This is a genomic window from Bifidobacterium sp. LH_230 (genome assembly GCF_056357555.1).
Map to the genome: position 1 here is coordinate 1 of NZ_JBKEWJ010000006.1, position 56,871 is coordinate 56,871.

A 56,871-nucleotide genomic window follows, 5' to 3' on the forward strand; every position below is an offset into this window, starting at 1 on the left:
ACGACGCTACCTCGACATGTCCCGACTCGGTGAGACCGTACCAGCAGCGAACTGATCATCGTCACAGGGACGGACGAAGACCAAAGTGCGCAAGATCTCGGGCACTACCCTGCCGCACTGACATGACGAGGAACACGTCCAGCAGGGTGATTATCTACCAGATGCGACATCTGTCCAGGCACCTGAGAAACTCGCTGACGTGGACCAAGGATCCGAGCTCGTGCTACAGGCGCATCTCGACCGCCCTGGACATGAACGTGTACTTTCTGTGATCCGCACTCCTCGTGACAGCGGGACACGAACGAGAACACGAATAGGCGCCAGGACTTCCCGAAGGTCACCGACCCGAGCGGATACTCGCAGGCCTGTCTGAACGCAGCCGCAGAGGAGATGAACGACCGGCCGAGGAAGACACTCGGGTTCCGAAAGTCCGATGTCATTCTCGACCTGCTCGACGCAAAATGATACGATTACACAAACAAATCCAACCAGCAACACAGGTGTTGCACACTATCACTTAGAATCCATCCCGTGCATATTCCACTCCAACAATGCTCATCCACAACAATCTGATACACACGCGTTCGCAGCCGCACATATATCAGATACCGCAGATCGATCGTACGGCCACGAACGCAACAAATTATATTTCAGTCAATCAATCAGCCGAAATATTCCTCGACCGCACCGGACAATTCGGCCACGGTGTCGATGCTTCGGTAGCAACCGTGCTGCGCGAGTTCGCCGGGTTCGGAATATCCCCAGCCGCATCCAAGGCAATCCAAGCCACATGCCGATGCGCCGTCCGCGTCGGTCCAACGGTCGCCGACCATCAACGCACGGTCGCCGGCCGCGGCGTCGAATCCGATGCGGTCGAACGCATACCGGATCACCTGGTCTTTATCAAGTCGCGAATTGTCTCGGCTGGCGCCATACACGCCGTCGACCATGCCGGTCAGGCCGAAGTGATCGCAGATCGGCACTGCCTGGTATTCGGGCTTGCATGTGGCGATGGCGAGGTAATATCCGGCCTTGCGCAGCGCCGCGAGCTGTTCGGGGATGCCGTCGTACACGCGGTTGTACAGACGGCCCGGCACCAGATGGCCCGGATCGTTCGGATCGTCGAACACGGCCTTGTCGGCATAGTATTCGCGGTAGATGCGCACGGCTTCGTCCAGCTTGTCATCCGGGATATGATTGCGTTTGAACGATTCAATGATGGCCGGTCCGATGAACCGATGCAGCTCGTCATCATCCGGCACGGGCAATCCCAGTCCTTCGAACGCCTTGACGACGCAGGCGATGATGCCGAAGTGGGATTGCGTGAGCGTGCCGTCCAGATCAAGCAGCACGACGTTCAACGGATGGTTCTGGGTCATATTCGTCTCTCCCCTGTGTTCGGCAACAAGCGCGATGCCGACGATTGCAAACGCATACAATTATGCCCGGCCATCATGACCGGGCATCAGTTCACGTGTTGTTCAGCTCCGCGGATGAAACCGGCGGAACGACGGCACGCATCACTCGTAGTCGGGAATCCATCCCTCGCGGTGCATCTGCAGACGCTTGTCGAGCAGGGTCTTGAGTTCCTCCTCGCTGCGGCGCTCGAGCAGCATGTCCCAGTGGGTGCGGGTCGGCTTGGTGATCTCGTCCGGTTCCTGGTCGCCGTCGCCCTCGCGATGCGCGGTGGCGCCGCAACGGCACTCCCATTCCTCGGGGATCTCCGCTCCGTCGGCGAACGGCAGGATCGTACGATGACCTTTCGGACAGATGTACGCCACCTCCGTACGAGCCGCGAAATCGACGTTCTCGTCGGATTCCAGCGATTTCGCGCCGATGCTCATGCCTCTGAGGCTACGTTCCGCCATGAGTTCCTCCTTATATCACAATCCGTACTACGTTATCGAACAGTTGGGACGGGCGTTCTATTCCCGTTGCCACGCAATCCGGCGACCATGATTCACCGTTTAGTCCACGCCGGAATATGAGACGATGCCGCGGTTGACCTGGTCCGCCGCCTCATGCGCGGTGCGGGCCAGCTTCTCGCCCTTCTCGCCCAGCAACGGCGCGGCGGTAGCGATCTGCTGCAGCACGTCCGCCAGACGTTTCGCGTTGCGCACGAAATCGCCGCCGGTCAATTCGGTGCCGCGCAGGATCGACGCGAGTTCCTCACCATCCGCCCACTCGTACATGATGTCGGCGATGCCGAAATCGAGCTGGGCCGGCGCGTCCAGCCCGGCATCCTCGCATTCGATGCGAATCTCGCCGTGGATGCCACGCAACTCCTGCGCCGTCCATGCGACCGGTCCTTGCGATCCGCCCGGGTAGTAGCGTGGCTCTCCCCCGCCGCCCCGACGCGCCTCGTAGATCAGCGACGACAATACGGATGCGAGACACTGTGGCGGCAACATGTCGAACGTGCCGGCGCAGATCGCCTGCGCGAGCACGAGATCCTGTTCGCTGTACAGGCGACGCAGCAATTGGCCGCGTTCGGTCAGCCGGTATCCAAGACGGGTATCCACTGCCGTACGGTCGGTACCGTTGCCGGCATCGACCGATGCGACAGCCGGACTGTTCTCCCGCTCGAGATATCCCAAACGGTACAGGATGTCGCAGATACGATCGAACTGCCGCGCGACCGAACCGGTGCGTGAATCGTACCGATCCCGCACCCGCTCCAATTCGCGCGTCTCGCGCGCCCAGCGATGTCCCCACTTGAGATGCTGCTGCAGATCGGGGCAACTGCGGCACGGATGCTCGCGATCGGCTTCTTTGAGTTCGGCGATCTGCCGGTCGAGTTCGCGGAACGCGGCCGACCGCTGCTTGTCGGTACGGAACGACGTCTGCTTGAGTTTGCGTCGTCCGGCCTTCTCCAGATCGGACAGTTTCATGCGGATCGTCATGAAATCCTTGAAATCGCCGTGATCGCACACGAATGCCTGCTCGTAGCCGGTGAGGGCCTTCTCCAGCGTATCGATCTGCGATTCGAGCTGCCATGCCGACTCGTTGGCCTCCCACTGCGCGAACGAGTGGTCAAGCGTGACGCGTGCCGTTTCGTAATCGCTGGAATTGAGCAGGTTGACGGCCATGTTGAACGTCGGACGGAAGCTCGAGTGCAACGGGTAGACGCGTTTGCTGGACAATGCAGCGGCCGTGGCCGGGATGAACCCGCGATGGTCCACGACGATGGCGTGCCCGATGGTGTCGATGCCTCGACGCCCCGCGCGGCCGGTCAGCTGGGTGAACTCCCCCGGCGTGAGCTGCACATGCCCGGTGCCGTCGAATTTCTCGAGTTTTTCGACCACCACGCATCGTGCCGGCATGTTGATGCCCAGCGCCAGCGTCTCGGTGGCGAACACCATCTTGACCAAGCCCTCTTCGAACAGTCGCTCGACGATCTGACGGAACAGGGCGACCATGCCCGCGTGATGCGAGGCGAACCCCTCTTCAAGCGCGAATCGGAACTTCGAGAAGCCGAGCGCTTTGAGATCGGTCTGCGACAACTGGCCCTCGACCATCTCGTCGACGATGCGGCGGATGCGACGCACCTCGTCCTCGGTGGTCAGTTCCAGCCCGGCGTTGATGCACTGTTCGACCGCCTGATCGCAACCGTTGCGCGAGAAGATGAAGTAGATACCGGGCAGCATATCGAGATAGTTGAGCTCATCGACGACCGCCCAGCGTTTGGGAGTATGGCGTTCCGGCTTGCCCCGTTCCGGTCGTCCGTTCGCGCCAACTCGCCCCCGGCCGTTCTTGCCGCCGCGTTTGGTTGGTCGCTCCTCGCCACGTCGGCGCGCGGCCCTGCGGTCGAGCTGATCGAGCCGGTTGACGAGTTCGGCGTTGAGCTTGGTGGTCTGCCGGCCGTATTCGTCGTGTTGATACAGGTCGATAAGTTCCGGCTCGGTATGGTCGTCGGCCTGAACCAGCACATGCTGTTCGAGCGGCACCGGACGCGTTTCGGAGACGACCAGCGTGGTCTCGCCGCGTACCGAGGTGATCCACTGCGAGAAATCCTCGACGTTCGACACGGTGGCCGACAGTCCGATGATGCGCACGGATTGCGGCAGGTGGATGATGACTTCCTCCCATACCGGTCCGCGGAACCGGTCGGCGAGGTAATGCACCTCGTCGAGGATCACGTAGCCGAGTGCGGTGAGCGTGGTCGAATGCTCGTAGAGCATGTTGCGCAGCACTTCCGTGGTCATGACCACGATGTCGGCTTCGGAGTTGATGGAGGTGTCGCCGGTGAGCAGACCGACCTTGTCGGGGCCGTACACGGCCACGAGATCATGGTACTTCTGGTTGCTCAGCGCCTTGATCGGCGTGGTGTAGAACGCTTTGACGTTGCGTTCCTGCGCCAGATACATGGCGAAATCGGCGACGACGGTCTTGCCGGCACCGGTCGGCGCGGCGACGAGCACGTTACGTCCGGCCTCCAAGGCCTCGTTCGCCTCGCGCTGGAAATCGTCGATCTCGAACGGCAGTGTCGCCGCGAACCTCGTGGCCAATGACCGAGCCTGTGCCTTGGTCTTCTGGAAGGCGGCATAGCGTTGCGCAGGAGACGGAGAAACCGTGGAATCGGTACGGGAATTGCGATGATGACGCGGCATGATCCTACTTGTTGTTCCATTCCGCCCACTGACGGACGTGACGTTCGCGCTTGGCCGCCTGTCGTTCCACGACTCGGGCATGCGCCGTGGCGTATCGGTCGGCGACTTCGGTCAGCGGTTCGGCGAAGGATGGGGTCTGCGGGGCATCGGCAGACGGTTCCTGCTCCTGCATGGCGTTCAGCAATTCGCCGATACGCGCGCCGACGCCACTGACGTTACGAATGCCGCGCATCGCATGGATGACGGCATAAGCCACGCCGGCGATGATCATGGCGATCATGAACAGTGCCAGCAGCAGCCAGATCCACCAAGGCATGGTTCCTCTCCTTCACCTGTCCGCTACGCGGTTCCGATACGGCTACTCGCCGGATGCTTCGCTGTCGTGCTGGCTGACGCTGAGTTCGCGCTGTGCACGGGCCACGATCATCGTACGCAACGTCTCGGGCGCCACCGCGGTGATGTGGCGGGCGTGCGCGATGCAGAACGCCACGAACCACGAGTCGGACGACACGGTCAGATGCACCTTCTGTCCGTCGCCGTACGGTTCGACGGTGGCGCCGGACAGCGTCTTGGGGAACGACAGATCCGGCTGATCGGTGATGAACACCGCGGCGGTGCCGTTGTCGAAGCTCCACTTGCGCAGTTCGTTGACCGGCACGTCGGGAATGCTGATCGGCTTGGTCGGCTTGACCAGTTCGGTACGTTCGATGCGGGCGAGGCGCAGCACCTGCCAGATGCGCGGCTTGCCGTTCGCCTTGTTGATGCGCGTGTCCTTGACCACTAGATGCTGCTTGTCCTTCGGCGCGACATCAGCGACGTCGGTCCATACGGCCGCATAGTACACGCCTTCGTCCACGAAGATCTTCGCCGGCGCGACGAGCTTGCGGCGGGTGCGGCCCGCACCGTCCGTGTATTCCATGTCAAGCAGCGAGTCGGTGGAGATCGCACGTTTGACCGCGGAGAAGCTGCGCGGTTCAAGCTCGTATCCGGTCAGGCTCAGCCACGGGGTCTCCCCCGGCACGACATGCGCGTGCAGCCGTTCGTACAACGAGCGCGCCTGATCGCGCTGCTCTTCGGGCAGCAACGGCGAATGTGCCAAATAGCTCACCGACGCGGTCAACAGGCTCAGATACTGCGGCGAAATGCCGGCAAGACGCTCCAAGCCAAGCGAGTTCGTGGCCGAGACGATGCCTTCGGCGTCAAGCAGCGACCAGTCGATGTCGAAGAACTGGCTTCCGGCCATCTCGCCGTCATCGGACACGGTGGTGAGCGTGTTGATGTCCTTGTGGATCACGTTCACGAACTTCTTGAGCTCGTCCTCGCTCTTCGCCTTGCCGATGAAGCGTTCGGCGAGTTCGGCGAGCGAGTATTCCTCGCCGAGATGCGCGGACAGGAACAGCATGAGGCGCAGACGACGGTCGACCTCGCTGCCGGTCTGGAACGAGGCGCTCTTCTTCTGGTGCGCCTTCGACAGCTCGGGATCGTCATCGTCGTCCGTCGCGGAACGGTCATGATGGCTGCTGATCGCCGAAGTGACGACCGTGGCGCTGTTGTCGCCGGACGATTCGTCGGCGAGCACGAACTGCGTGGCGGCGTCGAGGCGACGGTGGAACGCGGCCACCGCTTCGGGCGGGCTGACCACGTAGGCACCGGGATGCTCGAGCACGAACATCGCCAGATCGTCAGAATCGGTGTACGCGACGTTGATATGCTCCCCGTCGACGTCCGCGGTCGCGGCGAACCGACGGGAATCGATCACCTTGACCAGCGTCTCCGGAATGGTCTGTGTGCCCAGGCCTGGCGCGATCGAATCGAGGCCAAGGCCGGGAATCGGGGTCTGCGGCACACGAGGCGTGGTACGCGAAGCATGCTGAGCCTGCTGCTCCTGCTTGGCGGATGTCGAAGACACGGAGATGGAACGGGCGAGGTAGTTCGCCGCCGCCAACACCGGCAGGTCCTCCTGCTCGAAGTGCAGACGAATACGCGGTTCGTCGCCAAGCTGAAGACGGTAGGACGCGAAATCCTGACCTTCGGACTTGGATGAATACTCCGGTTGCCGCGATTCGATGGCGATGCCCATCGCCGCCAGCTTGGCGCGGTCACGCTGGAACTGCTTGGCGAATGCCGCCTTGGCCGCCTGATCCGCAAGCTCGCCATACGAATCCGCGTACGCCTTCACACGCTGCGCGATCTGACGGGAGGTAAGCCATTGCGGAAACGCGGATGACAACACAGCCAGTACGTCGAGCTCATGCTTGCCCCACTTGTCAGAAAAACGCCGCCTTCCGTTGGTTCCCTCTGCCATTAGTCCTCACGTATCGTTAACGTTTCGTTATAAGTGTGCCGCCGTAATGGCAACACCTCACTCTATATTAGAGGCAATTTTCGGCGATGGCGTCATTTTCCCGAAAAAAAACGGGTCTTTTTCCTATCAGCCTACCGAGATAATCCCCCGATCACACCCAGTCGTCCGGTTCGATGCCTTGCGGTCCAACGTATTCGCCGTTCGGCACGTAGCTCGGCTCCCCCTGATCGGTGAGCTTCGCATCCGAGAACAGGATCACATCGCGGCCGAACGTCCAGTCTCCGTCGATGGTGACGGAATTGGCCGCGGCCAGCGACGGCACGCCGTACGGGAACCGTTCGTCGAAGTCGGCGATGGTCTTGTAGTAGCGCGGATCGAGCGTTACGTTCGGGAAGATGTAGTTGCCGTCCTCCATCTCGTACGAGTCCGTCAGATGGAATCGATCGGAACGCATGATGAACAGATCGTCGGTCGTCTTGACCGGCAGGAAGCGCATGCGGTCGACCTGCACGCAGATCGCACCGTCGAACAGGCTCACCGCCGCGCCCATCGCCGTTTCCAACTGGATGACGGGGGTCGAATCAGGATTGGTCGGATCGACGGTCTTGTGGTTGCGGATCACCGGCAGCGGCAGCACGCCGTTGTATTCGGCGAGCTTGGCCTTGAGCGCGTCCACGCGAATCCACAGGCTATTCGTATTGAAATACGGGTGCTTGTGGATATCCTGAGCCGCGGACTTGTCATCGGGGTGGACCTGGCTCATCTCACGCAGCACGAGACGGCCGGTGGCCTTGTCGCGCACGATGTGGCCGCCCTTACGGTCGGCGTAGGTTCGTGTGGCGACCTCGATCATGAACGGCGCGCCGGTGTTCTCGAAATGCTGTGCCAGCGTACGCGACGGGCGGGCACCCAGATTGTCGGAATTGGAGATGAACAGGTACTTGAAACCGTGTTCCTCGAGCTTGTCGAGCAGACCGGATTCCCAGATCGTGGAGAACAGGTCGCCGTGTCCCGGCGGGCACCATTCGAGTTCCGGATTCTCGGGATACGAGGCCGGTTCGCCGGTTGCGGCGACGATCTTCGGTTCCTGATGCTGCACGATCTCCACGGGAATGTCTTCCTGGTGGAACTTGCGGTTGCGGTGGATCACCTTCATGGTGTCGGTGGAGGTGCGGAACGAGTTCATCAGCGTCAGCGGCAGCGGCACGCCCATGCGCGTGCGCGTGGTGAGCACCTGGCCGAGGATGATGTCGATGAAGCGGACCTGCTTGGCCTTGTGACGGCGCACGGGCAGCAGCGACTTCGCACATTCCAGACCCATCGAGGTGCCGAGGCCGCCGTTGAGCTTGAGGAACGCGGTTTTGGCGAACGCGTCGATGGCCTTGTCGTGGTCGATCGTCTCGTATACGTCGTGGAAGCTCGGCACGTCGGTCAGCGGCTCAACGTCGGATTCGCGAATCCAGCTGCTGGCCTCCTCGTTGCGCCATACGTCGTACAGGCGCTTGAACTGGGCAATCGCCACGTCGCTCATGCCATGATCGTGCATTTTCTGCGCGGACAGATCGAACACGTCGTTCACTACGTATCCTTTCGAGAAATGAACAAAACTGAAGAACAGTTTAACCGAAAAACAGTCAGATGGCACGCGATAACGGGGGTGTCTGTGAATAGTTGATGAACAAAACGATGATCGGTACGATATCGCGTGCGTATGGGTATCGCCGAATCAGGCTATCGGCGACGGGAAACGGCATGCCGCGCCTACGGATAACGGTAGGCGCAGCATGCCGATCGGAATGGCCGTACCGGTCGGCGTTACAGTTCGCGCAGCTGTGCGGCGATTTTCACCGCTTCGACGCTGGCTTCGGCCTTGTTGCGCGTCTCCTGCCATTCGGTCGCGGGCACGGAGTCGAGCACGATGCCGGCGCCGGCCTGCACGCTCGCCTCGTGGTCGCGGATGAATGCGGTGCGGATCGCGATGGCCATGTCGAGGTTGCCGGAGAAGTCGAAGTAGCCGACGGTGCCGCCGTAGATGCCGCGGTCGGCCGGTTCCAGCTCGTCGATGATCTCGATCGCACGCGGCTTGGGCGCGCCTGACAGTGTGCCGGCCGGGAACGCCGATGTGAACACGTCGAACGCGGTCAGATGCGGGTCCACACGTCCGGTGACGGTCGAGCAGATGTGCATGATGTGGCTGAACCGCTTGATGTCCATGAGCGAGACCACTTCGACGGTGGTCGGGTCGCACACGCGGCTCAGATCGTTGCGGGCGAGGTCGACGAGCATGATGTGCTCGCTGCGTTCCTTCGGATCGGCGAGCAGCTCCTTGGCGAGACGCGCGTCTTCCTCCGGGGTCGCGCCGCGCGGCCGGGAGCCGGCGATCGGGAACGTCATCGCATGGCCGTTGTCGACCTTGATCAGCGTTTCCGGGCTGGAGCCGATCACGTTGAAGTCGCGGCCCTCGGCGTCGGTAAGCGCCATGAAGTACATGTACGGGCTCGGGTTGAGCGTGCGCAGCACACGGTACACGTCGAACGGGTCGGCCGGCGAGTCGATATCGAGTCGTTGCGAGATGACGACCTGGAACACGTCGCCGTCGACGATGTGCCGTTTGGCGGCTTCGACGGCCTGCTCGTAATGGCTTTTCTCGGTGCGGAACCGCAGTTCGGGCTGCGCGGCCCGCTCGTCGAGGACGTTCACGCGAGATTCGCCGTCGACCGGGGTGGCCGCGTCGCGCTGCATCTGGTCGAGTCGGGCGACGGCCTCGTTGTAGGCGGCGTCGGCACGGGTCGGCTTGTCGTCCACGTTCACGGCGTTCGCGATGAGCCATACCGAGCCGGACACGTGGTCGACCACGGCGATGTCGGTCGCCAGCGCGAGCACCGTCTCCGGCTGGCCGGTTTCGTTCGGGGCCTCGGCGCGCAGCGTCGGCTCCCAGTGGCGGATCGCGTCCCAGCCTACCGTGCCGACCAGGCCGCTGGTCAGGTTCGGCAGACCGGCCACGTGCGGCGCCTTGAGCGTCTTCAGCGCGGCGTGCGCGACCTCGATCACGTCGCCGGTCGTCGGCACGCCGGCCGGCACGGTGCCCAGCCAGTCCGCCTTGCCGTTATTGGATCGCAACTGGGCCATCGAATGCACGCCGATGAAGCTGTAGCGGCTCCAGGTGCCGCCGTATTCGGCCGATTCGAGGATGAACGTGCCGGTTCGTCCCCCGGCGAGACGCTCATAGAATCCGACCGGCGTAAGCGAGTCGGCGAGCAGCCGCCGCACGATCGGGATTACGCGGTAGCCTTCGTCGGCCAGTTCGTGGAACTGTTCGCGGCTCGGCCATGTCGCGCCCCATGTCAGATGTTCGACGCTGCACTCGCTCATGCCTGATCCTCCTGTTCTCCCGTTACGCTTGCGCCATCCTCCTGCGCTGCCGTGCGATGTCCTTCGACGCACGGCAGCGGGCCTCCTTCGAGGAAGCAGCTGCGCTTGCCGGTGTGGCACGCGGCCCCCACCTGATCGACCTCGACGAGCAGCGCATCGCCGTCGCAGTCGAGCGACACGGACTTCACGTACTGCACATGACCGGACGTATCTCCCTTGCGCCAGTATTCCTGCCGCGAACGCGACCAGAACGTGACCCTGCCGGTGGTGAGCGTGCGGCGCAGCGCCTCGTCGTTCATATAGCCGACCATCAGCACCTCATGCGTGTCGTACTGCTGGATGACCGCGGCGACCAATCCTTTGGTGTCCCGTTTGAGTCGTGCCGCGATGCGTGGGTCGAGCGTCGCGCTGTTGTCGTATTCCATGACTGATATATCCCTCTTGCTTCCTGTCTGGATAAGCATTGTCTGATCGATGACGTTGACGGTGCGGCGGAAGAGTCAGCGTACCGTATAGCCGGCGCGACGCAGTTCGTCCTTGACCTCGCCGATGGTGACCTTGCCGTAGTGGAAGATCGATGCGGCGAGCACCGCGTCGGCCCCGGCCTCGATCGCCGGCGGAAAATCGGCCGCCTTGCCGGCGCCGCCCGACGCGATGATCGGGATCTTCACTTCCTTGCGCACGGCTCGAATCATCTCAAGATCGAATCCCTGTTGCGTGCCGTCCGCATCCATCGAGTTGAGCAGGATCTCCCCCGCGCCAAGCTCCTCGGCCCGCTTGACCCACCAGATCGCGTCGATGCCGGTCGACTTGCGGCCGCCCATCGTGGTCACCTCGAATCCGGACTGTGTGTGCTGTTCTCCGCGTTCGCGCCGGGCGTCGACGGACAGCACGAGCACCTGATTGCCGAATCGGTCGGCGACGCGGCTGATCAGCGACGGATCGTTGATCGCGGCGGTGTTCACGCCGACCTTGTCCGCGCCGCAGCGCAGCAGGGAATCCACGTCTTCCGGCGTGCGTACGCCGCCTCCGACGGTGAGCGGGATGAAGATCTGCTCGGCGGTGCGGGCCACCACGTCGATCATGGTCTGCCGGTGCGAGCTGGATGCGGTCACGTCGAGGAACGTCAGCTCATCGGCGCCCTGCCGGTAGTATTCGGCGGCCAATTCGACCGGGTCGCCGGCGTCGCGCAGGTTTTCGAAATGCACGCCTTTGACCACGCGTCCAGCATCGACGTCCAAGCATGGGATGACTCGAATGGCCAGCGACATATTCACTCCTGTGTTTTGCGTGCGGTACGTTACGCACAACAGGTTAGCGTGCGCCCGCTGCGGGCGATGCGCACGATTCCGTTACGTGGAACGCAAACCGTGCGCATCATGCCGGCGTCACGCCGACCCGTGCCGTCACGACAGGTTCGTCTCGATCCACTGCGCGACGCCGTCCTCGTTGTTGCACGGGCATATCTCGTCCGCGATGTCGAGCACTTTCGGATTCGCATTCGCCACGGCCACGCCCAGACCGGACTCCTGCATCATCGCGATGTCGATCACGTCGTCGCCGAACGTGACGGTGTGCTCCAGCGGCACGCCCAGCCGGTCGCACACGATGCGCAGCGCATGCTCCTTGTTGGCCTCGGGGCTCATGAGCATCCACATCGTGCCTTCGGAGATGTGCACGTCGAAATCGTCCGGCACCAGCGTCTCCAGCCGTTTCCACTGCTCGTCGTCGGGGAAGACGATGATCTTGTCGGCGATGCCGGCCGGGATGTCGCCGTCCGAAAAATCGGTGTAGCGCCACGTCTGCGTCTTCCAGTAGACGCTGACGTCGAAGTTCGTGTACCGCACGTCGTCCATCACGATGCCGATCTTGAGTCCCGGCAGTTCGCGCAGGAAGTCGCGGCACACCTCGCAGGCGCGGGCGGACGGGAAGCCGATCTTCGCAAGGTGGCCTTCCTTGGCCGGCCGTTTGCCGGTGAGCAGGTCGAAGTCCGAATGCGCGGGGTCGAAGTCGATCAGGGCGCCGTTCAGGTATATGACCGCGTCGGCCGGCAGTTTGTCGGCGAAGGCGAGTCCGGTGCTGACCGGGCGTGCGGTGGCGATCGCGAACCTGATGCCGGCATCATGCATCCGTTCGATCGTCGCGACGGAGCGGTCGGTGATGGATCGCTGCTCGAACGTCTGCCCGTCGTGCAGCAACGTGCCGTCAAGATCGGCGACGACCAGCCGATATCCGTGACGATCGCCGTTCACAGCAGTCCCTCGCAATGCTCTCGGACGATTTCGGCCGAACGATGCAGTTTGGCAAGCTCGTCGTCGGTCAGGCCGAGTTCGACGATCTCGTTCGCACCGTTGGCACGCAGTTCGGTGGGCACGCCAAGGAACACGTCATGTTCGCCGTATTCGCCGTCGAGCAGCGTAGAGACGGGTACGATGCGGCGTTCGTCCCACAGGATCGTCTGCACGATGCCGGCAACGGTGGATGCGATGCCGAAGTTGGTGCCTCCTTTGGCCTTGACGATCTCGTCGCCGCGGCGACGCGTCTTCTCCTCGACCTCGGCGGTGGAGACGGACGAGAAGCGGCTTTGGTTGTCGGCGAGGAATCTCGCGAACGGCTTGCCGCCGAGCGAGACGGTCGACCATGCGGCGAACTGCGAGTTGCCGTGCTCGCCCATGACGAATCCGCCCACGTTGCGCGGATCAAGTCCCGTCTCCTCGCCGATGATGGTTTTGAGACGCGACGTGTCGAGCGCGGTGCCGGTGCCGAGCACCTGCGTGCGCGGCAGGCCGGAACGTTTCCATGCGTACCAGGCCATCACGTCGACCGGGTTGGACACCATGATGATCACGCCGTCGAAGCCGGAGGCCATGACCCGGTCGACCACGTCGCCGACCAGTCCGACCGTGAACCCGAGTTCGGCCATGCGGTTGGAGTTCGCCGGCGGCTTGCGGCCTACGGTGATGACGACGATGTCCGCGTCCTTGCAGTCGGAGTAGTCGCCGACGCGCACCTTGACGTGACGGTCCTGGAACTCGCTGCCGTCGTCGAGATCGCGGGCCTCCCCCAGCGCCTTGTCGGCGAAATGGTCGATGAGCACGAGCTCGTTGCACAGGCCGTGCGTGACGATGCCGAACGCGGCGGTCGAGCCTACCTGACCGGTGCCGACGATGACGACGCGGTTGCGGTTTGCAGTGACCATGAATCGATCCTTTCCTTGGCTGTCTTTCACGAAAAAATGAGCCATGATCGATCAGGATCATGGCTCATTGAATGTCGTACCGGCTATCAGACCAGATTGAACTTCGTCATCAGGCCGAGGGCGATGATGATCGCCACCCACAGCAGGGCGATGACGACGGTCCAACGGTTCAGGTTCTTCTCGGCGACGCCCGAGGAGCCAGCGTTCTGGGTCAGGCCGCCGCCGAACATGTCGGACAGGCCGCCGCCCTTGCCCTTGTGCATGAGGATGAGCAGGGTGAGCAGCAGGCTGAAGATGACGACAACGATCTGCAGCACAAGCTTGACGATGGCCCAAGCGGACATATGAGAACCTCCAGTTCTAAATCACACTGCCCTATACCATAGCGCAAGGGCTTGAACATTTCCCGCGTCGTTCCGTATTCGCGCGGTCGCGAGACATGGGAGATAACGGTGGCGAGGCTTAGCGGCGCTGCGATTCCACCGTTTTGACGGTCAGTCGCGCGATTCTCGCCAGTTCGTCGGCGTCGAGCGCGGCCCCTCCGATAAGGAAGCCGTCAACGTCGGGTTCCTCGATGAGTTCGACGGCGTTCTTGGACGAGACGGAGCCGCCGTACAGGATGCGCACGGCATCGGCGACGTCCGCGTCGAACGTGGCGGCGAGATCGTCCCTGATGGCCTTGGCGGCGTCCTGCGCGGTCTGCGGCGTGGCGACCATGCCGGTGCCGATGGCCCAGACCGGTTCGTAGGCGACGATGAGTTTGGCCGCCTGATCGCTGGACAGGTCGCGGGTGACGTCATGGACCTGTCCGACCGCGAAGTCGAGTTCGATGCCCTGTCGGCGTTCCTCGTAGCTTTCGCCGACGCACAGGATCGGCCTCATGCCGGCGGCCAGCACGGCACGGACCTGATCGACGATGTTCGCGTCGTCTTCGGGATGGTATTTGCGTCGTTCGGAATGGCCGACGATCACGTAGGTGCAGCCGAGCGCGGCGAGCATGTCGGCGGATACGTCGCCGGTGAACGCGCCCTGGGTGGTCACCGACACGGATTGCGCGCCGTAGCGGATCTTCAGGTTGTCGGCCTCGACAAGCACCTGCACGCTGCGGATGGACGTGAACGACGGCATGAGCGCGATCTCGCAGCGTTTGTAGTCGAAATGCGCGTCACGCAACAGCCAGACAAGCTTTTGCACGAAATAGGTGGCTTCGAGATGGTCGAAGTTCATCTTCCAGTTGCCTGCCACCAGCGGGATGCGCTTGGATGCCATACCCGTGATTCTCCTAACGACTAAAGAGGCTCCCCTCGGATGAGGGGAGCCTGACATGCATGAAGGGGTGAAACCTTACTCGAGCACCTTCAGGCCCGGCAGCTCCTTGCCCTCAAGGAACTCGAGGGAGGCGCCGCCACCGGTGGAGATGTGCGAGAAGCCGTCCTCCGGGAAGCCGAGGTTGCGCACCGCGGAGGCGGAGTCGCCGCCGCCGACGATGGTGAACGCGCCGGCCTTGGTCGCATCGACCAGGCCCTGCGCCACGGCGCGGGTGCCGTCGGCGAACGCGGCGATCTCGAACACGCCCATCGGGCCGTTCCACACCACGGTCTTGGAGTCCACGATCTTGTCGTGGAACAGCTTCTGGGACTCCGGGCCGATGTCGAGACCCATCTTGTCGGCCGGGATGGCGTCGGCCGGAACGACTTCCGGAGCCACGTCGGCATCGGACTTCGGGAAGCCCGGGTTCACGACGATGTCGGTCGGCAGCACGAGCTCGACGCCGTTCTTCTCGGCGGTCTCGATGTAGCCCTTGACCTTGTCGAGCTGATCCTCTTCAAGCAGGGAGGTGCCGACCTCGTAGCCCTTGGCCTTGAGGAAGGTGAACACCATGCCGCCGCCGATGACGAGGCGGTTGGCCTTGTCGAGCAGGTTCTCGATCACGCCGAGCTTGTCGGAGACCTTGGAGCCGCCGAGCACGACGGTGAACGGGCGCTCCGGGTTCTCGGTGGCCTTGGACAGGGCCTTGACTTCCTTCTCGACCAGCAGGCCCGCGGCGGCCGGCAGATCGGCGGCCACGTCGTAGTTGGAGCCCTGGGCACGGTGCACGACACCGAAGCCGTCGGAGACGAAGGCCTCGCCGAGGGCGGCGATCTTCTTGGCGTAGGCGGCGCGCTCGGCCGGTTCCTTGCTGGTCTCCTCCGGGTTGAAGCGCACGTTCTCGAGCAGCACCACGTCACCGTCGTTCATGGCGGCGACCTTGGCCTGGGCGTCCTCGCCGTAGGTGTCCTTGGCCAGCGGCACGGTGATGCCGAGCAGCTCGCCGAGGCGGGCGGCGACCGGAGCCAGGGACAGCTCGGGGACGACCTTGCCCTTCGGGCGGCCGAGGTGGGCCATCAGGATGACCTTCGCGCCTTCTTCGCGCAGCGTCTTGATGGTCGGCAGAGCGGCCTTGATACGACCATCATCGGTGATCGTGGTGCCGTCCAGCGGGACGTTGAAATCGGCGCGAACCAGAACGCGCTTGCCCTTGAGATCTCCAAGATCCTTGAGTGTCTTCATGAATATCCTTTCCTAACCGCGCGGCCCGAAGCATGCGCAACAGGCCACGGGAAAAGTGGTGACGTGGATACGCCATTAGCGATGATACAAGGCCGAACGAACAAAAACACCGCCATTCGCAAGAAGCGAGGCGGTGTTTTGCGGATCGGTCGCCCGTCGAGGACGGGTCGGCATCAGAAGCTGATGCCCTTGGCCTTTGCGGTTTTGTCGGCCAGCTGCAGCAGACGGCGGATGCGTCCGGCGATCGCGTCCTTGGTGATGGGAGGATCGGCCAGACGGCCCAGTTCCTCAAGGCTGGCGTCGCCGTGGTCGAGACGGAGCTGACCGGCCGCCTTGAGGTTGTCGGGAATGTCGTCGCCGAGGATCTCGAACGCCTTGCGCACCTTCTCGCTCGCCTCCGCGGCCGCCTTGGCGCTGCGACGCATGTTCGCGTCGTCGAAGTTCGCCAGACGATTGGCCTTGCCGCGCGCCTCGCCGTCGGAACGCTTGCCGGTCCATTCACGGGCCGAGCGCGGCGCCCCCATCAGGTTGAGCATGCGTTCGATCGCATCGGGGTCCTTGAGCGTCACGCGTTCGGAACTGCGCAGCTGGCGTGGCTTCGCGCTGATGCCCAGACGACGGGCGGCGCCGGCCAAGGCAAGGGCCGCCTCGTTGCACGGGCAGGTGATTTCCAGATAGCTGGCCTTGCCCGGGTCGGACAGGCCGCCGTGCGCGAGGAACGCACCACGCCATGCCGCCTTGACCTGTGCGATGTTGCCGTTGACGATCTCGGCCGGAAGCCCTCGGACCAGCTGCTTGCGCCGGTCGAGCAGGCCGGTCTGCAGGGCAAGGGCCGCGCCGCCACGATCGACGTGGACAAGATAACGCTGCACGGTGCCGGTGGGCGTCTGGCGTGCAACCTGCGTCAATGCGGCCTCGTGGCCGTACAGATCGCGGATATTGTCCTGAAGCCACTTGGCGGCTTCCAAGGAGTCGAATTGAGCCTGCACGATGATCTGCCGTTGCACGAGCCTCAACCCGCCACCGAAACGAATCATCGCGGTAACCTGCGCCTTGCGGGCCGCAGGCAGTTCGTTGTCGATTGCGGCGAGTTCGCTTTTGACGTCATCCAGAAGAGCCAAGAGCCAACCTCCTACTTCCCGTTCTCTTCGCCGTGTCGGCCTGTCGCCTGGGCAACGGACCATCGTGTTATCGGCTTACTGTGATATCTGACCACTTGGACAACTCAAGCGCATTTAATCATACTTTGGACCACCTTTTCTCGCCATGTGGTCATTGACGATGCGCCCCGCAGATCACCGTTCGGCGTGACGTCGCTGCAATTCGCGTGCCGAGACACTGACCGCAAGACCGTGCGCGCGCAGACGGGCGGCCAACGCTTCGCTCATGGCGACGGACCGGTGCTGGCCTCCCGTGCAGCCGATGGCGATGGTCACGAAATGCTTATCCTCCTGGGCATAGCCCTTCAGCGCGACGAGGATGGCCTGTTCGTAGGCGTCGAGGAATGCCGTCGCGCCTTCGCTGCCGAGCACGTAATCGGCCACCGGCTTGTCCTGTCCGGTCAGTTCGCGAAGGCTCGGCACCCAGAACGGGTTCGGCAGGAACCGAACGTCGGCCACGAAATCGGCGTCCAGCGGGACGCCGTATTTGAAGCCGAAGCTGAAGATGTGCACCGTCACCGTCTTCGGCCCGGAGCCGAGCAGCGCCTCGTACAGTTTGGTGGACAGCTGGTGGATGCTCAGCGCTGAGGTGTCGATGACGACGTCGGCCCGCTCCTTGAGGTTCATGAGCAGGGCGCGTTCCTCCTTGATGCCGTCGATGAGACGGTTGCCGTGCTGCAGCGGGTGCGGACGGCGCACGGATTCGTAACGTTTGATGAGCACGTCGTTGCTGGCGTCGAGGAACAGGATGCGGGTCTTGACGCCAAGGTCGTCCAAGTGGCTGAGCACGGCGGACAGGTCGTCGAAGTACTCGCGCGAACGCACGTCGATCACGGCGGCCAGCTTGTGCACGCCGCTGCCGGACCGTCCGCCGCCCTGGGTCATCATGTCGACCAGCGGGACCAGCAGTTTCGGCGGTATGTTGTCGACCACGTACCAGCCCATGTCCTCGACGCTGTCCGCGGCGTGCGATCGGCCCGCTCCGGACATGCCGGTGATGAGCAGCACCTCGAAGTCGTCCGCCGGCGACGGTTCGCTGTCGCCGGACGTGTTCGCCGTCATCGCGACAGGCGCCTGCCGTACCTGTTCATCCATCACAATGCCTCCTCGAGCGCTTCGCGCATGGGCCGTTCCAATGCCGTCATCCAATCGCGCCCGTTCAAGGCCGTTTCGCCTTGGGGGCCGGTCATGAGTTGCACCTGAAGAATGGCTTGGTACAGCAGCATCTCCTCGCCGCCCATCGCCATTGCGCCGTGTTCGCGCCATGCGCGAATAAGCGCGCTGGGCCGGGGATCATAGACCACGTCCAACAGTATTCCTCGCGGACGGAATGCGCCGTCCGCTTCGATGGCCTGCGCGATCGCATCGGCCGCATGGCCGGGAATCGTGCTGATGACGATATCGGCGTCCTGCAGGGTTTCGTCGATGGCGTCCAACGTGGTCTCGCGCAGGTCGACAGTGTCGTTGTCGGCTGCGATGCGGGCGAGATCGGGGTTCTTGCCGGGGTGCCGGGCGGCCACGGTGATCGTGCCGCGGGAGGCCGAGGAGGTGCCGGCGATCATGACCGCGGCGGCGCTCACCGCCGATGCGGCCGTGTTGCCGTTGCCGATGACGACCGCGTGGGTGAGATCCCGCTCCTCCAGGGACGGTCCGGAGTCGATGTCACAGGCGTGCCCGAAGGCGTAGAGGATTCCCGGCACATCGGTGTTGTACAGCGAGATGGCCGGTCGGCCGTCGTTGCTCGCGGCGGCCGACCAGTCGAATACGGCCGTGTTGGCGACTTGCAGTGACGCGGCCCACGCATCCTTGGGAGTGCCGTACGGCTGGATGGTCTTTTTAAGCGGCATGGTCAGGCTCAGGCCATGCCACGTCGGGTCGAGTCCGTTCAGAAAATCGCCGAGATCGGCCTCGCCGACCTCATGACGCTCGTACTCCCAATCATCGAGTCCCAGCGCCTGATAGGCGGCGTTGTGCAGCACCGGCGACAGCGAATGCGCGATGGGCTTGCCGAGCACGGCGCAGCGATTGATGGCTACCATACCCCCTCCTTCGTTCCGTTCCCATCCTAGCGTATGCGACGACGGACGGTCGATGCGGTACTCATCCGTCCACCGTGCCCGATCCATGGTCAGACGTTCGACGACTGCTGTTGCGGCTGCGCGTGCAATGCCCGGTATATGGCGTCGGCCTTGGCATGGCCGACGCCCTTGACCTGTTCGAGTTCCTCGACGCTTGCCTCGCGCATGGTGCGGACCGATCCGAAGTGGCCGAGCAGCCGTTTTTGGTAGGTTGCGCCGATGCCGGGAATGTCGTCCAATGCGGATCGCAGCGCGCCTTTTCGCCGGGTCTGCCGATGGTAGGTGATGGCGAACCGGTGGGATTCGTCGCGCACGCGTTGTAGCAGGTACATGCCTTGGGATTGGCGTTTGAGGATGATCGGATAGTCGTCGTCCGGCACCCACACCTCTTCGAGTCGTTTGGCCAGTCCGCACAGCGCCACGTCGTCCACACCGCAGTCGGCAAGCGCCTTGGCCGCGGCCATCACCTGCGGCTGGCCTCCGTCGACGACGATCAGGTTCGGCTTGTAGGCGAAGCGCCTCCGGTCCGTGTTCTGCTGCACGATCTGGGCTGCCGTGCGATTGCCGTCGGATGCCGGTTCGACCATATCGCCGTGTTCGCCGGTCGCTTCGGCCGCTTCGCGTTCGCGACGCTCGTTGTCCATGCTTTCGCCTGAGTCTCCGGCGATGTTGCCATGTTTGAACCGTCTGGTCAGCGTTTCGTACAGGGCGCTCAGATCGTCGACCGCGCCATTGCCGTCCTTGCCTCGGATGGCAAAGCGACGATATTCGGACTTCTTGGCGATCGCGTCTTCGAACACCACCATCGAGGCGACCTGGAACGCGCCTCCGACGGTGTTCGAGATGTCGTAGCATTCGATGCGCAACGGCGCCTGCGCGAGGCCCAGTGCCTTGGCCACGTCGTTCATGGCGTCCGACCGCGCTCCCATGTCGCTGATGCGGCTCATCTTGCTGCGCTGCAGCGCCTGGTTCGCGTTGTCCGTCGCACGGTCCATCAGCGTCTTCTTCTCGCCGCGTTGTGCGGTACGGATGGTCACGGCCGCGCCTCGCAACCCGGACAGCCATGATTCAAGCTCCCCGCGGCGAGCTGGCTCGACTGGGACGATCACTTCGCGGGGAACCGGGGAGATGGGTGCGAGCAGATCGGCCCGTCCGGTCTGCTCCTGGCGTTCATGGCGTTCACGGGTCGCCTGCGCCCGTGCCGTCGCGTCGGTCGCGGTCATCGATTGCGTCGATCCGATCGCCTCGCGCCGTTCCTCGACCTTGGTGGAGGCGTCGCCGGCGTCGATGGAATCCTCTCCGGCATACACCTGCACGATGAGGTCGGCGATCAGTTCCGCGTCGCTGATGTCCTCCACGCGTTCGACGCTCCAGTTGCGTTCCCCTCGTATCGACCCGTCGCGCACGTAGAACGCGTGCACCGACGCCTCGAGTTCGTCAGATGCCATGCCGAACACGTCGGCGTCCACATCCTGGTCGAACACGACCGCGTTCTGCTGCATGACGGTGCCGAGCATCTGGATCTCGTCGCGCAGCTGCGCGGCCTTCTCGAACTCGAGCTCGGCGCTGGCCTCCTTCATGTCGCGGGTGAGCTGGGCGATATACGATTTGCCGAGTCGCCCGGTCATCACGCCGACCAGCTGTTCGCACATGCGTCGATGCTCCTTGGCGTCGACGCGGCGGACGCATGGTGCGGAGCACTTGCCGATCGAGGCGAGCAGACAGGGCCGCCCGGTCAGTTCGGCCTTGCGGAACACGCTGCCGGTGCAGGTGCGTACGGGGAACGTGCGCAGCAGCTTGTCCAGCGACTTGCGCAGTTCCCACACCTTCGCGTACGGGCCGAAATACCGGCTGTCGCGCCGTTTGCGACTACGCGTCACCCATACGCGTGGGTATGTTTCCCCTGCCGAAATCGCCAGGTACGGGTAGGTCTTGTCGTCGCGGAACTGCACGTTGAACCGCGGGTCGAACTCCTTGATCCATGTGTATTCGAGCGTCAGGGCCTCAAGCTCGGTGCCGACCACCGTCCATTCGAGACTGCGGGCGGTGAGCACCATCGTCTGCGTGCGCGGATGGAGGAGGTACAGCGGTTGGAAATAGTTGGTCAGGCGGTTGCGCAGGCTTTTGGCCTTGCCGACGTAGATCACGCGGCCTTCGCCGTCGCGCCATTTGTAGACGCCGGGCTGCGCGGGGATGTCTCCGGTCTTCGGACGGAACAGGTCGCGCGTGTCGCCGAGCAACGGCGCACCGTTCCTGTTCACGCCCTTGGACGTGTCGATCGAGGCCATGTCCTGCCGTTGCAGCGCGTCGGCGGTTTTGCGCCACACATCCGGCGCGTGCCGTTCAATGTCGTTGGTCATGGCGGCTCACAGCATCGGCTTGAGGAACTTGCCGGTCCACGATTGCCCGCATTCGGCGACCTGTTCGGGCGTTCCCTGCGTGACCACGGTGCCGCCGCCGTCTCCGCCTTCCGGTCCAAGGTCGATGATCCAGTCGGCCGACTTGACCACGTCGAGGTTGTGCTCGATGACGATCACCGTGTTGCCCTTGTCGACCAGTCCCTGCAGGACGAGCAGCAGCTTGCGCACGTCCTCGAAATGCAGGCCGGTGGTCGGCTCGTCGAGGATGTACACAGTCTTGCCGGTGGAACGCCTCTGCAGCTCGGTGGCGAGCTTGACGCGCTGCGATTCGCCGCCCGACAGGGTCGGTGCGGGCTGACCGAGGCGGATGTAGCCGAGTCCGACCTCGACCAGCGTGTCGAGGTAACGGGAGATCGACGGGTACGCCTTGAAGAACCTCGCGGCCTCCTCGATGGGCATGTCGAGCACGTCGGAGACGGTCTTGCCGTTGTATTTGACCTCCAAGGTCTCGCGGTTGTACCGCTTGCCGTGGCATTCCTCACATTCCACGTACACGTCGGGCAGGAAGTTCATTTCGATCTTGAGCGTGCCGTCGCCGTGGCACGCTTCGCAACGGCCGCCCTTGACGTTGAACGAGAACCTACCCGGACCGTAGCCGCGCACCTGCGCCTCGGGCGTCTTGGCGAACAGGGTGCGGATCTTGTCCCACACGCCGGTGTAGGTCGCCGGGTTGGATCGCGGCGTGCGCCCGATCGGGTTCTGGTCGACGTGGATGACCTTGTCGCACTGGTCAACGCCTTCGACGCGGGTGTGCTTGCCGGGCACGATGCGTGCGCCGTTGAGCTTGTCGGCGAGGACGGGGTACAGGATCTGGTTGACCAGCGTGGACTTGCCCGAACCGGAGACGCCGGTGACCACGGTCATGACGCCAAGCGGAAAGTCGACGGTGAGGTTCTTGAGGTTGTTCTCCCTCGCGCCCACCACGCGCAGCTGTTTGGTCTTGCGGACCTTGCGGCGGTGGTCGGGAACGGCGATCTCACGTCGGCCGGCGATGTAGTCGCCAGTGATCGAACGGGGAGCCTCCACGAGCTTCGACGCGGGGCCGGAATAGACGACTTCGCCGCCGTGTTCGCCGGCGCCGGGGCCGATATCGACCAGCCAGTCGGCCTTCTCGATGGTCTCCTGGTCATGTTCGACCACGATCAGCGTATTGCCGAGGTCACGCAGATGATGCAGCGTCTCGATCAGCCGTTCGTTGTCGCGCTGGTGCAGGCCGATGGACGGCTCGTCGAGCACGTACATGACGCCGACAAGGCCGGAGCCGATCTGCGTGGCGAGCCTGATGCGCTGCGCCTCGCCGCCGGACAGGGTTTTCGCGGCACGCGAGAGCGTCAGATAGTTCAGTCCGACGTCGTTGAGGAAGCCGAGCCGGGCGCGGATCTCCTTGAGCACCTCGCCGGCGATCTGCGCGGCGGAACCGGTCAGTTCCAGACCGTTCACCCAGGCGAGGCTCGCCTCGGCGGACATGTCGCACACGTCGGCGATCGACTTGCCGTCGATGGTGACGGCCAGCACCTCGGGGCGCAGACGCCGTCCCTTGCAGGTCTGGCAGGGCACTTCGCGCATGTACGACTCGTAGTACTGCTTCATCTGGTCGGAGTCGGTCTCGTCATGCCGGCGCATGAGCGTGCGCACCACGCCCTCGAAGCCGGTGGAGTATTCGCGCATGCGCCCCCACCGGTTGCGATAGGAGACCTTCACCTTGAAGTTACGGCCGTACATGATCGCATGGCGTACGTCTTCGGGCAGATCCTGCCACGGGGTGTCCAGATCGAAGCCCATCTCCTCGCCAAGCCCCTCGAGCACATGGCGGTAGTACTCCCCCGTGCCCTTGGTCAATCCCCACGGTTCGATCGCGCCTTCGTTGAGCGTTTTGCTCGGGTCGGGAATGACGAGCTCCGGGTCGATCTCCAGCGAATAGCCGATGCCGGTGCAGTCGGGGCATGCGCCGTACGGCGCGTTGAACGAGAACGTGCGCGGTTCGATCTCGTCCAGCTCCAGCTGATGCCCGTTCGGACATGCCCGGTGCTCGGAGAACGGCTGGCGACGAGCCGGATCATCGGCGTCACGGTCCACGTACTCGATGACGACGATGCCTTTGGCAAGACGCAGCGCGGTTTCGATCGAATCGGTGAGACGCTGGCGGATGCCGTCCTTGACGACCAGACGGTCGACCACCACTTCGATCGTGTGCTTCTTCTGCTTGGCGAGCTTGATGTCGTCGCTCAGCTGCACCATCTCGCCGTCGACGAGAGCGCGGGCATAGCCGTCGCCGCGCAGCAGCTCGAGCAGATCCTCGAACTCGCCCTTGCGTCCACGCACCACGGGGGCGAGAATCTGGAACCTGGTGCGTTCCGGGTTCTTCAGCAGCGCATCGACCATCTGCTGCGGCGTCTGCGCGCTGACCGGCTCCCCGCATACCGGGCAATGCGGCACGCCGGTTCGGGCGAACAGCAGACGCAGGTAATCGTAGATCTCGGTGATCGTGCCGACCGTCGAACGCGGGTTGCGGTTCGTGGTCTTCTGATCGATCGACACGGCGGGGCTGAGCCCCTCGATGAAATCGACGTCCGGCTTGTCCATCTGGCCGAGGAACTGGCGCGCGTACGCCGACAGCGACTCGACGTAGCGACGTTGGCCCTCGGCGAACAGCGTGTCGAACGCGAGCGACGACTTGCCCGAGCCGGACAGGCCCGTGAACACGACCATGCGGTTGCGCGGAATCGACAGGTCCACGTTCTTGAGATTGTGTTCACGGGCGCCCTGGATGGTGATTTTCAGGTCGTTGGGGATGCGCGAGATGTCCGCCATCAACGATGTGTCGGTTCGGCGCATCGGCGCCTTCTTGATTTCGCGCGACAGGAACGTGTCGCTGGTCATGACGCGTTCGACCACCACGTCCCCGTTTTTCCCGCTGCCCGCTGCTTTTCGATTCGATGCCATCGCCTCCGCCTTCCGTTCGTTCGTCATGCGTTCTCGGTGCTGTGCCCTAGGATACCTGATTTCCGGACAGATTTCGAACACATGTTCGATCGGCGTGTTTCGAGGCAGCAGCGGGGCTGTCGCGCACTAGCGCTCGCGGTACACCTTGGTGTAGGAGCCTTCGGCGCGTGGACGCACGACGATGGAGTCGATATCGACCGTATCGGGCTGCCCGAGCGCCCAGCGCACGCATTCGGCGACGTCCTCGGCGGTCAGCGGATTCGGCACCCCGGCGTATACGGCCGCGGCCTTCGCCTCGTCGCCGCCGAAGCGTTTGAGCGAGAACTCGTCGGTGTGCACCATGCCGGGGGCGATGTCGATCACGCGCACCGGTTCGCCGATCTGCTCGAGGCGCAGCACGCGGGCCATCACCTTCTCCGCGAACTTCGAGGCGCAGTATCCGGCACCGCCCTCATACGGTTCGATGCCGGCCGTCGAGGAGATGACGAGCACGGTGCCGCCGCCGGGCGCCTGCTTGAGCGCCGGCAGAAGCTTTTGCGTGATGCGCAGCGTGCCGATCACGTTCAGTTCGTACATGTTGCGCCAGTCGTCGAGGTTCGCGGTGGCGACCGGGTCCTTGCCGAACGCCGCGCCCGCGCAGTTGACGAGCGCCTTGACCGGCCCGCCGGCCAGTACCTTGTCCACGGCGGCCTGCGTGCTCGCCTCGTCGGTGATGTCGCACACCGCGTAGCTGACCTTGTCGCCGAGTTCGTCGGCGAGCGCCTTGAGTTTGGCTTCGCGTCGTGCGAGGGCGACGACGGTCCATCCGTCGTTGACGAGTGCGCGTACGCTTGCGGCGCCGATGCCGCTTGATGCGCCGGTGACGACGGCGCGTTTGCTGGTGTTGTTCATTGCGAGCCTCCTTGGTTCGAGGGCCATTGCCGTGGGTGTTATCGGTCACGGTCTTCCCTGTCCATGATAGCCGGGTCGCGGTGGAGGCGAATAGTGTGCGATTGTTCACGTGCGGGTCACCGGCCGGCAAGTTGCGCCGGCTATCGTGGGTGTCGTATTCGGTTGGATGAGGAGGTCGGTCGTGTATAGGACTGTTGTGGTTGGGTATGCGCCGCGTGCCGCGAGCATGGCGCAGCAGGTGGAGGCGAAGTCGAATGAGATGGAGGCGCAGGGTTGGCGTCTGGTGTCGTTTTCGGTGACGAATTCGGCCAAGGGGATTCTGGTGTTCCATCGTGACGATCCGGCCGATCAACACGAGCGGTGATCGGCCGGATCGGTCAGACGTTGCGCAGTCCGCGTAGCAGTGCGATTTCGTCGCGGTGCGTGGTGGGTGTCTGTTCCTTGGTTTCGAGGATCATGGGCAGGCTGGCCGTGCGTGGGTCGTTGACGAGTCGTGTGAAGAACGCGGTGCCGAGTTGGCCGTCGCCGATGTTGGCGTGGCGGTCCTTGTGGGAGTCGAGGCCGTATTGCGAGTCGTTGGCGTGGATGGCTTTGACGCGGTTCCATCCGATCGTGTCGTCGAGTCGGTGCAGCACGCCGTCGAAGTCGTGCAGCAGGTCGTATCCGGCGTCGTAGACGTGGCAGGTGTCGAGCGTGACGCCGAGGTTGGCCGTATGGTCGGGATCGACGTGGTCGATGATCGTCGCGAGTTGGTCGAAGCTTCGTCCGCATTCGGTGCCTTTGCCGGCCATCGTTTCGAGCAGGATCGGCACGGTGGCGTCTGTGTCGTCTGCGGCGAGGAGGTCGAGTACGCGGTTCAGGCCGTCGGCGATGAGACGGCAGCCTTCCTCGGCTCCTTGTCCGACGTGCGAGCCGGGGTGGATGTTGAGGTAGATCTCCTGTCCGGCGTGGCGGATGGGTGCGAGCAGCTGCAGGTCTTCGGCGAGCGCGTGGATGGCGAATTCGCGTTTGGCTTGGTCTTTGGCGGCGAGGTTGTATACGTATGGGGCGTGTGCGACGAGCGGCCCGTAGTGTTCGGCGGTGAGCCGGAGTGCGAAGTCGGTTGCGCCGTCGGCGGTGAGGGATGTGGATTTCTTGCCGTATGGCGAGCGCGGGAAGAACGCGAAGGTGGTGCCGTTTTCGTCGTGCGAGCGTTCGATGAGTTTGTTCCAGCCGCCGCTGGTCGATAGATGCGATCCGATGAATAGTGTCATGATGGTCTCGTTTCCTGTTGTCTAGTCGTGTTTGCGTCCGGTGTTCGCGGCAGTGGGCCAGCCGCTCCAGTCGGTGACGGCTTCGATGTTGTTGCCGTCCGGGTCGAGTATGAATGCGGCGTAGTATCCGGGATGGTAGGCGCGTGGTCCGGGTGCGCCGTTGTCGCGGCCTCCGGCGGCGAGTGCGGCCGTGTGGAATGCGCGGACGGCGGCGGGGCTGTCGGCGAGGAATGCGATGTGGGTGACCGGGCAGGCCGGCGTCGTGTCGGTCGCGTCCTGGTCGGCGGTGGCGTTGCCGGATGATTGCGCTGTCGCGTCCGGCTCGCCCATGGGCGACACGTAGAAGTCGGCGTGCGGCGTGCCGTCGTCTACTCCGAATCCGATCGTGGGTTCGTGGTGGGCTTTGGCGATGTAGCCGAGCGGTGCGAGCGCTTTCGTGTAGAACGCGATGCTGCGGTCGATGTCGCGTACCTTGAGCGTCAGATGATCAAGCATACTGTCACTGTAGCGCGGATACGGCCGGCCTGTATGTCACGAAACCGCGTGACGGCCAGTCACGTTGTAAGCGAAGCGGGATGGCTTCAATATCGGCTTGCTACAGTGGATGCCGGCGTATCGGCATCCATTCGGGGAGGCAATCATGGCAGGGAAGGCGTTGATCATCGTGGACGTGCAGCCGACGTTCTGCGAAGGCGGCGAGCTTGGCGTGGACGGCGGCAATGCGGTCGCCGAGCGGATCGCCGCGTACGTGACCGCGCATCGAGGCGAATACGCGTATATCGCGACCACGCAGGACTGGCATATCGAACCGGGCGCGCACTGGTCGGAGCATCCCGATTATGTGGACACGTGGCCGGTGCACGGCAAGGCCAGCTCTCCGAACGCCGAGCTGCATCCGGCGATCCGCGCGCTCGACGTCGAGCATCACTTCAAGAAGGGCCAGTATTCGGCCGCGTATTCCGGATTCGAAGGCATCGAAGACAACACGGACCGCATCCAGTCGCGCGACGAGGTGGCGGCAGCCCAGTCGGCCGGCCGGACGTTGGCGGACGCGCTCAAGGCGGCCGGCGTCACGCAGGTGGACGTAGTCGGTATCGCCGAATCGCATTGCGTCAAGGAGACCGCGCTCGACGCGCGCAAGCTCGGCTATCAGGTCACCGTGTTCGAGGATCTCACGGTGCCCGTCAGCGAGGAGCTCGGCACCGCCGCCCGCAAGGACATGGCCGCCGCCGGCATCGCTCTACGCCACTCCTGATCGATTGCTGCGTCGGTTCTATGTATGACTCGTCGAACGTAGCGGCAAGCGGGCCGACAGGGTCCATGCGGTGCCGTGCGCGGTGTGGTCGAGCGTGCCGCCGAGACGGTGGATGCGTGCGGCTTTGGTACGTAGACCGGTTCCGGAGTCCAACGCGTCGCTGGAGGCGCCGGAACCGGTTCGCATGCGGTTGCGGGAGGTCAGCGTCGCCTGCCGGTCGTCGAGCGCAATATGAATGATGCAGTCGGTGTGCGGCTGCGCGTGTTTGGCGATGTTGTTGCCGGTTTCGTCGATGAGATCGTGCAGTTCGTTGACCGCATCGACGTCGTAGTGCGGAGGCAGCGAGCCGGATACCGCGGCGTCCACGGCGAAGCCGAGCGATTCGAGACGGCCGGCGACCGTGCTGAGATGATCGCGCAGCATGACGGTCTCGCCGGGCGGATCGGCGACGGCGGCGACGGACGGCGGTCGACTGCCGTCGAGGATGCCGATAACGTCGCGGGTTTCGTCGAGCACCTCCTGTGCGATGCCGGACAGGGCGGCCAGTTCCGCGCGCAGTCGCGCCACATTCGGCGCGACGCAATCCCATTCGGACTGGTCGTTGTCGATGCGCAGGATGAGATAGGCGAGCCGATTGGTGACCTGATCGTGGATGCGTGTGGCCGCCGCCGCGCGCCGCTCCTGCTCGCGCATGGCACGGCGCCGCTGCTCCAGCTCCCGTTCGGCTTCCCGGGCATCATCGAGCCACTGTTTCCACGCCATGAGCAGTCCTGCGACCGGCGCGACGGGAATTAGCAGCAATGCCACCATCGCAGCGGGATCATCGATCGGCTGCACGACGCCCAGCACCTCCCCCATCGCCACCGCCAACAGTTGCAGGCCAGCGATAACGACACCATGCCGAGTGTTGCGACGCGTCGCCAGCATGCCGCCGATAGCAACCGGCATCGCCATCAACGGCACTCCCCCGACCAACGGCGGCAACAGGCACGTGCACGCCCATACCAGCGTGACGGCATAGCCCGCGAACACCGGATGCCGGTACGCGACGGCCGACAGCACGCAGACAACGGCAATCATCACCACCGACGGCATCGTGACGGCCCCGGTGGCGAGCGCCGCCACCGAGAACGGCAATGTCAGGCCGACCGCGGCCGCGACGATCACCGCCGCGAAACGATCCATAACAATGTCGCGCGCATTGTCGTCCGTCATGCAGTCGCAATGTGGGCCAGTGACGCTGGCATCGATGTCAGCGGCGATGTTCGACTGTGCGGTGTGGCCGGTCATAGCAGTCCCCTGCGCTCGCAGATGGCGATGAGGTTGGCGCGGTTGCGTGCGCCGAGTTTGTCGCAGGCGCGTTTGAGATACGTGGCGATGGTGTAGCGGCTCAGGGAGAGCGATCGGGAGATGGCGTCGGTTTCCATGCCCTCGGCGAGCATGCGGATGATCTGCAGCTCGCGTGCCGACGGCATGGCCGTTGCAGGGGCGGCGGCCGGCGCGGCCATCATTGTTGCGTCGGTCCGAGTTGTCGCCGCTCTGGCAGCTGCAGCGACTTCGTCTGTCGCGTCGACGTCATGGAACGTGACGCCGTTCACCGGCGAGGGACTGGCTTTGCCGGTCGCGGCTCGCAGGATGGCGTTGCGCATGCCGGGCAGGTCGGTTTTCGACACGATGGCCTGTGCGCCGGAGCGTGCGGCCTGTGCCGCGTAGGTGCGCAGCGTGAACGACGTGATGCACACCAGTCCGATGGCCAGTTTGGCGGCGCGGATGCGTTGGCAGACTTCGGTGCCGGGCAGGGGTTCCATGGACATGTCGACCAGCAAGACGTCCGGCAGGGTGTGCGGGTCTCGGCATAGGTCGATGGCGTGGTTGCCGTCGCCGCTCGTCCATGCCACATCGATGCCGCTCATGCGCGTCAGCAACGTACGCAATGCGCCGAGGGTGAGCATGTCGTTGTCGACCACGCCCACCGTGACCGGCGTATCGGTTTCTTTCGTCTGCATGTCTCCATTATCCGCCGCCATGCCGTGCGCGCATGTTATGTCACTCACTGAGGGACATCGCTGGAATCCGGGGGTCGTCGCACGTACGGTGAAGCCGATTCCCAACGGCGTATCGGCCGGTGGGAAGTCGCGGGAATCGTTCCCGGTGAAAAGGAGATCGTCATGCATCGCAGACTGTTGATGGTATCGTCCACGCTGATGTGCGCGCTGGCCGTGTTCGTGGCATGGGTGCTGTGTGATCTGCATGACCGTTCCCTGCCGCAGGCATTGCATCCGTCCGCCGTGGTCACCGTGACGCTGCCGGATGGCATGGATGACAGCGACGCGCTGCATCGGTTGGCCGAGCGGGACGGCACGCTCGGTTTGGGGTTGGTGAAGATCCTGCCGGATATGGAGCATGGCACCGACGCGCAGGTGTTCGTGCCGTTGACTGGCACCACGTTGCGAGGATTGGACATTGGGGCGACGATTCGCCGGTTCGGCGCTCTGCCCGACGGCACGGTCGCCGGATCGGATCGTCTGGACAGTGCGTCGGCCGACGGACAGTATCTGATATGCGGGCGATGGGATGATTCCGTTCGCAAAGGTTTGGATGCGTGGGCGGCCGGCGTGGGCGTGCGGCTGGAATACGGCGACGATGATCTGACCGGCGATCTGCGCATGCTGCTGGGACAGTCGAGTTTTCGCATCGCCGTGGGTTCCGCGGTGGCGTTGACGGCCGTGCTGGTGTTGTTCTGGCTGTCGTTCAAGGCGCGTTCGCGCGCTTTGCGTGTGTTGGCCGGGGTGCCGGCGTGGAAGATTCAGGTCGATGACGCGTTCGGTCTGATGCTGCCGATGCTGGCGGTTGCCGTGATCGTGGACGCAGCGGCCGCGCTGGGTGTGCTCGTGTCGCGTGGCGGGGTGTTCGTCCCGTATCTGCTGCGCGTGATGCTGCTGTTGGAGTCGGTGATTCTCGCCTGTCTGTTGGTGTTCACGCTGGTGTTGTCGGCCGCCTGTTGGCCGTCCGTGCGCATGATCGCCGATCGGCGGCCCATGCCGCGGGGAATGTTGCGGGCGAGCGTGTTGGTCAAGGCCGTGGTGTTCGTCGCGGTATTGGCCGTGATCGCCCCGTCGGCGGTTTCGTTTCGCGAGGCGTCCGATGCGGCGCGCGAACAGTCCGTATGGCAACGGCTACGCGATCAGGTGTCCGTATCCATTACGTTCGGCCCCGGCCACGCTGATATGGATGTGAAGGCCGCCGCCCTGGTCCGTGCGATGGAGCGGCAGGGTAAGGCGGCATTGTCGTACACGTTCACGGACGGACCGGAGAACAGGACCACGGCGGATACGCCGGTGTCCGGTCTGGTGACCCGGTCCTGGCTCGATCTGGTCGGCATCGACCCCGACGCCACGAACGGTATCACGCCGGTGGGTGCCGATCGGCTGGACGAGCGGACCCGACAGATCGTCGACCAGTTTGCCACGTGGGCCAAGAACGGCACGCAAGCCGACCGATTGCGCGCCGAGTCGCGATATTACGTGGCGGACGGCGTGACCGTGCCGCTGCTCAAAGGCGGGTCCGACGACATGCTGTTCTCCCGTCACGCAACACTCGTCGTCGTACCGGATCTCGACGGATTCTCCGATTCCGGATTCCTCACGCCCGCACTCTCCTCGCGCAACATCGTCCTGACCGGACTCGACGACACGCGCCGGCAGGTCGCACGGGCTGGATTGGGTACGGCGGTGTCGGTGCGGTACATCGCCGAAGCGCAGATCCTGCGCGCCCAGTTCTCCGCGTATTTCGCATGGATGCAGGCCGCCGCGATCATCCTGTTGTTGGCCGCGTTCGCGATGGTCGCCCTCGTCGGCGCCGACGTGCGCGCCACCCTGCGTGCCGGTCACGATTATCCCCTGCTGCTGGCCGGATACGCGCCCGGACGTCTCGCCGCACCGACGATCCTCATGGAAACCCTGTTCGCGTTGGTCGCAGCCGGCATCGTCTGCGTCGTGATCATCACACAACAATCGGACGGCGTCTCGACCACCCTGCTCGCCGTCATGTTTGCCGCGCTGTTCTCCGACATCTGCCATCGCACGGCCACCGTCAGCCGGTTCCGCGCGATCAACGACCGCACCCTATAAAAACCTTCAAGGAGCATCACCATGACCACCATCACCTGCCGGAATCTCTCGACCGGCATCAACGGACACACCATCACCGGCGACATCAACCTCGACATCACGCCCGGCACTATGACCGCACTGACCGGGCCGAGCGGCTGCGGCAAGACCACGCTCCTGCACACCATCGGCTTGTTGCAGACGCCGACGGCCGGCACGCTGACCATCGACGGCATCGACACGACCGGTTGGAACCAGCGGCAGCGCCGCCGGTTCTGGCGGGACAAGGCCGCGTTCATCCTGCAGGACTACGGCATCATGGACGAGGAGACCGTCGGTTTCAACGTCAGCATGCGGCTCAACAGTCTCGGATTGGCGGTCGGAGGCGATCGTCGACGCATCCGCAACGCCCTGTGCCTGACCGGGTTGACCGGTCGCGCCGACGAAACCGCGTCGCATTTGAGCGGCGGCGAAAAGCAGCGTCTCGGCATCGCCCGCGCCATCTACAAGAACGCGTCCATCATCCTCGCCGACGAACCCACCGCCTCGCTCGACGCCGGCAACCGCGCGAACATCATCCGGCTCCTGCGCGAACGCGCCACGCAGGGCGCGGCCATCGTCCTCGCCACCCACGATCCCGTGCTCGTCGACGTCTGCGACCGCATTTATCGGCTCAACAGCCGTGCCGGTCAATAGGATTTCACCATTCCATTAGACGAAACACGCACAATCACACATCACAGGAGCCGATCATGACCATCTCATCCCGTCCCCGTACCATCGTCATCGCCGCAACGGCCGCGTTCCTTGCGGCCGCGCTCATCGCCGCGGCACTGGTCGTCACCGGTACGATCACGTTCCACCGCGCCGACAGCGTCCCCTGCAACAGTCTCACATCCTACGAGCAGGTACAGGCCGCAGTCAGCGGCAAGTCCGGCATCATCACGCGCATCAAACACGTCGGCACCGACGTGAGCGTAATCCCGGCCAAGGCCGAATGCCCGGATTCGACCGAACAGCTCGGCTACCTGCGCGTCACCTACGCCACCGACGACGAACGCGACGCCATTCAACACATCCTCGGCGATGAGGAACTTGGCATATACGTCACTCTCGGCAAGCGGTGATCACGACGATTCCGCCCGGTATTACACGACCCGGTATTCCACGTCAGAACAGGATGGGCGTCTGAACCTGCGGCAGCGGACGGATCAACGCGCGGCCGTCGTCGGCTGGACCGAACGCGGCGACCTCGTGGAAGGCAAGTTTTCGTGACAGTTCGATACCGCCCGTCTGCATATCCGCGACCAGCGACGCGCCATCGACCGAACGGTCAAGCCACGTGCCGGTCATGTCGCGCGGCACGAGCAGCGGCATGCGGTCATGGACCGTGGCCGGACCATCCACCGCCTGACAGGTGAGGATCGTCGCGGTCAGCAGCCACGGCGCCGGACTGTGCGGCTGCGGGGCACGCCACCATGAGAACAGTCCGGCCAGGAACAGCGGCGCCTCGTCCGGCGCATGGAAAAAGTACGGTCGGCGGCCGCGATATTCGTAGTATCCGGAGGCGGGGATGATCGCGCGCATGGACCTAGCCGCATCGGCGAACGTGGGCTTGACGCACGCCGATTCGACGCGTGCGTTGTACGTGGGATACGCCAGTTCCCTGCCGGTACTCCATGCCGGGATCAGCGACCAGTGGGCGCCGGTCAGGTGACGTTTGCCGTCCCTGCCCTGCGCCACGATGCCGATGGTCCGCTTGGGGCGGAGATTGTATGACGGCTGCGGAAGCGCGGCGGGATCGACGGCATCCTCATCCGCGTCGAATTGGGCCGCAATCACATCCCAGTCAAGGTCGGCCGCAAAGCATCTGCACATGGCGTCAGCGTATCACCCGACGATCCGCAAACGACTCAACCTGGTCCGTCATCGATGCGACCGAATACGTCATTGGCCGACGCGACTCAGCCGAGCCGATTCGCGTCGATGACCCGATCGTCCAGAAACCAGTAGTCGTGCGGGTCGCCGCGCAACGCGCTGAACGGCACCGGCTCCACGCCGGCGGCCGCGGCCTTATCCAACAAATACCGGCGCACGATCCACGGGTATTCCAGCACGCCGGACCGCAGTTCGATGATACGTTCGACACTCGCACCGGGTACGCCGAAATCGGCGCCGATCTGCTCTGCGGTCAATCCCAGCAACGCCATGTTCTCGCGAAACTCGCGAATGGTCGCCGCACGCTGCTCGCTCGTCAACGACATGTCGCACTCCCCTACTTTCTCATACTGAAATTCCTGACGACAACGATAGCCGGAGTTTCGCCATCGTGTTCTCAGCCGGCAGCGGAATGACCTCGCATACGGATGCCTGATCGCGGGAGAATGATGAGGGCGCGACTGCGGGCCGTCCGTCCAGCCGACGTCAGATGGACGAACGGATGGCCGGTTCGCGGCGCTCGCAATGATTCCGTACGTGTGGTACGCAGGAAAGGATGGCAACATGACCGATCAGCGTGTAAAGGTGGGCAACAGCGAGCTGGAAGTGTTCCCGCTGGTATTGGGTGGCAACACGTTCGGCTGGACGAGCGACGAGGCGACCAGCCGCAAGGTGCTCGACGAGTATGTCGAGGCCGGCGGCAACTTCATCGACACCGCCGACGTGTATTCGGCGTGGGCTCCGGGCAACGCGGGCGGCGAGTCCGAGATCATCCTCGGCCGCTGGCTGGCCGTGCGGTCCAACCGCGACAAGGTGGTCATCGCCACGAAGGTGAGCGAGCATCCACAGTATAAGGGGCTTTCGCATGACAACGTGATCGCCGCGGCGAACGAGTCGCTGCTGCGCCTCGGCGTCGATACGATCGACCTGTACTACGCGCACTTCGACGACAAGAACACGCCGCTCGAGGAGACCGCGGCCGCGTTCGACGAGCTGGTCAGGGCCGGCAAGATCCGCGCGATCGGATTGTCGAATTACACGGCCGACCGCATCGAGGAGTGGTTCCGCATCGCCCGCGAGCACGGCTATGCGCTGCCGGTCGCGTTGGAGCCGCATTACAATCTCGTGGCCCGCGGCAACTACGAGCGCACGCTCGCGCCGGTCGCCGCACGCGAAAACCTCGCCGTGTTCCCGTACTTCTCGCTGGCCGCAGGATTCCTGACCGGCAAGTACCGTTCCGCCGCCGACGCGGAAGGCAAGGCGCGTCAGGGCATGGTCGCCGACTATCTGACCGCCGACGGGTTCGCGCTGATCGACGCGCTCGACGCGGTGGCGAAGGCGCACGGCACGGCGATCGCGACGGTCGCGCTCGCATGGCTGCGCCACCGTCCGCAGGTCGCCGGTCCGATCGCGTCCGCCCGCACGCCCGAACAGCTGCCCGCGTTGCTTGACTCGGTGTCGCTCGATCTGACCGCCGACGAGATCACCGCGCTCGACAAGGCGTCCGAGCCGTTCGCCAAGTAACGGTTGACGATACGGATGGTTATTGAGGGCTGATGCTGGTTGTAGCCGGTATCAGCCCTCAACGTGTTTGTGCGACATTGTGCCGTGTCCGCGATTCGGCTTGACATGGGACTTCGCCGTGAGTCGGGTCGATTCGATCTTCCACACGGTGACGCTGTTCACCTGCGCGTCGGTGAATTCGACATGCGGCATATGCGCCTGATGTGCCATGAGCAGCTGCAGTCCGCGACGGCGTTCGTCGAGATCGTCCACGATCGAGGCGACGCCGTCGCCGACGATCGACGTGAACGCCTCGCCCCAGTTGCAGGCCGTACGCCCTTCGATCACCTCGCAATCCGTGCGCATGGCGAACGATACGGCGAGCCGGTTGCCGGCCGCGCGGATCGCGTCGAGCTTGCGTCCGTACCGCGCGGAATGCATCCACAACGTCAGGTCGCCGGTCGCCGGATCATAGTCGTACCCGAAGTTCAGCGGCACGATCGTCAGTCCCTCGGCATCCGCATACGCCATGTCGACGATGTCGCACCGGCCGATGATCTCAGCTATCTGTTCACGGTCGACGATCTCCCGGTCCGCCCGCCGCATACGCCGATGCTCGCCGGCGACCGTACGCTCGTCGTCCCGTCGCTTCGGCCGTTGCGTGCCGTCGGTTGGCCTGTCGACAGCATTTTCCACACTCATGATCGATGTTCTCCGATCTCAGTCAATTGCATTAAGAAACCACTCTACCGGCGGTCGCTAGTCTCGGGCGAGCGGCATACGATCAAAGAGCTTTCTCCACAGGCTGATCGCGTATCCAAAAATCAGATATATTCGATTTCTTCCCGTTGTTCAGCACTGAAATCAGATACATCTGATTTCCTGCACGGCAGAGTTACCCTCCCATTCAGCTGGTGAGGCCTTGTGCGGGTTGGATTCGGGTGGCATTGCGCGTGGGGATGGCCGCGGCGAGAAGTGCTGCTATGAGGATGGCGGGGATGAGCACGCCGATCTGCGTCCACGGCAGTCGTGTGGTGAATTGGCCGGTCATGCCGCCGATCTGGGCTTTGACGCCGGCGATGCCGAGCGGCAGGCCGACGAGCAGCCCGATAAGGGTGCCGATAATGGTCAGGGTCAGTGCTTCGATGATGATTTCCGTGCGGATGATGCCGCGTCTGGTGCCGAGTGCGCGCAGCATGCTGATCTCGTTGGTGCGTTCGATGACGGACAAGGCGAGCTGGTTGGCGAGCCCGGTCAGGCTGATGATGACGGTGATGGCGAGCATCGTGTAGGAGAGCATGAGCAGCATGTTGAGCACGTTGAGGATGTCGTTGCTTTCCGCGATGCCGCCGCCGACCGTGGCGTTCGGATCGGCCACGGCCAGCCGGTTGACCTGGCCGGCGAGCTGGGCGCGGTCGATGCCGGGCCTGGCCTTGAACCAGATCATGCTGATCTTCAACACCGGCTCGATGGTGGCGGCGTTCTGCAGTGCAGCGAGCTGACCGTCGGTGATGATGACCGCAAGCTTCGGTGATTCGGTGAGCTGCGAGGCGTGCGCCCTGACCGTGACGGGAACACCGGCGACGGTGAATGTGAGCGTGTCGCCTTCCTTGATGCCGAGGGTGCTCATGTAGCGCGGGTGGACGAGCGCGACCGGCACGCCGTTCTCCTCGCCGGCGTGCCACTGGTCGTCCTTGGCGAAGACTGCGGCGGCGTTATCGGGGATGACGTCGAGTATCCGGGGTGTGGTCTTCGCCCCGTCCGGTGCCTGGTCGATGGCGATGGTGCGTATCGGGTAGGAGGCTTGCGCGTCGGTGATTTCGCGGGCATGCTGCAGGACCTTGTCGGAGAGCGTGCTGTTGTCCAGCGTGTAGAGGGCGGCGCTGACCGGGTAACGGTGGTCGAGGTCGGCGTTGATGGTGGCGGTGCCGGTGGCCGCGGCCGAGGAAAGCGCGGCGATCAGGCTGATGCCGAACGCGACCGCGGTGATAGTGCCGCCCGCGCGTCGTGCATTCGCCGTCAGGCTTGCCGCGGCCAGTTTGCCCGCCAATCCGCAAACGGATAAGACCGTACCGATGGCGGGCATGAGCATCGCGACAAGTCCGGGCAGAACAAGCACGAGGCCGAGTGCCAAGGCGAGTCCACCGGCCAGCGCGATGGGCATGTGGAAGCCGGCCGCGCCGATCCATAACAGCGCGACGCCGGCGATCGCGCACACTGTGCCGAACACGATGCGCGGAATACTACCGTTATGCGTCCTGCCACTCGCCTTCACGTCGTTGTTGCCGTCTCCGGCCTGTGCCGCTCCGTCCAATGCCTGGATGGGTGGGATGCGCGTGGCGTGGCGTACGGTCGTCCACGCGGTCAATACCGTGGCCAGAATGGTCAGCAGTAGCGTTCCCGTCAGCAGGAGCGGGTTGGCGGCGAATCCACCGAACGCCTGGCCCATCACCGTCATGGCCGTGTACCCGCCGCCCACGCCGATCAGGGCGCCGACGAGCGTGCCGGCTATGGCGGTGATCAGCGCTTCGGACAATACCAGCGAACGAATGTTCGCCCTGCGCGCTCCGATCAGACGCAGCATGGCGATGTCGCGCGTGCGTTGCGCGATGAGCGTACGGTAGGTGCTGGAGATCACCATCATCGCGCAGAGTAGGGCGATGACGGCGAACACCGCCATGATCACGGTCAGCTGCGTGCTGCCGCCGGCCATCATCGCCGACGCCTGCCGGATCATCTCCGCGCCCGTGACCGCCGTGACACCATCCGCCCTGGCCGCCGTCGCAAGACGTTGGGCGACCGAATCGATGTCGGAGGGGTCGTTGAGTTTGACGAACAGTTCACCCGGCGTCATATCACCGAAGTACGTCGGGTCGGCGTAGATCGCGTAATCGGTGCCGGTCATCGGCTTGAACCGCACATCATTGATGCCGCTGACCGTCACCATATGCTTCGTGCCGTCGGATGATTTCAACGTGACCGTGCCTCCAACGTTCACGCCGAGCTTGCCGGCAGTATCCTGCGAGACGACGATCTGGTCGGCGGACCGCGGCCAGTCGCCGGACTCCAATCCGAACCAGCGCAGGGACGGGTCACGGGCGACGGAATACACGTTCGCCGTGCCACGCGCATCCGCACCGTATACGGTGACCGTGGCCGCATAATACGGGGACGTCGCCCTCACCTTGCCGTTGACACGCGCCTTGGCAAGCACGTCCTCGGCCCACGAAGGCTTCAATGCTTTCACGTCGGCGTCGCCGGGGTCAATGATGACATCCACCGGCTTCAACGGTGCAGCCGTGACCGTGGCCATGCTCGCGGTGGACGTGCCCTGGAACACGACCGTGCCCGCCAGCATCGCCGCCGACAACACCACCGCCAACAGGACGGCGAGCAATCGGGACGGGGAATGCCTGATCTGCGCCCACGCCATCCGGATCATCATGCACCCGCTTCCGCATTCGCCGGTTCGGCGCTTTGTTCGAGCACGCGCACCACGTCCACCGCGACCGGATGCGCGATATCCGCCGCGATCAGCCCGTCACGCACCACGAGCGCCCGGTCGGCGTAGGCGGCGGCGTTCGGGTCATGCGTGACCATCACGATCGTCTGCCCGCAACGCGACGCCATATCCCGCAATATCGCCAGCAATTGGCGTGACGACTTCACGTCCAGCGCACCGGTCGGCTCGTCCGCGAACACCACCGCGGGATTCCCGGCCAGCGCGCGGGCGACCGCCACACGCTGCCGTTGCCCGCCGCTCATCTCCTGAGGCTTGTGATCGAGCCGGTTCTCGATGCCCAGCTCACGCGCGATCCCGCGTATGGCCTGCCGGTCCGGCTGCCTGCCGCGCAGCGTGAACGGCAACTCGATGTTCTGCTCCGCCGTCAGATACGGCAGCAGGTTGAAATCCTGGAAGATGAACCCGATCCGGTCACGCCGCAGATCGGACAACGCGTCATCCGACAACGTCGAAATATCCACGCCATCGATGATTACCCGGCCGGAAGTCGGCGTATCCAAACCCGCCAGCAGATGCAGCAACGTGGTCTTGCCCGACCCCGACGGGCCCACGATCGCCGTGAACCTGCCCTTCTCGAACCGGGCCGTGATACCCGCCACCGCAACTGTCTCGGCCATGCCGGAACCGTATGTCTTGCGTACGTCAAGCGCTTCGGCCGCCGCCGGGTACACGGTCATACCGGTGCTCGTTCCTGTTATGCCTGTCATGCCAGCCCCTTCCTGCGTTCCGCAGGCGATCCGGCTGCCGATGCGTCGAATCGTCCATGCACACAACCAACCTACGGGGATGGAATCGTGCGGGGTATCGTCCGAACGGATCACGTTTCATGTGCATGGCACTGGAGTACGAGCGGCATGGTACCTGGGTATGAACTCCCGTGGGATGAGAGAGTGGGAACCATCATTGCGAACCATGCCGTCGGCCAGCCGGCACGGGTAACGTCGTTGGCATGAAGGTTCGTATGGAGGATGTGATCGCCCTGTTCGGCGTGCTGTTGTGCGTGCTGTTCGGTGCGGTGGGCATGGGCGATTGGGTATGGGCGAGCGTGGCCGTCGCCTCCATCGTGTTCGTGCGACGGCGGTTCACCGTATTCGCCGTATTGGCGGCCGTCGTCCCCGCCACTTACACGACGGTCTATGGTTCGTTCACGTTGATCGGCCAGCTCATGGCCATAGCATCCGCGTTCCCGTGCGGGGCCAGTCGGGCGAAGCACTGCCGGCTGATCGGTTTGGTGTCGTGTCTGCTGCCCGTCGTCGCATTCGGCCTGCACCTGGCGATCGCTCGCTCCCCGGATTGGACGATGCCCGTGGCAGGACTGTTCGCGGGCAGTCTGATGCTGGCCGCATGGCAGGCTGGCCAGCTCAACCGTGCCAAGGACATGAGACTTAAGATGGAGGAGGAACGACGGATCATGGCCGAACGTGACAGCGACATGCGTGCGCGGCTGGCCGTCTTGGAAGAACGCATGCGCATCAATCATGAGATGCACGACATCCTCGCCCACACGCTCACCGGCATCACCGTCCAGGCCGAAAGCGGCAGAACGACCACCGCCGACACCGCAGCGCGCACGGTGTTCGCGGACATCTTCCAAGCCTCGCGCGAGGCCGTCGCCGATCTGCGGGCCTTGCTATCCGACAACACGCGAGCAGACCTTTTGCCGGAACCCACGCTCGACCAGTTCGACGATCTCATCGCCGGATACCGGAAGCAGGGACTGATCATCGACCTGCACCAGGAGGACATGAAGCCGTCGTATCTGCCGACGGGATTGTCCCACGCCGTATACCGGGTGGCCGAGGAATGCCTGACCAACGCGCTGCGCTACGCGCAACCCCGCTGCGTCGACCTGTCTCTGACCATCACCGGTGACATCGTTCAACTGCACTGCGAAAACCCATATACGCCTCTCCCGCACCCCAACAGTGTCGAACGACGACGGCATGGGCAAGGTCTTGACGGCATCCGGTGGAGATGCGAGCAATACGATGGTCACGCCAGCGTCAGCATGACGGATGGGCTCTGTTCGATTGATGCCGTCTGGCCGCTGTCGCCATCAACGGGAACCATTGACGACGGCATTGAACAAAACTGCTGACGGGCACGGGCAAGGAGGACGGCAATGCTGACGATGACGAATATGGACGGGACACGGCCCATTCGTGTGATGCTGGTCGACAACCAGACGTTGATCCTCGACGGGTTCGCGCGCATCATCGACGCACAGCCCGACATGAGCGTCATCGCCACGGCCACGGACGGCGAAACCGCGATACGCACGGCCAGGCAGGCCAAACCAGACATGATCCTCATGGACGTGCGCATGCCCGGACTCGACGGCATCCAAACCACGCGCACCATCATCCACGATCTGCCGGAAACGCGCGTCATCGGGCTGACCTCATACGACACCGACAACTACGCGATCGGCATGCTCGACGCCGGAGCCAGCGGATTCCTCCTCAAAAACAGCAGCGCCGAACGGTTCCTCGACGCCATACGCGCCACCGTCTCGGGCAACACCGTCATGGACGCCACCACCATGAACCGCCTCAACCAACGCCTCACCGCCACCGTTTACGCCCAGACGTCAACGACGGCAAAAACATCCGCGGACGACGGAGAGACCTCGGATAGCGGGAACAACGATCTCCCCGATTTCACCAGCCGGGAACACGACATCCTCGCCCGCATCGTCCAAGGCGACTCCAACGACCAGATCGCCGAGAGCCTAGGCATCAGCGTATCCACCGTCAAAACCCACATCGGCAACATCCTCAGGAAAACCGGCCAAGCCAACCGCGTCCGCCTCATCCTTTGGGCCGCACGCCACCTTCGCGGACTGTGAAGTATTCTTACTGGCGGGGGCTCTTATTTTTGCAGGATCGGCCTAGCTCTATGAGATTTTTGAACGTCAGGCATGGATATCGTGTTTCTCCAGTATGAGGGAGGCGATGGCGATGATGATGAGAGTCATGCCGATGGATGTGCCGATGCTGATGCACATGGTGGCGGGCGTGACGGGATCGACCGGGAACGAGGTGCCGATGCGGCTGGCGGCGGAGCCCATCATGGTGGCCCGGGTGAGGATGCCGTATGGCAGGAAGTATGCGGGAGTCAGGTGCAGGAGCAGGAGGAACGTGTTGGCGCCGGCCAGGACGAGTCCCATGGCGACGGGAGGGGCGAACGGCCGGATGAAGCAGGAGAATGCCGACTGGGCGGCGGCCACGGGCAGGCAGGCGATCATGGAGGCGAGCACGCTCCACCAGTATTCAGACGGCAGCATGCCGGGTAGTCCCGCGAGCTTGCCCACGAGGATCGCGGTGATGAGGAACACGGGTTGCATCAGTGCCGACAGCAGCCCTATGGCGAGGGTCTTGCCCGTCATGACGCCCCATGCGGGTGTTCCCAAGCTCATCAGGGCGTTCCAGTTGCCGCCCTTGTGTTCGACGCGCCAGACGAGCGAGGCGATGACGGCGATGCCGACCGCGTACATGGCCATACCGTAGAAACCTGTTGCGCGGGCCCACAGGAGATGACAGCCGTCCGTGCCGGACCCTCCCGAGATGAGGGTCATGCCCGTGCCGGTCAACACCATGATCAGCGGGTAGAGGACGACGAAGATTCCTATGCGTGAGCCTTTGATCTTCGCCAATTCGCAGGCCATGAGACCTGCAAGGTTCGCGTGTTTCATGAACGGGCCTCCATTCGGTCGAATCGTGCGGTGATCCACAGGAACATCACGGCGGCAATCACGGCGAGTACGCCGACCGCGGCATACGGGGTGTCGTTCCAGACGAGCGATTCCCCTTGGTATCCGGCGGGCATGATCTTCGCGTACGCGCCCCACAGCGTCGGATAGGCGAGCCAGTCGGGGAACGCGCCGGCGAAGTTCGCCAACAGGAACCCGATCAGGCCGATGCCGATGCCGGCCAGTTGGTTCTCCACGCGTGAGGCGATGAGGAGCTGCACGGCGAGCACGATCAGGCTGATGGTGGTCACGGCGACCGTGTAGCCGGCGATTCTCGGCCAGGGCACCGGTCCGGTGACTCCGACGGCCAGAGCGAAACCGGTGGTGGCCGCGACGGCGAGCAGGGAGACGAGAATGACCGGTAGTCCGGTGGCGATGAATTTGACCTAGCACAACCGGCCCGGTGCCAGTCCCGCGGTGGATTGGAACAGCCACCCGTTGCCCAGATGCTCGATGTCGGCTTGACGGCTGGCGATGACCGCCAGCAGGATCGGCATGAGCATCGAAAATCCCGCTCCCATGCAGGCCGTGACCAGTTTCCATGCCGTGCCGTCCGTATCGGTGAGGTGTCTGGTCAGTCCGGCGCCGAGGCTTTCGAACATGGTGGCGCCGATGATGCCCACCGGCATCAGGATGTAGAGGGGCAGGACCTTGAGCCGGTGCATCTTGGCGTATTCGTTCATGATGGCCCGGCGCAGCATGCCTTCGTTCCTTGACTGCGGGGCCGCGGTGTCGGCATCGGGCGTGGCCGCACCCGGGGTTTTGTGTCTCATAGGCTTCCCGCTCCCGTCAAACGCATGAAGATGTCCTCCAGGCTTTGTTCGCGGCGGCGCACCATGAAGATGCGTAGGCCCTGGCTCACGAACCATGCGATGATATCGGCGGTCGTGTCGTGAGAGCCGATGCCCGGTACGGCCAGTGTCCGGTCTTCGAGGGCGAGTCCGGTGTAGCCGCGTGATTCCAGCAGGGTCTTCGCCTTCGCCGGGTCGTCGGTTTCGACGAGCAGGTCGGGTGTGGCCTTGGAGAACAGTTGGGAGCGCGTGCCTTGGAACAGGAGACGTCCTCGTGACAGGATGCCGAGTGTGTCGCAGGTCCTGTCGATCTCGCCGAGCAGGTGGCTTGATATGATCACCGTGACGCCCTGATCGCGCAGGCGGGCGAGCAGGGCGCGGATCTCCTCGATGCCGGCAGGGTCCAGCCCGTTGGTCGGCTCGTCCAGTATCAGCAGTTGCGGCGAGCGTGCGAGTGCCATGGCGATGCCGAGGCGTTGCTTCATGCCCAGCGAGTAGTTGCGTACGAGCTTGTCCATCTGGCTTTCCATGCGCACCGCGTGCACGGCCGTGTCGATCTGACGGTCGCTCAGCGAGAGCAGGCGTTGGACGATGCGCATGTTCTCCTCGCCGGTCAGGTGCCCGTATCCGGGAGGCGATTCGATCAGCGAGCCGATGTGTGTCAACTGCTCGCCCCGGGTCCTGCGGTTCATGGGTCGTCTGTCGATGATGATGTCGCCTCCGGTGGGTTGGACTAGGGACAGGAGCATCTTCATCGTGGTGGATTTGCCCGAACCGTTCGGGCCGAGGAACCCGTACACGCTGCCGCGCGGCACGAGCAGGTTCAGATCGTCGACGACCGTGCGGTCGCCGTAGCGCTTCGTCAGATGATGGGTGGACACCATCGCGTCGGATGGATACCCTTGCCGGGATTGTCGTTGGTTGCTCATGGCATCCATGATTCCCGGGATCCGCCGCCCCTGCCATTGGCCGGATGGACTATTCGCGTCCGGTGCCGCTAGTCGTTTCGGACTAGTCGAGTCGCCATCACCGGTCGTCGGCGGAGACAAGGCCGATGCGGTAGGCCAACACCGCGGCCTGGACGCGGTTGCATGAGCCGGCATCGACTTGACCGGTTGCAGGCCATCATCTCGTTGCCGATAGCTTGCCGCAATGGGCGTATTCGGATTTTGGATTGCCTCCATGGGTTAATAGACAAAACGTGGGTCTTAAATCCGGTGTGGGGCGTTCTCCCGTCTTGCGTGTCGGGGTGTGATCAGCGGTTCGGGTGTTAATCCGGCCGGGTGCTTGACTTTTCGGGTTGGCTTGTTCTATGAGCAGAAACAAGTCTCCGAGGGCGAGGAAGTGCCCGGCGTGCAATGAGCCGATGCGTAAGAAGGGGTTCACGAAGGCCGGCGCGCAGCGTTGGAAGTGCGACGCGTGTCGGTTGAGTTCGACCATGAGGCGGGAGGATCGGGCGCGCATGGTCGAGTTCCGGGCGTTCCTCGCGTGGATTACGGGCAAGCAGTCCATGAGCGAGGCCGCGAGATCCCTTGGCCTGTCCGGGAGCCGGCAGTTTTCAAGACGTATCGCGTGGTGCTGGAACGTGGAGCCGACTTTGCCGGCGGCTTCGCGCGCCCAACGGTATGTGATGGCCGATGGCACGTACGTGCCGTACGGCTGGTGCCTGCTGGTCCTGACCGGCGACGACGGAAGACCCCTGAAGTGGCAGTGGTGCTCGGCGGAGTCGAAGGCCGCCTATCTGCAGCTGTTCCGCGGGGTGAAACGGCCGGGATTGCTGGCGTGCGACGGCGGGCGGGGATGTCTGGCGGCCGCGGAGACCCGTTGGAGGGGAGTCCGCGTGCAGCGCTGCCTCGTGCACGTGTTGCGCAACACGCGCGTCGACCTGACGAACAAACCCAGAAGCGAGGCCGGCAGGGAACTGCTCAGGCTCGTGCGCAGGCTCATGAAAGCGACGACCGGCGACGAGGCCGCCGCATGGCTTGCCGAACTCAACACATGGCACACGGAGCATGGCGATTACCTCAAGGAGCGCACCACGGCCAAACAGGATCCCATGCACGCGTGCGGCAGGAAGTGGTGGTGGACGCACGAGCGACTGCGCCGCGCCTACTTCCGGCTCGTCAGGCTCAGCCGCGCCGGGACACTGTTCGCGTTCTGCGACCCCGCCGTCATCAAGGACCACGGTCCGCTGCCGTCGACCACGAACCAGTTGGAGGGCGGCGTCAACGCGGTCGTCAAACGAACCCTCGACCACCATCGGGGACTGTCCGAAGCGCATATGAAACGATGCTGCAAATGGACGGTCTACATGCTCGTCGAGCATCCCGACCCCGCGTCGTTCGTCACCCCCGAACACTGGAACAACAGGAAAACGGAAAGCCCCGAAGGCGGGGATCAGACGCACGGCACCCTGACCGCGGTGCAACTGCCCGCCGCCGGCGTCGACGCCTACGAGAGCGGATTCGGCATCAGAACAGGCTGGGCCGGGCGCTCAAAATGACCCACGCCACGCCGACAACACGCGTGGATAAGACCCACGTTTTGTCTATTAACCCGTCTATTAACCCCTTTCGTTGATCACGCCGTTTCCGACGTATGACTCATACCTTCATGGAAAGGAGCACGGAAGTCGAGAGACAAACAAGATCTGTCATCTTAGGGTGACAGATCTCACCGATGACGCTCCCGGATAAAAGAGAACCCCCAGTGCATCACGGCTGAGTCGAAGACCGTCCGGAGAGGCCCTTTGGGGGAATTCATGGAATATGATAATGGGTTATGAGTCGACAGTCAAAGCCAGCGCCCGATTTCCTCTCGCAGACCCCTCGCAAGGGAAGCCCGCAGGAGAGGGCGCTGCGCGCGTGCATCACCGACGAGCGGCTCGCGTCCTATGATTCCGAAGCACGGCGGCGCTCATGCCCTGCGCTGCGACTGTACCTGTGGGATCACGACATGGCCAGCGCCTGCATGGGAGACATCGCCATCCTCGAAGTCGCCCTGCGCAACCACATGGACCGGCGGCTGTCCCTCATTTCCTCGGAACAGACAGGCACCGGGGACTGGTACAAGGCGGGGCTCGACTTCGACGACCGCACCCAATACCAGATTCGCGAGGCATGGAACCATCTCACCCCGCAACAGCGCGGAATTCATACGCACGGTCATTCGTTGCCTCATTGACGTTCGGCTTCTGGCGCAACCTTCTGGAGGACGGAGGCACGATTCATACGAAGTGGCCGGACCAGAGGCGCGCCGACTACGAGAATGATCTGTGGCGCAGGGGACTTGACAAGGCGTTCTCCAATGGGCGCCAGTATGCGCGTGCGATGGGAGAACGTTGGACAAGACGCTTTGCGCTGGACATCGTCAAGACCGTGCACGCCCTGCGCAACCGGGTCGCCCATCACGAGCCGCTCGTCAACGGCATCCCGCTTCCCGGCGAGAACCGGCGCATCACGTTGACGGACGCGGTGCAGGCGTGCTTCGATCTGGCGATGATCCTGGACCGCGACCTGCATGCGTGGCTGATGGACAACAGCAAGATGAAACTCGTGCTCGAACACGAGCCGCGGGAAACCGGACTATAGAGACTATAGGATTGTCCGGGAGGAAGTCCTGCGGTCTTTCGTCGATGATTCCGACATCGTCATTTCACGTCGCAGACGGTGAAGGCGAAGCTGGTGAGGGTGCCGGTGGATTTGCCGTTGGCGAGGAGTTGGTCGATGTCGGGCAGTTCCTTGTTGTCGCTGGTCTGGTTGAGGGCGTATTGGGTGCCGTCGGGTGCGGTGAAGCGCATGACGGGGTCGCCTTTGGTGTCGTGCGTGCAGCTGACGGTGCCGTGGTCGACGGTGAGGGGCCATGTGTGGCCGAATTGGTCGGCGCTGATGTCCTGCGGATTGCTGGTCGCGGTGATTGTTTTGCTTCCGTCGGCCGGATAGTTTTCGGGGTGCTTGATGCCGTCCATGCAGGCGGTCAGGCTCAGGGCCATGATGGCGGCGAGACTGGTGGCCGTGATGGTTCGGATGGCGTGTGTCGTGTTGGTCATGCTGGTTTCCTTTGCGTCGTGTTTCCGATGATTGCTGCCTGTTTGTCGGCCGTCAGTGGTGGTCGGGGTGTTCCTCGATGAGGGCCATGTAGCCGTCCTCCAGTGTGGGTTCCATGGGGTGTGCGTCGGCGGGCGGGGTGTTGGTGATGACGCGGTAGCGTACGCCGCGTGCGGTGGTGACGGCGTTGGCGACGATCATGTCTGCGGGTGGCGGGGTGTTGGCCGGTTGGGTGAGCCAGACGCGGCCCGTGGCGTGTCCGGTGAGTTGTTCGGTCGGCCCGTCGTAGCGGATGCGGCCCTGGCGCAGGACGAACACGTATGGGCAGGTCTGGGCGATGTCGTCGAGGATGTGGGTGGACAGGATCACGGTGCGCTCGCCTCCGAGGCCGGCGAGCAGCGTGCGGAAGCGCATGCGTTCCTCGGGGTCGAGTCCGGCGGTGGGTTCGTCCACGATGATGAGCCGGGGGTCAGCCATGAGGGCCTGCGCGATGCCGACGCGGCGGCGCATGCCTCCGGAGAAGCCGCCGATGCGCCGGTCGGCCACGTCCGTGAGTCCGACCCGGTCGATGAGTTCGCGTGCCTGGCGCATGCGCTCCCGGGTGTCGTCGATGCCTTTGAGGACGCCCACGTAGTCGAGGAATTCGAGGGGGGTGAGCTGCGGGTAGGGTTCGATGTCCTGCGGCAGGTAGCCGAGCGTGCGTTTGAGCGCGCGGCGGGTTTTCGCGTCCTTCAGGTCGTGGCCGTCCATGAGCACCTGGCCCGACGTGGGGCGGATGATGCCGGCGAGGATGCGCATGAGCGTGGTCTTGCCGGCGCCGTTCGGCCCGATCAGGCCGACCATGCCGTGCGGCAGGTCGCAGGTCACGTCGTCCAGTGCGCGGGGCTTCCTCGGGAAGTCCTTGGTCAGGTGGCTGATGGAGATGAACATGATGTTTTTTCCTTTCCCCGTGTCGATGTTTCCGATGAGGGTTCCGCCGGTGTCGTTCAGCGTGCCGGGCGCGGGCGTGCCGAGCACCATCCGCCCAACGTCATGAGCAGTATGGCGGCGGCGAGCTGCGCGATCAGGGACACGGCCGCGTTGGCGGGCGTGCCGGTGACCGCGAGGACGCCTCCCGTAGCCGGGTAGACGGGTTTGAGTCCGAACCATCCGGCGCCGACTGCGTCGCCGATCACGTTGAGGATGGTGCCGTTGACGGTCGGCATGGGCAGCATCGGCGAGGAGAACACGAGCGCGAACCATGCGAGCACGCCGGCGATGCGCGCGACGATCATGGGCAGGATCGCGCCGAGCAGCGAGGACAGGCTCATCGCGGTCAGCACGGCCGGCCCGGTGATCGCGAGTCCGGCGGCCAATGCCTGCGGGACGGCCCACCATGAGCCGTGCAGGGTCTGCGTGACGCCGGTACAGGCCAGCAGCAGGAGCGACGGGGCGATGAGGATCAGGAACGCGCCGAGCGTGCGTGCCGCGGCCAGCACGGGCGCGGGTGTGGGTGTGGAGTCCTCCAACTGGCCGATGCCGAGCCGGTCGTGGCGCGTGTGGAAGTCGGTGAACGCGGCCATGTAGGCGATCGGCATGAACATGGCCATCGTCTTGGCCATGAACGCCAGATCGCCAGCGCCGTGGTCGTGCGGGCCGGCCGGGGAGATCACGCCCAGCAGGAGCGCGAACAGGGCCAATGGGACGGCCGCGACACATAGGGAGCGTTGCCGCCACACGATAATCAGGTGGACGCGGACCAATCGCGGGAAGCCGATGCGCATGCTCATATGCTCCTCCTCGCCAGCGTCACGTTGCGTTCCTCGTCGCCCAGCAGCCGCCACGCGACCCCAATGGCGATCACGGCGGCGGCGAGCGGTATGCCGCGCTGCGCGACCGGGTCGAGCACGTACGGGTCCCACAGGAGGGCGAGGAACATCCATACCGCGACCACCGCCATGACCGTGGCCTGCGCGGACATGGACCATGCGGCGGCCGCGAACCCGGCCGCCCCCACGACCAGCACCGCGCCCGTCGGCGCGATCAGGCTTACCCATCCCAGGTCCTGCGGCCACAAGCCCAGTACGTGCAACGGCATGAACATGAGCACGGCGCCGACCAGACCGGACACGGCCGTCAGAATAAACCGCGTGGACTCAACGCGCCTCCAGCCTACGGGCGTGGACTCGCTCGCCTCGACCAGCGGGTCGCCGGTCAACGCGACCGCCATGCACACGCCCGAGCCGATCACCATCAGCTGGGCGAGCCAGTTCACCACCGTCAACGTCTGCGTACGCGACCACACGCCGGACACCATGATGCCGGCGACCGCCACCGCGATCCCACAGGCCACGGGCGCCGCCAGCAATCCCAAGCCGATGCGCCTGGCCTGCGCGCGAATCATTCCCGCCATGCCGTCCCTCCCTGAAGTCCGAAGATTGACGGCCGTTCCTTATCGTCCGTCACCAGATAGGTAAGCGGCCACCGGCCGCATGGTTCACGCGACACGCCGAAACGGCCACCGGCGACTCATCGACCTCGATTCGTTCAGACGGCCGCGGCCGTCATGCGCGCCTCGGACAATCGTCCGGCGAACGCCACCGTCGCCGCGCACGCCGCCAGACCCGTGACGGCCAGCAGCAGCGGTCCGAATGTCCGGGTCATATCGATCCAGCCCGCGGCCGGCAGTCCCATGAGCCCGAGCAGGTCCGTACGGATCACGGCGACCAGCAGCAGGCCGATGCCGAAGCCGACGCCCGTGGAGAACCGGATCGCGAGCATCGCGCCCACGCCGGCGACCAGCAGCAGGGGCGACAGCCATCCGACCAGCAGCACGCCGAACGCCCCATAGCCCTGCACGCCCATCACAACGGTCACCAACAGTCCGAACACGATATCGCAGGCGAGCACGAACACCAGCCGGACCAGCGTGACCGCCCCCGGACCCAACGGGGTGGCCGACGAGATCATGTCCGCGCGGGAATCACCGAACGCCATCGTCACGCTCAACAACACGCCGGCCAGCACCATCGAGCAGAACGCGCGGGACACGACCGTCGCACCCCAGCCGACCGCGAAGAACCGCGCCCCCAATCCGGCGAACGCCATCAACGCCAGCGTGGCCGGCACCACCTGCCACGGCATCACCCGTGACTGCCGGCCCAGCAGCAGCATGAACAACCGCAGACTACGCGTCCACGACCATGCGGGCCCGTCCAACGGGGAACGCGACGCGCGGATGCGCGCCATCACCGCCGTCACGGGAGGCGTTTCTCCCGAACGGGATCGTTCCACGGCGGCCAATGCCGCGAGCAGACGCTCGTCGGCCTCATCGTCCGTCAAGCGGCCGGTCGTTTCGTCAAGATGATCGGTCATCGGGGTTCACCGTTCCTTTCCATCCGCATCATCCTTGTGATCGAGTTGTGCGCGCAGCAGACGGCGCGCACGCGAGACACGGGATTTGACCGTGCCCTCCGGCACGTCCAGCAGGCCGGCGATCTGCCGGTACGGCAGGCCGTGCAGCCACGCCAACGTCGCCGTCTCCACCAGTTCGACGGGCAGACGGCGCAGCAACGCCGTCAGATCATCCACGCCCGCTTCGGACAGCACGGCCGTCTCCGGGCTCGGGCCATCGTCACGCGGCTCGGGCGCGTCATCCAACGCGGTCACATCCGGGCGCACGCGCCGCACGCGCATATAGATCTGGCGCTTCGCGATGCCCAGCAGCCATGACAGCACCTTCGCGTCACCACGGAACGCCCTCGCCGACCGCCAGCAGCCCAACCACACGTCGGCGCACACCTCCTCGGCCGTGCCCGCATCCGGCACGCGCGCACGCACGAACGCCCGCACGGCCACCGCATACCGTCCGTACAGGGTCTCGAAGGCGCGCTCGTCCCCGGAGGCGACCCTCGCGAGCAGATCCTCGTCGCGCGTCATCTCCCCACCGGGCGAGGTCATGTCATCCTGCGTATGCGGCTCCTTCCACGGCACATCCCGCAAACCTCACTGAATACGTAGCAGGGAACACGCCAATGGTTCACGGTCTCACCACACCGCCCGCACAAAATCAGCACCGCCCGGCATGGCAAAACGATCATCGCCGTATGACCCTTAAGCCATACCCAACCTGCACCAGAAACAGCACCAAGAGAACACCCAGCGAAGCCGGCCGGTACATGACGTAGAAGTCCGCCATATCAGGCTGCGACGCCGGCGTCGCCATGGCATACACCAACGCGGCAAACAGAGCGCAAACCCAAGAAACAACCAACGTCGCAGCCGTGACAGATCGCAGCCGGCGCCGGTCCAGAGACGTTGTGCGCAGACCATGAAGCAACGCAAAGATGCACACCGAAACCAATACGTAAAACAACAGCCCATACGTGGGCAGCATGTCGATGATAAGCAGATAACCCATAACGCCTCCCCGGATCGAGCAACGGACCGATACAGCCATTAGAAGCGCTTCACCCCACCGCCAGCAACATCATGTCAAGCAATCGCATGACATCAAATCTCGGTTGGCAAGCCTCCGGCCTCTCCGTCGTCCACATTTCCGCAGCACCCGGGAAAGATGCTCCATAGGATTCCTCATTCCGGAAGAGTCGATTATCGGTAGTAGGTGATGGCTGCGTTTGCGTCGCGTTTGATGACGCTGGTTTGTGTCCACTGGCGGGCTGTGGTGCCGAGGAATTTGTCGTAGTTGCGGGTCGTCGACCATGACAGCAAGGTGAACCACTGCGCATCGAGATCGTCGATGGTTCTCAGTTGCGCGGTGGAGCCGTGCAGCGGCGCGTATCCGCCGCGCGTGGGAACGTCGTCGGCGTCGAGGAAGTAGTAGTACGGGCAGTCGCGGTAGTACCAGTACGCATCGATGTACGTGTATTCGTCTTGCGCGACGATTGGCCGCGTGGCCGAGCAGACGACCTGTTGGCTGAGTTGGGCCGATCCGGGCGTATCGTTGCGGTCGAAACTGTGGTTGCCACGCACGCCATACACGATTGTTCCGGTAATCAGCATCGCAAGGACCACGACATAGACGATCGCCGCGCGGCGGCCGCGCAATCGATATGCGGTGACGCACGCCAGCGCGAGCGTGGCGGAGAGGAACGGTGCGACCACACCCAGATAGCGTACGGAGAACATACCGTATCCGCCGCTCGACAGTTCCTTGACGGCGGACCAGATCATCAATGACGCCGTCGGCACGGCGAACAGCATGATGATTAACCCTGCGGATTCGACGGACGGTTGCGATACCGTCGCGACTGGCCGTTGCCGCGCAAGCAGATATGCCGTGATGAGTATGCCGACGATCAGGATCATCGTGGCCGCGACCAGCAGTGAGATGATCGATGGCAGTTCCTTTTCCGTCATGCCGAGCAGCATGATGTCGAATGCGTTCGCCACGCCGGACATGTTCGTGCGTCGGCGAACCGGAGGCAAGACGGAGCTTCCGCCGAGCTGGCCCAGCAGCGCCGGCATCCACGGCAGGAACAGCATGACTGACGCGGCATAGGCGAACAGCCAGCGCCATGCGGACAAGCGGCGTATGCGCCATGATCGCGCGACGAGCCAGATCGTGTGCGTCAGCCATACGAACGCGGTGAGGTACAGCGTCAGCATGCCGAGCGTGACGGTCACGGCGTACGCGCACCACCACGTGATGCAGCAAGGTCCGTTTTCGGAATGAGGACCATTCCGCTGATCATCACGCCCGTCAGTCATGTTTCGCCGGAGACAACTACGCGGTTCGATCACGCCGACCGCGCGCGTCAGCATCGCCGTGCCGGCCACGGCCAATAGCATCGCCGGCGAGTACATGCGCAGTTCATAGCCGTAGCGCAGCATGAATCCGCCGCACACCAGCATCGGCATGCACGCCGCAGCGACACGGTCACCGAACAAATCGCACATCAGCATAATCAGCACGAACACGGCGAGGCCAAGACATACGCAGTTCGGCAGCCGCAGCAATGCGACATTGTCTCCTACAACGAGCATCCATGCCTTGAGCAGCAGATAGTACAGCGGCGGGTGCGCGTCGACGGCGGTGAGCGCGATCAGTTCCGACACCGGCCGGCTTGCCAGGATCAGCGAATACTGTTCGTCGAACCACAATGATTGGTTGCGGCCCATCAGCCAGCTCAACACGGTCGTCACCAGTGCGCAGCAGGCGGCCAGTGCGGGGATTGAGCGGCGGATGGCGGATGCGATTGAACCGGCATGGCCATCGTTGGCGCTTTCACAGGCATGTCCGGTGTCTGGAATGACGGCTTTGTCCTTCACTGTCGTCATGACAGTATCTCCCCGTCATGTATCGGACGGTTGAAACTGGTATCGCCGGTATCGCGGACGTTGATGTTGCCGTCGCGCACGATGTAGTTCGGTCGGCGTTTGGATTCTAGGTACGTGTTCGCTAGATATCGGCCGATGATGCCCAGACACATCAGCTGCAGTCCGCCGATGAACGTGATGATGCATGCGAGCGACGGCCAGCCTGCCACCGGGTCGCCGAACATGGCCGCGCGCACCGCGATGAAACAGGTCGCTCCGAACGCGACGGCACACAGCAGCAACCCGATGTACGAGGCTACGGCCAGCGGCAGAGTGGAGCATGAGATCAGTCCTTCGATCGCGTAGCGGACCAGCGCGAAGAAGTTCCAGCTGGACTTGCCTGCGGCTCGGCGCGTGTTCGGATAGTCGATCCACGCCGTGTGGAATCCCACCCATGCGTACAGTCCCTTGGAGAACCGGTTGCGTTCAGTCAGCGACGTCAGCGCATCGACGACCCGGCGGCGCATCATGCGGTAGTCGCGCGCCCCATCGGGCACTGCGACCGGTGACATGGCGTTCATCAGCCGATAAAACGCATGCGCGCATATGGAACGAATCGGCGGCTCGCCCGCGCGCGTGGTGCGTCGCGTAGCCACGCAGTCCAGTGTCGGGTCGTCGGTCAGCATCGCGAACATGCGCGGCAGCATCGATGGCGGGTCCTGCAGATCGGCGTCCATCACCGCCACGACATCGCCTTGCGCGGCATCCAGTCCGGCGAGCAATGCGCCTTCCTTGCCGAAATTGCGGGACAATGACAGCCAGCGGATTGCGAAGGGCGGCATATCCAGATTGGGCGCAAGGATATCGCTGGAACAGCGTGATTTCGCCGGGTTATGGCATGACAGTTGCTGTTTATCCGCGGCCTGCCGCAACAACGCTGCCGTCCCATCCGTGGAACCATCGTCGATCATCACTATTTCGGCCGTCGTACCGGGATACGCCGCCATGATTTCGCGGACGGCCTGTGCGGCGGATGACAGGAACAGCGGCAGACATTCCTCCTCGTTATGGCAGGGCACGACGATAGACAGCGTGACCTGCCGTCCGGGACATGCGACGCCCGCGGAATCCGCCGCAGTACAAGATTCGCGTGTCTCAGAGGCATACGCGGTACGGCACTGCTGCGAATGCTGTTGATTGACCATGATCATGCCTTCTTTCCATCGGCGAGGCGCCGCCTTGCGCCCGCCATATACCCACGTCCAATACGATTCCAGTGTGCGTTTACCGAATCACTGAACATGCCTGTACCGCCCCTGATTCAGCCCCGAATAACCGTTTCAGGGTATGGGGGGACGACGCAGGGATATTCCGAACGTTCCGAACGTTGGCTCTTGCGCTTTTTGTAAGCCATCGTGGTTCGACCGCGACGATGTGAATCGTCATGCGCCGGCAAGACAATCAGCAATGATGGGCATGATCGGGCCCTTTCCCGGCATTATGCCGGTTAAGGGACGCTTGCACGGCGGCGACGCCGAACACGGACTGCACGCAGAACAGTCCCGTGAGGAACACCAACACGGCGGGACGATATGTGCGGTAGAAATCAACCATGTCCGGTTGTGCGTATGACATCGCGATGGTGTACGCACAACCAACAAGCAGGGCAACGAGCAACGAACCGATCAGCAGTGTGATGACGGCGAAACGCAGTCGCCGCCGGTCTTCACACGCATGCGCAAGCCAGCGAAACGCCAGCGTGATGCAAATGCTGACCATCAGGTAGCACAGTAGCCCGTATGCGGGCAACATATCGATGATAAGCAGATCCTTCATGGGAGATCCTTTCAGATCAGGCATTCATTGAATCCAATGAATCCATGCACGCTCCGCAATCGCAACATCATGTCAAAGCGATTGCATGACAGCGGTGCCGTTTCTTCAGAGGAACGCGCCGTCTCGCATGGTGAGGGTGGTGTCGCATTGGGCTGCGACGCGTGGGTCGTGTGTGGCGAGGATGAGCGCGGCGCCTTGTTCGCATTGCGCGAGGAGCATGGTCATGATGGCGTCGGCGGTGTGCGTGTCGAGTGCGGCCGTGGGTTCGTCGGCGATGATGATGGCGGGGCGCATCACGGTCGCCCTGGCGATGGCGATGCGTTGCCTTTCGCCGCCGGACAGTTGTCCGGGCATGCGTCGTGCCTTGCCGGCGAGGCCTACCTGTTCCAGTGCGGCCGTGGCGCGTTGCCTGCGTTCGGCGCGTCCGATTCGGGGGTTCGCGTATTCCATGGGGATGGCGACGTTGGCCCAGGCCGGTTCGTCTTCAAGGATCGCGTAGTCCTGCGGGATGAAGCCGAACATGCGGTTGCGCCATGCGGAACGGTCCGCGTCGTTTTCCGGTGCCGGGCGTCCCTGCAGGAGCAGGGAGCCGGAGGTGGGTTTCATGGACAGTCCGATCATGCGCAGCAGGGTGGATTTGCCGCATCCGGATGGTCCCATGATGGCGATCGACTCCCCGGCCGAGGCGTGCAGGGATATGTCGTGCACGGCGAGGAGCTGCGCCTGCCCGTCCGTGTATCGTTTGGTCAGGTGTCGGGCGTCTATGGTCGTCTGTGGCATGGTCGGTGCTTCTTTCATTGGATGTGTGTGGTTGCGCGTCGTGCGGCGGTCGTCCAGATCGGGATCGCCATGACGAGGATGACGGCTATCATCGTCCGGGATGCGGTGGCCACCGGTTCGCCTATCAGCTGGAAGCATGCCAGTACCACGGCGGCGGGCAGCAGCATGATGAGGATGAGTCCGGCGACGCGGATCGCCTCGTCTGCGGCGGTGGCGCCGTAGAGCCGGCGGACGAGCATCGACGGCCGTTCCCGTGCGAGGGTCACGGACAGTGTCCGGATGATCACGATGACGGTGAGC

General features: G+C 63.8%; 56 protein-coding genes and 1 pseudogene (1 of these 57 only partly in view). 12 read left to right on the forward strand and 45 right to left on the reverse strand.

The features are described from left to right. Positions 1-121: 121 nt before the first annotated feature. A pseudogene (locus AC1A0G_RS03845) lies at positions 122-465 on the forward strand (transposase); the annotation flags it as partial. Positions 466-662: 197 nt separating this feature from the next. Here the strand turns inward: AC1A0G_RS03845 and AC1A0G_RS03850 are convergent. The 20 genes from AC1A0G_RS03850 to AC1A0G_RS03945 all read right to left on the reverse strand — a co-directional run bounded on the left by AC1A0G_RS03850 (position 663) and on the right by AC1A0G_RS03945 (position 25,528). Beyond that, complete coding sequence (locus AC1A0G_RS03850; protein ID WP_476527656.1) at positions 663-1,379, reverse strand: HAD hydrolase-like protein; 717 nt, start codon at positions 1,377-1,379, stop codon at positions 663-665. A gap of 141 nt (positions 1,380-1,520) precedes the next feature. Next, a complete protein-coding gene (locus tag AC1A0G_RS03855) occupies positions 1,521-1,868 on the reverse strand; it encodes an RNA polymerase-binding protein RbpA (protein WP_476527658.1) in 348 nt (115 codons plus the stop codon). Positions 1,869-1,967: 99 nt separating this feature from the next. After that, a complete protein-coding gene (locus AC1A0G_RS03860; RefSeq protein WP_476527660.1) occupies positions 1,968-4,610 on the reverse strand; it encodes a DEAD/DEAH box helicase in 2,643 nt (880 codons plus the stop codon). A 4-nt stretch (positions 4,611-4,614) separates the two neighbouring features. After that, entirely contained in the window at positions 4,615-4,926 is a 312-nt protein-coding gene (locus AC1A0G_RS03865; protein WP_476527661.1) for a hypothetical protein, read from the reverse strand. Between the two features lie 42 nt (positions 4,927-4,968). Further along, positions 4,969-6,915 carry a helix-turn-helix transcriptional regulator gene (locus tag AC1A0G_RS03870; protein WP_476527663.1) on the reverse strand — a complete coding sequence of 649 codons (1,947 nt, stop codon included), beginning with the start codon at positions 6,913-6,915 and terminating at the stop codon, positions 4,969-4,971. Between the two features lie 151 nt (positions 6,916-7,066). After that, the gene (locus tag AC1A0G_RS03875) at positions 7,067-8,461 is read right to left on the reverse strand and encodes a UTP--glucose-1-phosphate uridylyltransferase (RefSeq protein WP_476527873.1); all 1,395 of its coding nucleotides are present in this window, start codon (positions 8,459-8,461) and stop codon (positions 7,067-7,069) included. A gap of 269 nt (positions 8,462-8,730) precedes the next feature. After that, positions 8,731-10,287: an anthranilate synthase component I gene (locus AC1A0G_RS03880; RefSeq protein ID WP_476527664.1), complete on the reverse strand. Its 1,557-nt coding sequence runs from the start codon at positions 10,285-10,287 to the stop codon at positions 8,731-8,733. Beyond that, complete coding sequence (gene hisI / locus AC1A0G_RS03885) at positions 10,284-10,712, reverse strand: phosphoribosyl-AMP cyclohydrolase (protein ID WP_476527666.1); 429 nt, start codon at positions 10,710-10,712, stop codon at positions 10,284-10,286. The genes AC1A0G_RS03880 and hisI overlap by 4 nt, the downstream gene beginning before the upstream one ends. Positions 10,713-10,787: 75 nt before the next feature. Further along, positions 10,788-11,558 carry an imidazole glycerol phosphate synthase subunit HisF gene (hisF, locus tag AC1A0G_RS03890; protein WP_476527668.1) on the reverse strand — a complete coding sequence of 257 codons (771 nt, stop codon included), beginning with the start codon at positions 11,556-11,558 and terminating at the stop codon, positions 10,788-10,790. A 135-nt stretch (positions 11,559-11,693) separates the two neighbouring features. Then, positions 11,694-12,539 carry an HAD family hydrolase gene (locus tag AC1A0G_RS03895; protein ID WP_476527671.1) on the reverse strand — a complete coding sequence of 282 codons (846 nt, stop codon included), beginning with the start codon at positions 12,537-12,539 and terminating at the stop codon, positions 11,694-11,696. Next, entirely contained in the window at positions 12,536-13,486 is a 951-nt protein-coding gene (locus tag AC1A0G_RS03900) for an L-lactate dehydrogenase (protein WP_476527672.1), read from the reverse strand. The genes AC1A0G_RS03895 and AC1A0G_RS03900 overlap by 4 nt, the downstream gene beginning before the upstream one ends. A gap of 86 nt (positions 13,487-13,572) precedes the next feature. Further along, positions 13,573-13,830 (reverse strand): preprotein translocase subunit SecG, encoded by a 258-nt coding sequence (gene secG, locus AC1A0G_RS03905; protein ID WP_476527674.1) that lies wholly within the window; start codon positions 13,828-13,830, stop codon positions 13,573-13,575. A gap of 118 nt (positions 13,831-13,948) precedes the next feature. After that, on the reverse strand, positions 13,949-14,755 hold the full coding sequence (gene tpiA / locus AC1A0G_RS03910; RefSeq protein WP_476527676.1) for a triose-phosphate isomerase: 807 nt from the start codon (positions 14,753-14,755) through the stop codon (positions 13,949-13,951). A gap of 75 nt (positions 14,756-14,830) precedes the next feature. Next, entirely contained in the window at positions 14,831-16,036 is a 1,206-nt protein-coding gene (locus AC1A0G_RS03915; RefSeq protein ID WP_476527678.1) for a phosphoglycerate kinase, read from the reverse strand. A gap of 173 nt (positions 16,037-16,209) precedes the next feature. Beyond that, positions 16,210-17,157, reverse strand: coding sequence for a DNA-binding protein WhiA (whiA, locus tag AC1A0G_RS03920; protein ID WP_476527680.1), 948 nt, complete (start codon positions 17,155-17,157; stop codon positions 16,210-16,212). Positions 17,158-17,331: 174 nt separating this feature from the next. Next, entirely contained in the window at positions 17,332-18,258 is a 927-nt protein-coding gene (gene rapZ / locus AC1A0G_RS03925) for an RNase adapter RapZ (protein WP_476527875.1), read from the reverse strand. A 32-nt stretch (positions 18,259-18,290) separates the two neighbouring features. After that, positions 18,291-19,235, reverse strand: coding sequence for a shikimate dehydrogenase family protein (locus AC1A0G_RS03930; RefSeq protein ID WP_476527682.1), 945 nt, complete (start codon positions 19,233-19,235; stop codon positions 18,291-18,293). An 89-nt stretch (positions 19,236-19,324) separates the two neighbouring features. Beyond that, positions 19,325-21,634: an excinuclease ABC subunit UvrC gene (gene uvrC / locus AC1A0G_RS03935; protein ID WP_476527684.1), complete on the reverse strand. Its 2,310-nt coding sequence runs from the start codon at positions 21,632-21,634 to the stop codon at positions 19,325-19,327. A 6-nt stretch (positions 21,635-21,640) separates the two neighbouring features. Beyond that, on the reverse strand, positions 21,641-24,637 hold the full coding sequence (gene uvrA, locus AC1A0G_RS03940; RefSeq protein WP_476527686.1) for an excinuclease ABC subunit UvrA: 2,997 nt from the start codon (positions 24,635-24,637) through the stop codon (positions 21,641-21,643). A 126-nt stretch (positions 24,638-24,763) separates the two neighbouring features. Beyond that, positions 24,764-25,528 (reverse strand): SDR family oxidoreductase, encoded by a 765-nt coding sequence (locus tag AC1A0G_RS03945; protein WP_476527688.1) that lies wholly within the window; start codon positions 25,526-25,528, stop codon positions 24,764-24,766. A gap of 181 nt (positions 25,529-25,709) precedes the next feature. On the opposite strand from AC1A0G_RS03945, the gene AC1A0G_RS03950 reads away from it, so the two are divergent. Beyond that, entirely contained in the window at positions 25,710-25,892 is a 183-nt protein-coding gene (locus AC1A0G_RS03950; RefSeq protein ID WP_476527690.1) for a hypothetical protein, read from the forward strand. Positions 25,893-25,905: 13 nt separating this feature from the next. On the opposite strand, the gene AC1A0G_RS03955 is transcribed toward AC1A0G_RS03950, so the two are convergent. Both AC1A0G_RS03955 and AC1A0G_RS03960 read right to left on the reverse strand, forming a co-directional pair. Then, positions 25,906-26,784, reverse strand: a complete 879-nt coding sequence (locus tag AC1A0G_RS03955) for a deoxyribonuclease IV (RefSeq protein WP_476527876.1) — start codon at positions 26,782-26,784, stop codon at positions 25,906-25,908. Between the two features lie 18 nt (positions 26,785-26,802). Beyond that, on the reverse strand, positions 26,803-27,276 hold the full coding sequence (locus AC1A0G_RS03960; RefSeq protein WP_476527691.1) for a VOC family protein: 474 nt from the start codon (positions 27,274-27,276) through the stop codon (positions 26,803-26,805). 145 nt (positions 27,277-27,421) lie between these two features. Here AC1A0G_RS03960 and AC1A0G_RS03965 point away from each other — a divergent pair, with 145 nt between their 5' ends. Then, positions 27,422-28,036, forward strand: a complete 615-nt coding sequence (locus tag AC1A0G_RS03965) for an isochorismatase family protein (RefSeq protein ID WP_476527693.1) — start codon at positions 27,422-27,424, stop codon at positions 28,034-28,036. Positions 28,037-28,054: 18 nt separating this feature from the next. Here the strand turns inward: AC1A0G_RS03965 and AC1A0G_RS03970 are convergent, their stop codons facing one another. After that, positions 28,055-29,326: a sensor histidine kinase gene (locus tag AC1A0G_RS03970; protein ID WP_476527695.1), complete on the reverse strand. Its 1,272-nt coding sequence runs from the start codon at positions 29,324-29,326 to the stop codon at positions 28,055-28,057. Further along, on the reverse strand, positions 29,323-30,042 hold the full coding sequence (locus AC1A0G_RS03975) for a response regulator transcription factor (protein ID WP_476527697.1): 720 nt from the start codon (positions 30,040-30,042) through the stop codon (positions 29,323-29,325). The genes AC1A0G_RS03970 and AC1A0G_RS03975 overlap by 4 nt, the downstream gene beginning before the upstream one ends. Positions 30,043-30,204: 162 nt before the next feature. Between AC1A0G_RS03975 and AC1A0G_RS03980 the strand changes: the two genes are divergently transcribed. From AC1A0G_RS03980 to AC1A0G_RS03990, 3 genes are read left to right on the forward strand one after another with little or no spacing between them, the layout of a single operon-like run. Next, positions 30,205-32,166, forward strand: coding sequence for a hypothetical protein (locus tag AC1A0G_RS03980; RefSeq protein ID WP_476527699.1), 1,962 nt, complete (start codon positions 30,205-30,207; stop codon positions 32,164-32,166). 21 nt (positions 32,167-32,187) lie between these two features. Beyond that, complete coding sequence (locus AC1A0G_RS03985) at positions 32,188-32,841, forward strand: ABC transporter ATP-binding protein (RefSeq protein WP_476527702.1); 654 nt, start codon at positions 32,188-32,190, stop codon at positions 32,839-32,841. Positions 32,842-32,897: 56 nt separating this feature from the next. Further along, a complete protein-coding gene (locus AC1A0G_RS03990; RefSeq protein ID WP_476527704.1) occupies positions 32,898-33,272 on the forward strand; it encodes a hypothetical protein in 375 nt (124 codons plus the stop codon). 43 nt (positions 33,273-33,315) lie between these two features. Here the strand turns inward: AC1A0G_RS03990 and AC1A0G_RS03995 are convergent, their stop codons facing one another. Next, on the reverse strand, positions 33,316-34,023 hold the full coding sequence (locus AC1A0G_RS03995; protein ID WP_476527706.1) for an SOS response-associated peptidase: 708 nt from the start codon (positions 34,021-34,023) through the stop codon (positions 33,316-33,318). An 86-nt stretch (positions 34,024-34,109) separates the two neighbouring features. Further along, the gene (locus AC1A0G_RS04000) at positions 34,110-34,409 is read right to left on the reverse strand and encodes a DUF2316 family protein (protein ID WP_476527709.1); all 300 of its coding nucleotides are present in this window, start codon (positions 34,407-34,409) and stop codon (positions 34,110-34,112) included. Between the two features lie 238 nt (positions 34,410-34,647). Between AC1A0G_RS04000 and AC1A0G_RS04005 the strand changes: the two genes are divergently transcribed. Then, on the forward strand, positions 34,648-35,607 hold the full coding sequence (locus tag AC1A0G_RS04005; RefSeq protein ID WP_476527711.1) for an aldo/keto reductase: 960 nt from the start codon (positions 34,648-34,650) through the stop codon (positions 35,605-35,607). Between the two features lie 51 nt (positions 35,608-35,658). Here AC1A0G_RS04005 and AC1A0G_RS04010 read toward each other — a convergent pair whose 3' ends face one another. The 3 genes from AC1A0G_RS04010 to AC1A0G_RS04020 all read right to left on the reverse strand — a co-directional run bounded on the left by AC1A0G_RS04010 (position 35,659) and on the right by AC1A0G_RS04020 (position 39,816). After that, the gene (locus AC1A0G_RS04010) at positions 35,659-36,288 is read right to left on the reverse strand and encodes a pyridoxamine 5'-phosphate oxidase family protein (RefSeq protein ID WP_476527713.1); all 630 of its coding nucleotides are present in this window, start codon (positions 36,286-36,288) and stop codon (positions 35,659-35,661) included. Between the two features lie 205 nt (positions 36,289-36,493). Then, complete coding sequence (locus tag AC1A0G_RS04015; protein ID WP_476527715.1) at positions 36,494-39,031, reverse strand: FtsX-like permease family protein; 2,538 nt, start codon at positions 39,029-39,031, stop codon at positions 36,494-36,496. After that, positions 39,028-39,816 (reverse strand): ABC transporter ATP-binding protein, encoded by a 789-nt coding sequence (locus tag AC1A0G_RS04020; RefSeq protein WP_476527717.1) that lies wholly within the window; start codon positions 39,814-39,816, stop codon positions 39,028-39,030. Before AC1A0G_RS04020 ends, AC1A0G_RS04015 begins: the two co-directional genes overlap by 4 nt. Positions 39,817-40,058: 242 nt before the next feature. Between AC1A0G_RS04020 and AC1A0G_RS04025 the strand changes: the two genes are divergently transcribed. Both AC1A0G_RS04025 and AC1A0G_RS04030 read left to right on the forward strand, forming a co-directional pair. After that, positions 40,059-41,207 carry a sensor histidine kinase gene (locus tag AC1A0G_RS04025; protein ID WP_476527719.1) on the forward strand — a complete coding sequence of 383 codons (1,149 nt, stop codon included), beginning with the start codon at positions 40,059-40,061 and terminating at the stop codon, positions 41,205-41,207. A 24-nt stretch (positions 41,208-41,231) separates the two neighbouring features. Beyond that, positions 41,232-41,957, forward strand: a complete 726-nt coding sequence (locus AC1A0G_RS04030; RefSeq protein WP_476527720.1) for a response regulator — start codon at positions 41,232-41,234, stop codon at positions 41,955-41,957. Positions 41,958-42,023: 66 nt separating this feature from the next. Here the strand turns inward: AC1A0G_RS04030 and AC1A0G_RS04035 are convergent, their stop codons facing one another. The 4 genes from AC1A0G_RS04035 to AC1A0G_RS04050 form a co-directional block, all read right to left on the reverse strand. Next, positions 42,024-42,803: an ABC transporter permease gene (locus AC1A0G_RS04035; RefSeq protein WP_476527722.1), complete on the reverse strand. Its 780-nt coding sequence runs from the start codon at positions 42,801-42,803 to the stop codon at positions 42,024-42,026. After that, on the reverse strand, positions 42,800-43,147 hold the full coding sequence (locus tag AC1A0G_RS04040; protein WP_476527724.1) for a hypothetical protein: 348 nt from the start codon (positions 43,145-43,147) through the stop codon (positions 42,800-42,802). Before AC1A0G_RS04040 ends, AC1A0G_RS04035 begins: the two co-directional genes overlap by 4 nt. A gap of 99 nt (positions 43,148-43,246) precedes the next feature. Then, positions 43,247-43,633, reverse strand: a complete 387-nt coding sequence (locus tag AC1A0G_RS04045) for a hypothetical protein (protein WP_476527726.1) — start codon at positions 43,631-43,633, stop codon at positions 43,247-43,249. Beyond that, positions 43,630-44,580: an ABC transporter ATP-binding protein gene (locus AC1A0G_RS04050; RefSeq protein ID WP_476527727.1), complete on the reverse strand. Its 951-nt coding sequence runs from the start codon at positions 44,578-44,580 to the stop codon at positions 43,630-43,632. Before AC1A0G_RS04050 ends, AC1A0G_RS04045 begins: the two co-directional genes overlap by 4 nt. A 383-nt stretch (positions 44,581-44,963) precedes the next feature. Between AC1A0G_RS04050 and AC1A0G_RS04055 the strand changes: the two genes are divergently transcribed. The 3 genes from AC1A0G_RS04055 (at position 44,964) to AC1A0G_RS04065 (ending at position 47,241) form a co-directional block, all read left to right on the forward strand. After that, positions 44,964-46,154, forward strand: coding sequence for an IS1249 family transposase (locus tag AC1A0G_RS04055; RefSeq protein WP_476527728.1), 1,191 nt, complete (start codon positions 44,964-44,966; stop codon positions 46,152-46,154). A gap of 278 nt (positions 46,155-46,432) precedes the next feature. After that, positions 46,433-46,834, forward strand: coding sequence for a hypothetical protein (locus AC1A0G_RS04060; protein ID WP_476527730.1), 402 nt, complete (start codon positions 46,433-46,435; stop codon positions 46,832-46,834). Continuing rightward, positions 46,831-47,241, forward strand: coding sequence for a hypothetical protein (locus tag AC1A0G_RS04065; RefSeq protein ID WP_476527731.1), 411 nt, complete (start codon positions 46,831-46,833; stop codon positions 47,239-47,241). The genes AC1A0G_RS04060 and AC1A0G_RS04065 overlap by 4 nt, the downstream gene beginning before the upstream one ends. 59 nt (positions 47,242-47,300) lie before the next feature. On the opposite strand, the gene AC1A0G_RS04070 is transcribed toward AC1A0G_RS04065, so the two are convergent. The 12 genes from AC1A0G_RS04070 to AC1A0G_RS04125 form a co-directional block, all read right to left on the reverse strand. Continuing rightward, complete coding sequence (locus AC1A0G_RS04070) at positions 47,301-47,699, reverse strand: superoxide dismutase (protein WP_476527733.1); 399 nt, start codon at positions 47,697-47,699, stop codon at positions 47,301-47,303. A gap of 52 nt (positions 47,700-47,751) precedes the next feature. Then, a complete protein-coding gene (locus tag AC1A0G_RS04075; RefSeq protein ID WP_476527735.1) occupies positions 47,752-48,627 on the reverse strand; it encodes an ABC transporter ATP-binding protein in 876 nt (291 codons plus the stop codon). Between the two features lie 56 nt (positions 48,628-48,683). Continuing rightward, positions 48,684-49,466, reverse strand: coding sequence for a murein hydrolase transporter LrgB (locus AC1A0G_RS04080; protein ID WP_476527738.1), 783 nt, complete (start codon positions 49,464-49,466; stop codon positions 48,684-48,686). After that, complete coding sequence (locus tag AC1A0G_RS04085; protein WP_476527741.1) at positions 49,463-50,089, reverse strand: hypothetical protein; 627 nt, start codon at positions 50,087-50,089, stop codon at positions 49,463-49,465. The genes AC1A0G_RS04080 and AC1A0G_RS04085 overlap by 4 nt, the downstream gene beginning before the upstream one ends. Before the next feature lie 134 nt (positions 50,090-50,223). Further along, entirely contained in the window at positions 50,224-51,051 is an 828-nt protein-coding gene (locus tag AC1A0G_RS04090) for a hypothetical protein (protein WP_476527743.1), read from the reverse strand. A 6-nt stretch (positions 51,052-51,057) separates the two neighbouring features. Next, entirely contained in the window at positions 51,058-51,636 is a 579-nt protein-coding gene (locus AC1A0G_RS04095; protein ID WP_476527744.1) for an RNA polymerase sigma factor, read from the reverse strand. 136 nt (positions 51,637-51,772) lie between these two features. Then, positions 51,773-52,096, reverse strand: a complete 324-nt coding sequence (locus AC1A0G_RS04100) for a hypothetical protein (RefSeq protein WP_476527745.1) — start codon at positions 52,094-52,096, stop codon at positions 51,773-51,775. Positions 52,097-52,287: 191 nt separating this feature from the next. Continuing rightward, entirely contained in the window at positions 52,288-53,976 is a 1,689-nt protein-coding gene (locus tag AC1A0G_RS04105) for a glycosyltransferase family 39 protein (RefSeq protein WP_476527747.1), read from the reverse strand. Next, on the reverse strand, positions 53,973-55,160 hold the full coding sequence (locus tag AC1A0G_RS04110; RefSeq protein ID WP_476527749.1) for a glycosyltransferase family 2 protein: 1,188 nt from the start codon (positions 55,158-55,160) through the stop codon (positions 53,973-53,975). The genes AC1A0G_RS04105 and AC1A0G_RS04110 overlap by 4 nt, the downstream gene beginning before the upstream one ends. A gap of 256 nt (positions 55,161-55,416) precedes the next feature. Then, a complete protein-coding gene (locus tag AC1A0G_RS04115; RefSeq protein WP_476527750.1) occupies positions 55,417-55,791 on the reverse strand; it encodes a hypothetical protein in 375 nt (124 codons plus the stop codon). Positions 55,792-55,896: 105 nt separating this feature from the next. After that, on the reverse strand, positions 55,897-56,571 hold the full coding sequence (locus tag AC1A0G_RS04120) for an ABC transporter ATP-binding protein (protein WP_476527752.1): 675 nt from the start codon (positions 56,569-56,571) through the stop codon (positions 55,897-55,899). Between the two features lie 14 nt (positions 56,572-56,585). Continuing rightward, positions 56,586-56,871, reverse strand: partial view of a hypothetical protein gene (locus tag AC1A0G_RS04125; protein WP_476527754.1) — the final stretch only. It continues 785 nt past the right edge of the window; only the last 286 of its 1,071 coding nucleotides appear in the window; the start codon falls outside the window, past its right edge — the gene reads right to left on this strand; the stop codon is at positions 56,586-56,588.

Bases quoted from the DNA above. Each gene is read 5' to 3' on its own strand.
- AC1A0G_RS03985 (WP_476527702.1), top strand. From the start codon at position 32,188: ATGACCACCATCACCTGCCGGAATCTCTCGACCGGCATCAACGGACAC.
- AC1A0G_RS03990 (WP_476527704.1), top strand. From the start codon at position 32,898: ATGACCATCTCATCCCGTCCCCGTACCATCGTCATCGCCGCAACGGCC.
- rapZ (WP_476527875.1), bottom strand. From the start codon at position 18,258: ATGACGGCGAACACGTCCGGCGACAGCGAACCGTCGCCGGCGGACGAC.
- AC1A0G_RS04050 (WP_476527727.1), bottom strand. From the start codon at position 44,580: ATGAGCAACCAACGACAATCCCGGCAAGGGTATCCATCCGACGCGATG.
- AC1A0G_RS03880 (WP_476527664.1), bottom strand. From the start codon at position 10,287: ATGAGCGAGTGCAGCGTCGAACATCTGACATGGGGCGCGACATGGCCG.
- AC1A0G_RS03960 (WP_476527691.1), bottom strand. From the start codon at position 27,276: ATGCTTGATCATCTGACGCTCAAGGTACGCGACATCGACCGCAGCATC.
- tpiA (WP_476527676.1), bottom strand. From the start codon at position 14,755: ATGGCATCCAAGCGCATCCCGCTGGTGGCAGGCAACTGGAAGATGAAC.
- AC1A0G_RS03865 (WP_476527661.1), bottom strand. From the start codon at position 4,926: ATGCCTTGGTGGATCTGGCTGCTGCTGGCACTGTTCATGATCGCCATG.
- AC1A0G_RS04025 (WP_476527719.1), top strand. From the start codon at position 40,059: ATGAAGGTTCGTATGGAGGATGTGATCGCCCTGTTCGGCGTGCTGTTG.
- AC1A0G_RS03930 (WP_476527682.1), bottom strand. From the start codon at position 19,235: ATGGTAGCCATCAATCGCTGCGCCGTGCTCGGCAAGCCCATCGCGCAT.
- AC1A0G_RS04035 (WP_476527722.1), bottom strand. From the start codon at position 42,803: ATGAAACACGCGAACCTTGCAGGTCTCATGGCCTGCGAATTGGCGAAG.
- AC1A0G_RS04015 (WP_476527715.1), bottom strand. From the start codon at position 39,031: ATGATGATCCGGATGGCGTGGGCGCAGATCAGGCATTCCCCGTCCCGA.
- AC1A0G_RS04095 (WP_476527744.1), bottom strand. From the start codon at position 51,636: ATGACCTCGCCCGGTGGGGAGATGACGCGCGACGAGGATCTGCTCGCG.
- AC1A0G_RS04005 (WP_476527711.1), top strand. From the start codon at position 34,648: ATGACCGATCAGCGTGTAAAGGTGGGCAACAGCGAGCTGGAAGTGTTC.
- AC1A0G_RS03970 (WP_476527695.1), bottom strand. From the start codon at position 29,326: ATGACCGGCCACACCGCACAGTCGAACATCGCCGCTGACATCGATGCC.
- AC1A0G_RS04105 (WP_476527747.1), bottom strand. From the start codon at position 53,976: ATGACGACAGTGAAGGACAAAGCCGTCATTCCAGACACCGGACATGCC.
- AC1A0G_RS04085 (WP_476527741.1), bottom strand. From the start codon at position 50,089: ATGGCGGGAATGATTCGCGCGCAGGCCAGGCGCATCGGCTTGGGATTG.
- AC1A0G_RS04100 (WP_476527745.1), bottom strand. From the start codon at position 52,096: ATGGGTTATCTGCTTATCATCGACATGCTGCCCACGTATGGGCTGTTG.
- AC1A0G_RS03965 (WP_476527693.1), top strand. From the start codon at position 27,422: ATGGCAGGGAAGGCGTTGATCATCGTGGACGTGCAGCCGACGTTCTGC.
- AC1A0G_RS04010 (WP_476527713.1), bottom strand. From the start codon at position 36,288: ATGAGTGTGGAAAATGCTGTCGACAGGCCAACCGACGGCACGCAACGG.
- AC1A0G_RS03875 (WP_476527873.1), bottom strand. From the start codon at position 8,461: ATGCACGATCATGGCATGAGCGACGTGGCGATTGCCCAGTTCAAGCGC.
- AC1A0G_RS04000 (WP_476527709.1), bottom strand. From the start codon at position 34,409: ATGTCGTTGACGAGCGAGCAGCGTGCGGCGACCATTCGCGAGTTTCGC.
- AC1A0G_RS04060 (WP_476527730.1), top strand. From the start codon at position 46,433: ATGAGTCGACAGTCAAAGCCAGCGCCCGATTTCCTCTCGCAGACCCCT.
- AC1A0G_RS04045 (WP_476527726.1), bottom strand. From the start codon at position 43,633: ATGAGACACAAAACCCCGGGTGCGGCCACGCCCGATGCCGACACCGCG.
- AC1A0G_RS04075 (WP_476527735.1), bottom strand. From the start codon at position 48,627: ATGTTCATCTCCATCAGCCACCTGACCAAGGACTTCCCGAGGAAGCCC.
- AC1A0G_RS04070 (WP_476527733.1), bottom strand. From the start codon at position 47,699: ATGACCAACACGACACACGCCATCCGAACCATCACGGCCACCAGTCTC.
- uvrA (WP_476527686.1), bottom strand. From the start codon at position 24,637: ATGGCATCGAATCGAAAAGCAGCGGGCAGCGGGAAAAACGGGGACGTG.
- AC1A0G_RS04030 (WP_476527720.1), top strand. From the start codon at position 41,232: ATGCTGACGATGACGAATATGGACGGGACACGGCCCATTCGTGTGATG.
- AC1A0G_RS03995 (WP_476527706.1), bottom strand. From the start codon at position 34,023: ATGTGCAGATGCTTTGCGGCCGACCTTGACTGGGATGTGATTGCGGCC.
- AC1A0G_RS03980 (WP_476527699.1), top strand. From the start codon at position 30,205: ATGCATCGCAGACTGTTGATGGTATCGTCCACGCTGATGTGCGCGCTG.
- AC1A0G_RS03975 (WP_476527697.1), bottom strand. From the start codon at position 30,042: ATGCAGACGAAAGAAACCGATACGCCGGTCACGGTGGGCGTGGTCGAC.
- uvrC (WP_476527684.1), bottom strand. From the start codon at position 21,634: ATGACCAACGACATTGAACGGCACGCGCCGGATGTGTGGCGCAAAACC.
- hisI (WP_476527666.1), bottom strand. From the start codon at position 10,712: ATGGAATACGACAACAGCGCGACGCTCGACCCACGCATCGCGGCACGA.
- AC1A0G_RS04020 (WP_476527717.1), bottom strand. From the start codon at position 39,816: ATGACAGGCATAACAGGAACGAGCACCGGTATGACCGTGTACCCGGCG.
- hisF (WP_476527668.1), bottom strand. From the start codon at position 11,558: ATGTCGCTGGCCATTCGAGTCATCCCATGCTTGGACGTCGATGCTGGA.
- AC1A0G_RS03900 (WP_476527672.1), bottom strand. From the start codon at position 13,486: ATGGTCACTGCAAACCGCAACCGCGTCGTCATCGTCGGCACCGGTCAG.
- AC1A0G_RS04115 (WP_476527750.1), bottom strand. From the start codon at position 55,791: ATGAAGGATCTGCTTATCATCGATATGTTGCCCGCATACGGGCTACTG.
- AC1A0G_RS03860 (WP_476527660.1), bottom strand. From the start codon at position 4,610: ATGCCGCGTCATCATCGCAATTCCCGTACCGATTCCACGGTTTCTCCG.
- AC1A0G_RS03855 (WP_476527658.1), bottom strand. From the start codon at position 1,868: ATGGCGGAACGTAGCCTCAGAGGCATGAGCATCGGCGCGAAATCGCTG.
- AC1A0G_RS03850 (WP_476527656.1), bottom strand. From the start codon at position 1,379: ATGACCCAGAACCATCCGTTGAACGTCGTGCTGCTTGATCTGGACGGC.
- secG (WP_476527674.1), bottom strand. From the start codon at position 13,830: ATGTCCGCTTGGGCCATCGTCAAGCTTGTGCTGCAGATCGTTGTCGTC.
- AC1A0G_RS04090 (WP_476527743.1), bottom strand. From the start codon at position 51,051: ATGACCGATCATCTTGACGAAACGACCGGCCGCTTGACGGACGATGAG.
- AC1A0G_RS04110 (WP_476527749.1), bottom strand. From the start codon at position 55,160: ATGGTCAATCAACAGCATTCGCAGCAGTGCCGTACCGCGTATGCCTCT.
- AC1A0G_RS03870 (WP_476527663.1), bottom strand. From the start codon at position 6,915: ATGGCAGAGGGAACCAACGGAAGGCGGCGTTTTTCTGACAAGTGGGGC.
- AC1A0G_RS04080 (WP_476527738.1), bottom strand. From the start codon at position 49,466: ATGAGCATGCGCATCGGCTTCCCGCGATTGGTCCGCGTCCACCTGATT.
- AC1A0G_RS03945 (WP_476527688.1), bottom strand. From the start codon at position 25,528: ATGAACAACACCAGCAAACGCGCCGTCGTCACCGGCGCATCAAGCGGC.
- AC1A0G_RS04120 (WP_476527752.1), bottom strand. From the start codon at position 56,571: ATGCCACAGACGACCATAGACGCCCGACACCTGACCAAACGATACACG.
- AC1A0G_RS04055 (WP_476527728.1), top strand. From the start codon at position 44,964: ATGAGCAGAAACAAGTCTCCGAGGGCGAGGAAGTGCCCGGCGTGCAAT.
- AC1A0G_RS03915 (WP_476527678.1), bottom strand. From the start codon at position 16,036: ATGAAGACACTCAAGGATCTTGGAGATCTCAAGGGCAAGCGCGTTCTG.